The following is a 57,671-nucleotide window of genomic DNA, read 5'->3' on the forward strand; positions in this document are numbered from 1 at the left end:
TTGCCCTCTAGGTCATGCAGCATGCGGGCGCCCATGCCCATCACAACTGCACGCTTGCGCAGCAACTCAACAAAGCTGCTTGCAAGCAGGTTATCAGAAACCAGAGCGCCACCGGCCCCGATTGTGCCCGTTGACAGGTTACGGGTCTGCCCGCTCATATCCGCCCGCATCACATCAGAAGGAACAAGAATGCCTTCCCCCTGCTTGCCGCGTTTCTTGCCAGCCTCTTCCGAGCATTCAAACTCGAACTTAGCAGCTTCACGGTACTGCGCATTAGTCGGATTTCCCAAAGCATTCAAAGCACGCACAAATGAGAATTGCTTGCGCTCTTTTTGGCTCAAACCAATATCCGCAGCACCGGAGATTTTCTCCTGCCCGCGCTCGCCTTGAAGCATCAAGACTTTGGTTGAAAAGTCACCTGCAGACATACCGGAGCGGATCGCATCGTTCGCAATATCCCGGCAATTCCATTCCGCTGCAGTCGCTTCAATTTCGCGAATGCGTTTGGCTTCATCTTCCGCCGTCTTAGTGCGGATCTGTACCAGCTCTTCTTCAGAAGGGCCGGTGTTTGGGTTTTCAATTTCAAGTGGTGCGGGCATTGCAGCAGCCTTTCTTTCAAGTGCAATGGAAACAACAGCCCCCTCAGATTGCGACCGACCAACCCCAACAGACGGATCTGCAGGGACGGAAACTATTGAGATTTCATGAGGGGTCCAACGGGTGATGCGATAGACGTTTAAGTCATCGTCATGCTCTTCTTCCAAGCGGGCTTTGCGGATCTGATAGCCAACAGAAACATTGGTCAGCTCTCCATCTAAAACGCGCTGTTTAATCTCTTGCGCCCGCTCTGATTTACCAAAGCGAACCCAAGCCCGGCCCTTGCCGTTCTTGATCTCCACGCGCTCAATCACGCCCACCTGATTTGCAACGGTTGCCCGGTGGTCAATCAGCAGGGGCGCACGCCCGCTTTCAATGAAATCAAGGTCAATCTCGCCTTCATCGTGACCCAGAATTTCAACGCCCCAATAGGTGCGAATGGGTGCGTCACTGGAAAACGAAAGCTCTAAAAGATCCTCTTCCGCGCCCTCTTGAGCACGCACGAAAGACCCCTGCCGGAACAACCGTTCCGGCAGCTTCAATTCATGTGTTGGCATGGTGTGGTTAGTCCTCAGAGTTCATTGGAATAAGTGCTTATGTACTAAGCTCAACTTCTGATAGAGTTCCGTAAATTCGCACAAAGGAATCTCTAATAAGGCGCAATATGAGAAAGCCTCACCCATCTGATATTTTCGAAAAAATAAAGGATGCATGCATAGGCCTGCTTTTGATATCAGCCTGGTTTCTCATCCCCACGGCTGTCATTTTGCTGTTGGTACTCGTAGAGCCAGAAGCAAAACGGCCCTACAGTCTTTACAAAGAGTACACCCTTCAGGATGACCTTAGCATTTTGGCTTTCAAGCCTGCAGCGACTTTAAAGATTGCAGAGTCAGATACTGCATTTAAGCCAGGGAGTGTCTTCCTTCTATGCGCTGAAGAACAACAAGCTCAAGTCCTTGTTAAAACAACTCTTTATGGACGTGACTGGTTGAATTTCCCTTCAAAAGGCCACAACGGCACCCTCCATTTTTCACCGAGAAGAAGAGGACTTGAAGGACTATGGATAAAAGACCTGCAACTTACTCTGATCAATGAAGAATATTTAGACAGCCTGCTAAGCCTTGCTCTTAGCAAGGAAAACCAAAACGCTCTTATTGCTGAGTTCAGAACCGATAACCCGCGCTACATCACGTTTTTCACGCATGAAACCGCATTTAAGTTCAAAATAAACGGCAACAAAAACTCAGTCCCACAGTTTCTTCAGAGTTGTGGTGAACCCTGATCATCCAAAGTACTTTTTTCAGCAGGCGGAGCCGCTTTCATGAATGCAGAAAGCACCGCGTCAAGATCTATGCCGCGATCTTTGGCAAGTGCCCTTGCCTCTTCAAAATCGTCATAGATATCTTCAAGAGTGCGCCCACGCTCTGCAGCCACTTCCTGCGGGCTTTTAATGCGGGATTCCATGTTGGTTCTATTTGCGGCCGCATCATCTTTTGGATTGACTGATTGCCAGCCCCGGCCCGTCCATTCCACCGCCTGAAACCGGGCAAGCTGTGTCATAGGCAATCGCACTTGCCCGCTCAGCATCGCCATGCGCAACCAATCAGGAAAGATGGAACCGCAGTAATGATCTGCAAGCCAGCCCTGCAGCACGCCCCATTGTTCGCGCTCTTCACCAAGCCCGGCCCGCAATGATGAGAAATTGGCCTTTTCCAAATCACTGGACAAAGACGAATAAGCCACATCAAGGCCCGAACAAACGCCGCGCAGCATGATTTTTATGAAAGGTTCCATCTCCCCACTTGGATAGGCAGGGTCAAAAGCTTTGAAGTCATAGCCCTGTGGCAGCTCTTCCAAAACACCGGCTTCCATTTCTTCAAGCCGGGGCCGTTCCTGCTCATCGTAGAATTCTTCTTCTTCTACGTCTTCCGCCTCGCCATTGGTCCCGGCCGCCTGACCACCGCCTAATTCTTCATCCGGGTCAGCATCTGCAGAGCGGGTGTAAAAGCCCATTTTCTGCGCACCATAAACAGCGTTCGCAAGGGCTGCGTCTTCAAAGCTGTTCATTTGCGCCAAGCGCCGCAAAGCCGTGTGCGCCCATGGAACACCAATCACCGGGGCAGTTTGATCAAAGGGCAGGTAAAGGTGTACAATCTCATCTGCAGGAATGCGAATGCGCTCCCCACGGCCACCGTAATAAGAGCGGTTGTGCTTAAACATGTGATAGGCAACCGGGCGATCCACCGCGTTACATTCCACCCCGGCAAGAATGTAATGCCCGTGATCCAGCTCTTTGTTTAACTCCACATCCAGCATGGTGATATCAAGGTGCTGGATCTGGAAACCAAACAGACCAAACTCCGGCCCAATGTATTTGCGGGCAAGAAAGTTCCCATCACGGGCGGCGGCTGTTAATGCAATGCGCTGGCTATCTGCAAAAGAGAACTTGCCGCAGGTGGTGCAGATCCCCTTGCGGCTCCATTCAAGGAAACCATCGCGGATAAGCTTGTTGCTGTCCCGGTCTAAGTTTCCATCACCAAGCCGGGCAACCGGCTTAATCTGCAAGCCATTGCGACCCACAACATTGCGCCGCAAATGGGAGTAGAAGCCTTTCAGGTAATCGTTGTTCTGGCTTTGCTCCCTGCTATGGGAAACCAACCCCAACAAGTCTTCCTGGGCATCGCGCATCAAGGATGAATTGAGCCCCATCAACTTGAACTTTACAAGACGATCCGGGCGGGCCGCTTTGTATTTGCGCACCGCCCCGCCCGGCTGTTTAACAGGCAGCTCTGCAGGCTTGTTACGTCTGCCAAAAAATCTTGCAAATGCACCCATTATCTAAACTCCACCTTCCGCAAGCGGTGACTGCCCCGGCCCGTGCGCTTGCGGTCTTCTATTCTGACCAGCTTGCGGTAGTGGGTGTGCCAATCCTGCAGCTCTTTTGGGGTTAGCTTTGTCAGCTTACGGCCTGCGATCTCATAGGAAGCAACATTAGATTTTGCCCGCCCCTCTATCAGCGCTTCCAACTGTTCCAGCATGCGTCGGGCATGGCTGCGCAAGTCTATGGCGTCCCCGCTTGCCAGATCCGGCAGAACCTCAAAGCGGCCGCTGCCCACGGTCTTCCGCGCCCCATCACTCTTGCGCGTAATAAACGCCGCCCACTGGTAAGCCCCGGAGGTCCAGTCTGCATTTTGCTCACTGCCAAGGCCCACAAAAAAACCGCCCTCACTGGCGGTTGCGTCAAACTCTATTTTTGCCGGGGCTTCCCCTTCCAGTGTCGCCACATAGGAAAGCGTGTACTCATCAGGTGGGAAGTCTCGCGCCAGATCATCCCGCCGCCATGATGCAAAGTCACCGGCCCGAACTGCCTTAGGCTCGCAGCTTAAAGGCTCGTCAAATCCATTTCCTGCCATCTCATCACCCTCGCAGCCCAGCCACTAAACCGTTGCCTCTGCGCCTTGGTTTTCGGCGCACCTTTTTAGGTGGTGCCCGTTTCGGCGTCACCGTTGTTTGCACCGCCTGTTTTTGCTCTTCCGCTTGCGTCTCCGGCGCTTCAGTTTGCGCCGGTACTGGTGGATTTTCAGGCACATTTTCCCCGGCAAGATCCTTTGAACCCACATCACGGATTGCCTCTTGCTTTGGCCGCAGTGCTGCAAAACTATTGGTTTCCATAGATCGCGCCCAAATCGGCGGGCGTTTCCAGTTGATTTTTTCTGCTCGCAGAACCAGCACCAAGGCCAGTCCATAAACACCCAGATCAAGCGCCTCGTTTCTCTTGCGCCCCTTGCGAAGCACCCAGCCTTTCGGAGTGCGCCGCTCTGCGCAAAACTCTTCAAACACTTCATTTGGTAGGTTGCGGGTCAGGTGATAGGCATCTGCGCCGGGATCTTCACGGGCAAGGCTTGCGGTAATTTCGGACTTCAGCCGCCATGTGCCCACACGAACAATTCTCAAATCAGAGCGCTTTTTAACGCGCTTGCCTTCTTCCTTTTCTGGCGTGACTTCCTTTGCCCGGTCCCGGTCCCAGCGGTCCAGCCCCTTGGCAAGAAACACACGCCTGCGCAGGCCAAGCTTGCGCGATTTACGAAAGAAGGCATAAGCATTCTTCGTCACACCATCAGCGCCGCCACTGTCCACAATCAGCGCAGCCGGTTTGATCTGGTAGCCACTGCCCGCAACCGCATAGTACCTTTCCAGCAAAGGTAAAAGCGCGTCCCAGTCTTCCTTGTATTTTGCCGGGTCTATCACCCTGCTATCAGCGCTTGGCGCACCTGCAGGCGGAGTGTGAAGGTCAAAGCGATCAATCAACCAGCGTTCCAGCCCCGGCCCCCAGGCATCCACCTGAACAACAAAGCGGCCCTTTTGCACGTCAACCGCAATGGTAAGAAAGCGGGTTTCCGGTGGTGCGACCTTAAGCAGATAGTGCTCTGCCTTGTCCTTCAGCTGCTTCACGCTCAAATCATCTTCATCTTCCACCATGCGCGAAGAATAAGGCTTTCCCTGATCAACGTTCACAGTGGTCTTTAAAGAGGTCTCATCTCCGGTTTGCTGGAACTCCTGCCAAGCAGTCTCATATCTGGAAACCAGCGAGGCCCACGACTGGAAGGCAGCGGCCGCCCCTTTTAGCCAGTAAGTGACAAGATCCGTTTCCCGCAAAGCCTCATCATGAACGCTCACCAGCTCCCCGGTTTTGCTTTCATGAAGCCAGCGGCCCGCCCGGTTTAGCTCCACCTTGTGCCGTGGTTCAAAGATCGCGCCGCAATGCGGGCACGCCATCACGGCTGCAAGGCCGCGCTCTTTCGGGCTGCCGTCCTCTGGAAAATGCAGCAACTCATAATCTGGTTCAAAAACTTCAGCGCAATCCGGGCAGGTCCAGTAATAGCGCCCACGGGTGCCCCGGTTATAAAGCGCTAAAATGCCTGTTGCCGGTGGTGCCATATGCGGCGCACCCTCAGGCGGCAAGAAGTCATCGTCTTCAATCAGGCGGCCCGGAGAACTCTCTGCAATCGCCATCCCACGGGAACCGAAAGTTTCCGTACGCTTCAAGGCAAGGTCAAACAGGTTGCCTTCCCCTTCAATGTCTTCCGGTGCACGGTCATAGTCAGTCAGCAGCATTAAAGGCAGATCAGAAGCAGACACTTTGGAGACCACCGGCCAACCGATATCCAGCGTCATGCCGCCTTGAAAACGCTTGTCTAATATGTTGTTGTCGAACCGGCCCCGGCCTAAGCGCCGCTTGATTGAAGGCGTGTAGTTGATCAGCGCCCCTACTTTTTTCAAGGCAAATTCACGCGCCGCGTTTCTGTCCATATGAATGACACGCATGTCGCAAGGCTCACAGCAGATCGCCTGCCCTATGCGGTTGATTATCAAAGCATCCGTTTTGCCGGTCCGCGCAGGCCCGGCAAACACCGTTCCCCGGAAGCGCCGCGAAGCACTCATGTCCATAGGCTCCACCATGTAAGGCGTTACCTTGTTATCCCACGCAATGATTGCCCCATTGTCCCGCAGCTTGCGCTCACCACCTGCCCAGTTCGAGACCGACATACGCCGCACCGGCGCAAGGATTGGCAGCGCATCAGCAAGGCACCCGGCCGCACTCGCATAAGCAGGCGGCCGCCACCCGTGCGCACGGGGCGGAAGTTCGGATGTGGGCATGTTGAATTGACCCCGAGCAATAGCCCCACGAAAAACAGGAAATTCCTTTCCTGCTTGAACGCGTTATTTTATGGGCAGTTAGGAACCTGTTGAGCCTAAGGAAATGAGAATGTTCTTTGCAAAACTAAGTCGGGTCATCGCCTACATACTCTTAGTTGTGGGATCACTTCGCCTACTGCTCGGCATAATTGGCGCCTCTTCGGTTGACCATCAGGCATTCGCTAGACGGTATTTAGGCACCGCGACAACTGGAGAAGCTATTGATGGATCATTAAAGTTGATAGCAATTGGCATCGTCTTTGGGATTTTCTGGGAAGTTTGCAAATTGCTGAAGCACAAATCCTCTTAACGAGCAAACGCATGGCCCATAGAATGACGCACTGCTTTTTCTGCAAACACCCTACTTGGCAGCATAAGCATACCACTGCGCATTTATTGCACTTGATCCTAACGCTTATCTTAGGGATATGGATTTTCGTCTGGATTTACATATCTATGAAAAACTCACGTAATCCTTGGGTCTGCACTGCTTGTGGGCGTAAGTATTACTAGGAGTAAATTCGCTAGTGAAAATTGCCTCAGGCAGAAACCGTTATTGAATCTCCCAAATCTAAACCCGAGTTATTCAGCAGCTTCCATCATGGCAGCCTGCCCGGTGTTTTCTTCCGCGCTCATTGCCTGCATGAATTCAGAAAGCTCCCGGTGAAGTTCTGCGAGCAGATCATCAGCAACCACAACCGCCGCCTCTGACTGGCGACCATCCAAACCAACATCGCGGGACAACCGGTCAGGCATGCCGTTCACCGCATTGCGAACCGCTGAGAACGTCCGTTCCAGCAACGCCACCACATCAGCATGGGCGATCAACTCACCACGTGATTGTGCAAGCTTGTTATAGGCTGCCTCAGTCTCATAAAGTTCCTTGCGCTGCCTTGGCGTCAGCGCCATTTCAGAGTTGCCAGAACCACCACCAAGCAACGCCATCTGCATTTGGCGGATATTGCTTTGGATCTTCTCTTCTTCCGCAGCCTCTACAGCCTCTCTATCTTTCTGCCATGCATAGCAAACAGACAACCGGAACTCGTAAGCCTGCCCATTGGTGCCCTTGCTCTCACAAGGCATCCCCTCGCAAATCCATTGATCAATGGTAGGCAGGCTCTTCTTAAAAGCTTCTGCGAGATGGCGCTTATTCACCACCACATCTTCCACACCGTCAGGGAGCGGATAACGTTCAACATTCTCCATGCACGCCCCCTTCAATCTGGAACAACAACAGAAACGAAAACACCAAGTGCTTCCGCGCACCACACAAACCAATGTCCCGCAGTTCCGAACTACCCGCAGGCCGGCGCGTGCCCAGGAAGGACCCAAGGCTTTTCAGAATACAGAAACGCACCCCCCAAGTTTTAACGGGCTGTTTTCAGGGCCTTCTGCATCGCACGCCGGAAGTTGCGTTTCATCCGGGCATCAGCGGTCTTTCGCGCACCCTCTTCAAAGCGCAGGCGCGGTTGATAGTCGGCACTCTTCTCATAGGCAACCAGCAGCTTTAAACCTGTGCGGCCCTTGGTGCCTCGTGAGCTATCCCGGCGCTTGCCGCGCCTAGGGCGCTGCCAGATTCCCTCAACACCATTGATCTCACCTTGAAACACATCCGGCCGCTTCAACAACCGGTCAATACTACGCCGTGGGAGGTTGCCGTATTTGTTGAGCCGCTGCGAGAACGGAACCGCCAGCGCTTTCCGCTTTGGCCTTCTGGTTCCACCCTTCTCCTGCAGCTCCAAATACTCTGCCTGCCTGTCCTTGAAGAAGACAACGGCCGATAGGTTACGCTTGCTTGCCCGCTTGAGTGCAAGGCCGCGCTTGGTGAAGGGTGTAGGGCGATCTAATCGCCTGCTTAACGCCTTCTCGCTATTACTCTTGATATCCTGCGCTGTCTCATTCAGAGCTAAGCTGATTGCATAAGGCACCTGCCGCTGTTCTGCTTTGGTCAGCCCACTCGCAACTTCATCAAAGTTTGCGGTGTAGCGGATCATAGCACCCCCAAAACGAAAAAACGCCCTCAGGTGCAAACCTGAAAGCGCAATTTTTTATCTTAATTGAATCATGCCTATTAGTGCTGCGGGTGTCAAGTATCCTGAAAGTTTACCTCTCGATAAACTCGAACGCTAACTCAACCAAACTCCCAGAGGCTTTAGCGTCTAACAATGAATTGGGTTCATCACTTGCGACTGTGGAATGGCGCCACACCATGATAGCAGGATGCCAAATCAACGCGATCAAGATAGAAATGGCAGCGAAAATCTTTGGCCCCAATGGTAGCAGCAAAACATTTCGTTCTCTCGCCTCAAACTCCACAACACGCCTCAGCTCAAAATAAAGCTTTTCTGGTTTTAGAAGATTGTAGCTTTGCAGTAGTTCAGGTTGCTCCAAAAAACTAAAATCAAGATTATTCTTTTGAATTTGTTCTTCAAATCTTTTGTCTGTACCTACCGGTGAAAAGCAATAAATACGCTCTGGCTCAAGCACATCAATCGCTCCAACTATTCTCCCAAACTCATAGCCAGCTCCGGCAATGAGGGTTAAGTGCTCTCGAGATAAACTCGCCTCACCCAAAAATGCAGCAGATATTGGACCGAAGTCTTTCACATGATCTAAAGTTGCTTTGGGTAAAACGAATGATTGAGGATAGTAGGTAATCAAAACTTGAGCGAATTTGTCAAAATTCAAGAACAGAAATTCCAACATCGCCGAAATTTTTTTTCGATCTAATGATGTTACATCAATCTCTAGGTTTACTTGACCCTCAATTGGTAGGGCCTTCTGCAAATCATTCAAGAGATGTGAAAAATCGCTCCTTCGCACACAATCTAGGCCTGATACCACAGATAAATTTTCATCATAAGAGTGTATCCCACGACTTCGGTAATCAAATAAATAGATATCCGTACCAGATAGCTCATCGTCTCTATTACGCAATCTTTCTATCGATCGATGTTCATAACCAATACAGCCTATAAAAACAGTCGGCTGAACTGACTTGGGGTCAACTAAAATAATATCAAGCATCTTCTGTGGCCCAGTTTAATAAATCTGGTTGCTCATCTTGCTTTTTACTGTTGTGTGGCATTGCAGAAAGAACTCTTTCTTGCCCGGTAATAGTAGGCAACTTGTAAAACGGCGCTAAGCGATGAGAGATACGAAGACGACAACCTTCAAGATCAAATATTAACTGCTTTCCATCTGATCGTTGATCAACTACGAGCGCCCCGGAATTGATTCCGATAATCAAAGCGTCTCTAATTTTTGTAGATACGCCCTTCAGACGGTAAGAAAGCGCTGGCTCAGGTTGGAATTTGCTATCAAATAAGTTTTCTGACAGTGTCTCTCCTAGTCGATCGACAACTGCAAGTGTCGGATAGACCTCATTTGCGCTTTTCACAGACGGATTATAGGATGCGATCAAAGCCCGAAAACGATCTACATTGCGAGGTATTGCACGGTTCTGTGCTATTCTCGAATCCACCCCATCGTTAAAACTAACGAATAATTCATTTAGCAAGTACTTTACAGCTCTCGGGTTTCCCTCCGTTAGACTTAATAACTGATCGAAGCCATGATAATAGCCATAACCTTTAGCAGAACGGCGCCTTGTCGAGGATTGTCGAGTTTTACTTTTGTCTGCCTTAGAGAAGTAGTAACTCCTAATCTCAGCAATCGGCGCAACTTTTCTCAAATAAGAAGCTCTTAGATTTTCACCTCTTAGACCATCTATATCAGACACATTCTTAAAATCATTGTTTGCCATATGCTCAATGAACGACTTATCTCCAGCAGATTTTGCGGCTGTGTAGATAGCACTAACCTGTCGTTCAAAACCTTTAGACACAAACTTGCGAGTGTCTTTCTTTATTGCACTTGAGTTATTGAGGTAATTAACGAACTCACTAAACGCGATCCCTCTGTTCTCACACTCCTTTTGAATAAGCTCTTTTGAGAATTTATGATCAGCATCCGCGAACTTGTTTGCAAGAATGATTGAGTGAAAGTCTTGGCCATCAACAGGGCCAGTTTCGCTTGTCCTAAGTCGTTCCTCTAAGTCATAAAAATCAATATATGGGAACAATGAAAACTTCAAAACAGCTCTCTGATCAAAAGAGCGCAAGTTTTCATACAATCGAGTTAAAACTCTTTTTGGAGCAATCTCCATTTCATCAAAACTTACACTCCACCGGTGCACACCGATTTGACTTTCAACAGCATCAAAAAAACCTTTTAGCATAACTAAAAAGTCGAGATGCCCTACAAGCCGGATAGTATCTAGATTTGCACTTGAGTTGAAAGGACTCACCGCTGATCGAAACATGTTGATCCGCTTTAAGAGAGCAAGCTTGAGCCCGATAAACGAAAACTGCTTTGTAGGTAACGACCAGAGTTCAGAACACATTTCGCATATCTGAGACTCCTGTACATCAGTTAGGTGCGCGGCCCATGGAACCGCCTCTCCCTGAATGGTGAGATCACTAACAAATCTGGCATCTTCAAACGAAGCGATCAATTGATACAAACAATGATCAGTAAACAGACCATTTAAAATTAAATCTCTGTCACTTTTCGAGATCTCTAAGTTTGATACAAGCTGTGCTGTACCCTTCCAAATCGATTCTGCAGGGATGTAAACTGGAATATACTCAAAGTTTACTCTTCTAAGGCGATCTGCAAACTCTTCTCTTTGGTGCAAGTAATATAAACCAGTTGCTGTCAGCGCTTTCATTATAGTAGTTTTACCTAACCCTCTGGGTCCAACTAAAACCAAGTTCTGATAAGCTGCGGCCTGCTCAAAATATTCAGGCATCACGAAGGAAGAAGCGATATCTTTCGGGCTCGCATTTCGCGCATTGAATTGTGTCGAAATCATAATCACTGCACTCCGCGAATTAGAGCTTGAATATCTGACAGCGCAGATACAATCGACAAATCGTGTTCAATTAATTTTTTATTGATTACTTCCACTTCGTCCGTACTTACATATGCAAGCTCTGGTACAGACTCAAAGAGAACACTTTTAGCAACCATTGAGGTACAATCTATCGTACAAATTTTAGCAACAATATCATCGATCGCATAGTCTTTCCCAAATGGACGCGTGTAAGGCATGTTAGGCGTTTTACTTCGCTCCCATTTCCCCCCACCCCAATCCCAAGAATAGATTGTACCTTCAGGCCCTGGAACATCTAAGTTGAAGTCCAGGATATGGAACTGATTTGCAAAGTAACGTTCATGATTGCGGTATGGATAGGCGGCAAAACTAGACGCTGAAAAGACGATCGGCTTAACCTGCCCCAGCTCCGCACTTCTTAACTTCACCATGTGCTTATGGCCGTGCACAACAACACATGATTTTCCAGTATCTCCAAGCGCTTGCAAAAGTTTGGCACCATCAGCCATCTGATCGTAATCAGAATCTAGAATCTCATCGACCCGCAACGGGTGATGATGCATCATTACAATAAAGTGACTATTTTCAGATTGCTCGATGAGCTCAATAATTTTTGCAATCATCGCTTCGCTAAGATAACCTATCGACCATATTGATCGCGAAGCATTCGCGTCTCCACCTAATCCATGAAGTCTACACGTATCAACAGCAATGATATCGCATCCTGAAAGTGAAAGAACTGCAACTCCATCAGCAAAATAGTCTTTTTTTTGCTGACTGTCGTTGAAAGGGAATGGAGGAGCAATTTGCTTTAAGAAATCAATTCGTTGTTGAGCTTGATCTATGTCTTCGATACGAGAAAGCAAATCATGATTGCCCGTCACTCCAATTACATTCTGAATATCCAGTTTTTGCGCAACATGGTGTAAATCGTTCCAAGCTTGCATAAGTGGCAATTGCTTGGATTGGTGGGCAAAATCACCCAAACAAAGTATTGCGTCAACTTGCAACTCTTCGTCCGAAAGACACTTCGTAAGCGCAAGTATAGGGTTTTTGGAAGGACATCTTTCTTCAATGTTAAACGAGCTTCCCTCGTTTCCAAAATAGACATTTGCACCTTCCAAATCAGATGACATGCAATGAATATCACTTACAACAAGAAATCTCATATTATTCTTCGCAAATTACAGCTAGCAACTCAGTTTCAGTCTTTCTACGCCCGACAAACCCACCCACATTTCTAGTGACCGGCACCGTGCCCAAAATGTATGGTTCAAATAAATCTCTAAACTCGCCGCAATCCCTATAAGAGATCACAATTCTATTGTTAGTCGCGTACTTCTTTGAAATCTTCAACAAGCGAGCTAGATCATCTCCGCGAAATTGCTTAGAGTTGTATTCACTAAATACTCGTGCTTCGTTTGTAAAATACGGAGGGTCCATGTAAATGCAACTACGTTCAGGCTTAATGGTATCAATAAATGCCTCGAAATCATCACTTGAAATAGTAGCTTTTCTCAAAACAGATGAAATATTCTGAAAGTCATTCAAAGAAAGCTTTTGCTTTACCTTCTTTTTGGCGCCAAAAGGTGTGTTAAATTCACCTTTTTTGTTTGTTCTGTATATTCCGTTAAAGCAATAATGATTCAAGTAGACGAATCTTGCCGCCTTCTCAACTCCTAGCTGAAGCTCGTTAAACTCCTCGCGAACTTCATAATATCGCTCCTCAGAAATTTCAATTTTATCATAGATCTTCCAAACATCATCAGCACTATCTCTGACATGTCGAAAGCAATCCATCAAATTCTCATTGACATCATTCAAAAATGCTACTTGAGGTTCGAACTTAAAAAAGAACGCTGCTGATCCGCAAAAAGGCTCGATGTATGGGCGAGAGAAATCTAAATAGGATTTGATTTTCTCTGAAACATTGGATTTGCTACCCGCCCACTTTAGCAGTTTTAACGTTTCGGACATAATAGCTTCCATTATCCAAGCATAAAGTGAGGCTATCCAAGTTTTACCCCCTTGAAGATGAAATGATTCTCATCGTCATTAGTAATAGCTAATTATCGAAATAGCAGACGAAACACAATTGATAGAGACTGCTAGATAACCTGTTATACTCATCGATCATCAGGTTAGAATCCAGTTTCATGTATTATCTTTAAGCTAGGAGCCTTACAAAGCACCAAAAATTTGTGCGCCAACACTTCGAGTGCTCCATACACAGGTAAGCGCCCCAGTTTGCTTGGCACTCGATACCTAAGAGACATGTTTCTATGCAGGTCGCTAATAACCGCCAATAATTGAATTTCCTTTTCATTCAAAACAAGCATCTTGTCAGCACCATAAGCATTGCACTCGTCCCACAATCTAGCCAAGTTATGTCCCAGCTTTTTAACTTTTTTATAGCTGCAGCCATTTTCAAGCAAAAACGATTTTAGCGATAGCTCAATAGAGAATGCCATCAAAAGCATAACCGGCCGTGGAGCTGACATTGCGTATGCGGGGAACTTCCCAACATTCTTGTCTGCATCATTCGCACATGCAAAGTATAATCTTGCCTCCGCCGCAAATTCTTCGTGTTTTTTCAATTAATTTACTCCTTCCCAATGAGCAGAATGAAACCTGTTTATGATGCCTGATAGTGTCTCACTACTCAAACTCCCCCGCCACATGCCCCAATCCATTGCGCATCAACCTCGAAACATAGTCCCGTGTCGCCCTGCTAGGCGTCCCCGCCTCCCGCTTCGCTTCATTCTCCTCAAAGCCTATGGCCGCCTCTGTAATCGATAGCCCTTGCCCAGCAATAGCGAAGACTGCCTGCGACTGATCAGGACCCAAGAGGGCTGCTATCCGTTCCAGTGTTCTGTTTGCGTCTGTGGTGGAGACAAGAAGCCAGTCGCGCACTTTGCGGCTGCAGTCAACGCGGGGCTGAGTGAAGTCGATGGAACTGGCTTGCCCCTCACACTCAGCATACAACGCCCGGATCTTACAGCCTGCCAGGTACTGCAGCTTGGTGATGTGTTTGTTGTTGTAAAGCCATTCCAGCGCCTGCCCGCGTTGATACTTTGCCCGGCGCAGCGCTTCCTGCTTTTGCTCTTTCTTGGTGCCGCGCAAGCGGAGTGGATCTGTATTCTTAGAGCTCAACATCCTGCATCTCCCCATGTCGTAAAACTTCTCTAGCGATCAGGCCCGCCAGCCGTTCACGTCGCCGCTCAAAAGTATCTGCCATCAACTGAATGGGATGGTTTGGCGGGAGCGCTGCGAGCTCCCGTGTGGTTTCGCCGCGCAACACGTCCAGAGCAGTTTGCACCTGCCCGGCCACGCGCCGGTTGCGCTCCATTGTGGCGACCACGAGAGTTTCAGTTTCCGCCATATCCGGCATGCGCTTTTCCCGGCGCACAAAGTCCACCAGATCCGCTTGCCAGCCAGCAAGGCAGGCCGAAAGCGCAGTGTCTGCATTCGCTCCCACCATCACTTTGATCGCCACATGCTCCGGCCAAGGATAGCCGCCCACCTGCAGGCTTGGTTCCGGTGCGCCTTCCAGCTGCCGTTGTGCCTCTGTGCAGGCCTTCACGCACTCCCCAACAAACGGCCAAACAGTGCTTTTTGCAGCCAACACCAGTGCATCCGCTCCCGCTTTCAGCACGTCCTCTGAAAACCCGCTCAGCTTCTCCCGCAAAGAGGTGAAATAGGCTTCCTCGTTGCTGCCTGGCACCTTTTTGAAAGTGCCGCCCAACGTGCTCAAAAAGTGCTGCGCTATGAGGTCATTGGTTGATTTTGCCTGTACTGCCGCGCTCATGCATAGCCCTCACCAAACACTTTGGTAATTGCCGCACGGCAACGCTCTGCAGATCTGTCCAGATCCCGCGCCCGCGCTGCTTTAGCCTTACTGCCATCAGGGATAAACCGGCCTTCAATCTTGCCCAGCTCTTCCCGGCTGCGTTTGGCCGCAAGAATGGCGCGGGTGAAGTAGTTGAGGCTGCGCGGTTGCTCCGGCGCACGCCCCAAAACATGGGCAATCGTGGGTTTTACGTCCTTTTCAAGATCGCATCCATGGATCAACCAGCCCCAAACCGGATTTAGGCCGCCCCGCACCTGTGCTGTCGTTGGGTCCAGTCCAAGTGACTGTAGAAACCGGCTACAGCCCTCAACAAACCTTTGCCCGGCTCTATCCGCAATTGTGGGAGCTTGTGAGAGTGGAGAAGCGTTTTCGCAAAAAGACCTACTCGCAGCCGCTTTGTCTTCTTCTTCTTTAGGTTTTAAGGACTCGTTCTTATAGGTGCCGATCTGGGGTGGCAGGGACTGCCGATTTTCACACGAAGCTTTAAGCTCGTTTACATGAGCTTTATGTGGAACATCCTCTATAAGGTCGCCCTGCTCTTCCTCCTCTTCTTTGAGCGCCCGCATCACACGGTAGGTGTGGGAACAACTGCCTCCATCAGGGCGGATACCAGCCATCACCCGGAGCCACCCAGCCTTAACCAGGTTGCCAATGGATTTTTGCACCGTAGAACGCGCAATCTCCAACTGCCGGGCAATCTTTACCTGACTGCGATAGGTCACGCCGTTGCCGTCCGTGGAGCAGCAAAGGACGCCCAGCACCTGAATATCACGCGGTTTCAACCGCCGATCCTCAAACACACCAGCAGGAATAAAAGACAAACGGGGACGGTTAACAGGTCTAGGCATTTTATAACCTCCTGAGCAGTGCGGATAATTGGAAAAGTGAGAACTAGAAAATCAGTGGCGGAATACGCGCTCTGATTACAAAGGGATTGAAGCTAACAAGGTGACTTGTAACTATACCCTCAGAACAGCCCTAGCGGCTTGTGGCGGTCACGGTCCCATAGCTTTCCGTCTCCCGTTGCCACGTCTCCAATTAAAGAGATGGCGTGGCAGTTCCATATTGGCGACAAGCGCCAACTGTTCCATCTCATGAAACCACGAAGCAGGAAATTGCCCTCGCACAACGGCAGCGCTTACAGCGCCCGACTTAACCCCGAGAGCACTTTGCAATTTGTCTCTTCCCAGTTTCTGCGCGATCATCCTAGCTGTAGTCATACCAAGAGTATTCTAATTAATTTAGAATGCGTCAATATGTGATCTGAGCGATGGTCTAAGAAATGTAGAATGTGTTAGTCTAAGCTCATGACGAAAAAGCTTAAAAATATTTCTGGACCTTTTGCGGATATTGCAACTCGCCTTCGCGCGGTTGAAACATATGTAGGTATGTCACAAAAAGAGTTTTCAGAGTCTGCTGGCGTACAGCAAAAATCCATGAGCCAATGGCAAAGTGGTGATTTTCGCATTTCTATTCAGGGAGCACTTAAGCTGCGCGAGAGATACGGAATATCGCTGGATTTTATATACTGCGGCAACATTGATGCATTGCCAACCAGGATGGCCAACGAGCTTTCATCCATATTACGTGACAGCATTTCGAGTAAGTCAAATGACAGCGGTGATCTACAAGCCCCATAAAACAACAACTTGTATCGCCGATCTTCATCCATGACCACCTCCTGAACTATCTACTCGTTTCCACCAACCAAAATTCCATCATTGCTCTTATTATACTGTCCAATGTGCTCACCATGTTTCTGCCGAAACATGTCTGAAGTGAGACACACGTAGCTTTACACCAGCTACTGACCAATTAATTGCATTCCGCATAAAAGCATGTTGAGCGTGTATTGCCTACCCATTTCCGGCACATTGCCTTCTGTTGTCTAAATTCACAAACACCACTCCTAGATATAGCTGACCAGACTATGGTGTTTTCTAATTTATTTAGACATGTATATTGACATTCTAAATTTGTTAGATTTGCCATGAGTACCACTTTCTAGAATACAAAGAAGTGAAGCCGCATAAAAACAACGGCCAATTCCCCACACAACAAGTCCCGCAGCTTTCTATTGCGAAAGGAATAGGCAATGCATGTTTTACCTGACTTGGGAGATACGGACGTAAAGTCGAATAGCCCACACAGTCTTTCCAGCTACTACAGCTTATTGCAGCCGGAAATATTTAGCCTCGAACGGCTGGTCGAAGCCGCGCCCTGTCCATAGCTCCAACTCAGTGAGGTTCAACATGGCACCTCGGAAGAAGAAACAGGACGACGCTCCGCAGCCCAGCTCCAACGCTGGCGGTATAGCAGCTGATCAGTTGCGCAGCTTCGTAGATCGTATTGAGCGTTTGGAAACTGAGAAAAAGGGCATTGCAGACGACATCAAGGACGTCTTCACAGAAGCCAAAGGCAACGGGTTTGATGTTCCAACCATGCGCCTGCTTCTCAAACTGCGGAAGCAGAAGCCGCATGAGCGTGAAGAGCAGCAATCCATGCTGGATCTTTACCTGCACGCCATGGGCATGGCTGGTGAATACACGATTGCAGAACAGCAAGGCATCGATGACGCCAGCGCGGGCAAAGTCGCAACAGATAACCCGTTCCTCACAGATGACCCAAGGCACACCCAATGGGCCACCGGCTGGCAAATGCAAACCACCCTGCTTGCCACTCAGGACGAGAACCAACCAGCAGGGGCATGATGCAAGAGCCGTTTCGCAAAAAACAAATTTCGCCACGCGGCCTGAACAAAACTCAGGCCGCCAATTACATTGGCGTCAGTGCAGGCTTGTTTGAACGCATGATACAGCAAGGCCTCATGCCTTCAGCAAGGCAAATTGCCAGTCGTAAGGTCTGGGACATTCAGGAGCTGGACAGAGCCTTTGACGACCTGCCACATGTAAACGGAGAAGCCTTCAACCATTCAGAAGGTGCCTTTTCAGATTTTGTCTAATGGAGTGCGAGAGAATGAGCACCCCGAAACCAGAAAAATGCGTTATCCGTGATATGGACCGGCACGGCAATATACGCTGGTATTATCGCCGAAAGGGCTGCCCCAAAGTGCGCCTGCGCCAACCCTACGGCTCAAAGGAGTTCTATGAAGAACTCAGCTACGCCCGCTTGGGATTAGATTTCGAAACCGGCAAACCTCTTATAGAGCTGCGCAACAAACCAGAAAAAGGAGCCTTAAAGGGCACTTTCCGTTGGTTGGTAGAGCAATACCTGCAACGGGCAGTCAAAAACTTAGCACCCGCCACTCGTACCCAAAAACGCCGGGTACTGGACGCAGTCTGCATGGAAACCTGCCTAAGCCGCACCGGCCAACCACTTGCAGATATGCCGTTCACGGGCCTTCAAAAACAACACATAGCCATTTTACGCGATCAAAAAGCACAAACACCGGAAGCGGCAAACCACCGCCTCAAAGCCCTTTCGACTATGTTTAACTGGGCAGTTGAAGTCGGATTGGCGGACAAAAACCCGGTTGAGCGCGTTAAAAAATTCAGGACCAAAAGCAACGGCATTCACACCCTGACAGAGCAAGAGATAGACACCTACCTTCAAAAACATCCAGGTGGCACAAAAGCCTATCTTGCCATGCAGATTTTCCGCTATACAGGCCTTCGCATTTCAGATGTTGCCCGCCTTGGCAAGCAGCACCTCTACACCACAAAAACAGAGGATGGCCCACAACTGCGCTTCAAAATAAGACCACAAAAAACCAGCAAGCTACAGGCTCAACCCGTCGAAGTGGACATGCCAGTTCTTCCACCACTTGCCGAGGCCCTTGCACGAATAGATCACGACCACCTCACATTCCTGGTCACACACACCGGCAAATCCTATTCAGTCAAAGGCCTGGGCAATCGCATGCGCAGTTGGTTTGATACAGCAGGCCTGCCCCACTGCTCAGCCCATGGAATCAGAAAAGCCGGAGCTGTAATCGCCGCTGAAAACGGAGCAACAGCCAATCAACTCATGTCTATGTTTGGCTGGACAAAGCTGGATCAGGCAGAGCTCTACACCAAAAAAGCTCAACGCAAGGCGCTTGGGGATAAAGGCTCAAAACACCTTGCCGGAAAAAGCTAAAATGGTGGGACACCTTGACTTGCTAAGTCATTAATTTTTCGCCCTGGGGACCCAGCCCCACTTTCGCTTAAAACCTACCAACAACAAACGCGTACAACAGTCCTATGAGCCGCTAATAGTTACAACTAAAACTTGAATTAAAATAATAAAACAACCATACAACATCGAAAGATAATTTATATTTGGTGATATTATGGAAGTTTTCATTAGACGCACTCAGCACCCCGTTGGACAGGGCTTATTCCATTCGTCTGAAATCGTATGGAAAAATCCATCTAATAAGAAAATCCAGACATTTCGACTGGTTTATGATTGCGGGTCACACCAAGCTTATTCAACATTTCTAGAAGGACAAATCAAAGACTATAAGAAATCAATTCCTCGTACTGAGAAAATTGACTTGCTTGTTATTTCCCATTTCCACAAGGATCATATCAGCGGGATCAAGAAGCTCCTTGAGAATAAGACGATAAATGTCGAAACGCTGCTAATTCCTCATCTCAGTCCAGCACAAGTCATACTGGCACTAGCCTCAGTAGCAGATAGCGAAGAGGGAAAAGAGACAGGATTTGAAACCGACTTCATTTTGGACCCTATCCCAACATTACAGGCCTTAGATAGCAACATTACCAATATTCTGGTGGTGAAACCTGTTGAGGGTCCATCAGTACCACCTGAAGCCGATAAAGGTTCGCCAGAGATAGACGAAGGCGCATCCGAAGATATCACATCTAGCGCCGAAGGTAACATGCAAGTCATAACCCCAAATGGAAAAATGAGCCTTGAGGAGATGACAGGCGGCGCGCCGTCACACGTCATCGATGACCAACATTCATTCCGACTTAATATTAGCAACAAGGTGTTCTGGAGTTTTGCTACATACCTAGAAAGAGAAGAAGCCAATAAATTGAACAAGTTTTTAAAAAATCTTTACAGTAGACTAGGCGGAAATGCGCGCAACATAGATTCGTCAATCGTCAACCAAACCTCTTTCAATGATCATCTCAATAAAGGCGAAAACGTTAAGAAGCTATTGCCCTATTTCAAAGAGTTAAAAGCAGCCTACAAGGACACCAACAAAGACCTAAACCCTTCATCACTAATGCTTTACTCTGGACCTAAGAGTTCTTTCACTACAAGCGGATATAGCAAAAACCACACATGCAGATGCGATTGTCCTCTTTGCTCACGGCTGGGCCGAGACACTCGTTCGGGAGTATCATGGCTGGGCCGAGACACTCGTTCGGGAGTATCATGGCTGGGCACGGGGGACGCCGATTTATCGACATCTATAAAGTGCGATGATCTTAAGAAGCACTTTTCACACCGTGTAGATAAGATTCTGACAGCAACTGTTCCTCATCATGGATCAAAGAAAAACTCATGCAATGGCACAATTAGTACAATCCCTGCAACTAATTGGATAATTTCCGCCCATCCGGAGAGCTACGGTCATCCAGATATCGATGTTATCAAATTGCTCAACAACCGCCATAATCGAATCTATTTTGTTAATGGTGATAAAGGTTCAAAATTCATCGAAAACCTATGGATAGAATTTCCGGATTAACAACGAAATACCCTTGGGGACAACGGCTCAAAACACATCGCTGGAAAGAGTTCAAAAAGTGGGACACCTTGACTTTTTAAGTGGTTGAATTCGCTCTATATGAAAAACATCCCACTTTCCCTCAAACCATTGACTAACCGAACAAATGACTGTTCGGCAGAGGCCTCCATTTTTCTTCCTTTACATTGATAGTAAAAACCTTTTCGCCTTTGGGGTGCAGAAGAATTGCGCCTTGCAATCAGTCCTGCCTCACGTTTCAGAGCACTGGCGGCGCCTCTATTTTTACGCGGCCAACCTCCCGGTGATGGCTCGGTTTTCCTGTCAACTTGCTCCTGAAACTCAGATAACCCGTATAGATCTCTGACTGCCGCCCTTTCACACCCGGCAGTGAGCGCAGGTCCAATCCAGACCATGGAAAGTAGGGCGAACGGCGCAAATCTGCGAACAGGCCGACACGAGCACCAGGGCGCGTTGCAATCCCCCGGCGGTGGAACCCATGTGTATCAGCAATCACCAGTGAGTTTGCCGGCACATCAAAGCAGACGGGTTTACCATATCCCATCCTCAAAATTTCTTCCTCACTGGCTCGAAAAGAACCCGCAGCATGCATGCCATCTGGGTGCTGCGCCGCATTCAAGCTCTGTTCAAACTCCCAGGCAGTCCGCTCCGGCGTATAACGATGAGACCCCGGCACGTAATGAAAAGGTCCATCAGCAACATCAACATCGCGCAAAAACAACCACGCTTTCGATGTGGCGTGGAATGTATCCATATGAAAATCAGTTTGCGGGTCTTTCCTCGTTTTTTCCAAATCCCACAAAACGGCATGCAAAAACACAATGGGATCCGCATTGTAAGACGCCACATAGCGCATCGCATTTTGCAAATAGGGGTCGCGAACTGCCCTGCTCAAACCCGGTAGGTCTTTCAGCACCGAAGGTGGCAACCCAATGAACCGCGTCACCGTTTTCCCCTGCCGCATTTCACTTGCGGCAAACGCATTGGTGGCAATCTCATCCTGAACTTGCGCAAAAATATCTTTGGAGAGGAAATTCTCTTTCACCACGTATCCATTACGATGAAAGAACGCTTTATCTTCCTCTGGCAGAAAGCGCACCATCTGACGGCGGCGCAGTGCAGCCATTTTTTCAGCCCACGCCACACGCTTTAGATAAAACCCACGCTCATTTAACCAGCGACTTCCGATAATCGGATTTTTCTTAAATGACTTTTGACCCATCAAAGCATCAAGAGCCCAGATAGGACTTTTTAAAATTCGCAACACACGAGCCCCCACTCCGCTGACAAAACCGCCAGAACCTGTGCAATAACAAACACACTACGTATTCCTGTGTCCATTTGCCATTTAAACTCATCAAGCAGGCTATTGCAGCACTGATGATTTAAAGGGCAATTTTCGATGAGCGATACACTTGATCAACCGACTAAGCGCTCAACTCCCAAACGCCACAAAAAAAGACGTCGCAAAGCCGAGTTTGCCTCCGAAAGCGACATGTGCACCCATTTCATCAACAAGCTTCCTGAAGAGTGGGTCGCTTACCCGGAGTGGGGCAACTGGGATATTCTGCTTGTCAGGAAGAAAGATGGGTTTCAGGTTGGCATCGAGGCCAAGTTGCGCCTCAACGCAAAAGTCATCTCTCAATCTGCAGAAACCGCCTATCACTGCGACAAACCCGGGCCGGATTGCCGAGCAATCCTGATTCCAAAAGGCTCCAATCTCGACTTTCAACCGGTTTGCAACATCCTGTCTCTGCAGATCATTGAGATTGAAAGCGAAACCTCTAAAAGCCCAAGTACCGTCAGTTGGTATCGGCCCAAACTCCCCAATCCGGATCGCGCATCCCCGGCAGGAAACTTCAAAGAGTTCTATCCCACCGAGCGACTGGAACTCCCTGAAATCATTCCTATTGTTGCAGCTGGCAAGCCCTCGCCTATCAAGCTGACACCGTGGAAAATCAAAGCCATCAAGCTTGATATTCTTCTGCAAAAGCATGGCGTGGTTACGCGCAAACTGTTCAAGGCCCTCAACCTCAGCACAACGCTCTTCCTTCATTCCGGCAATGGCTGGATGTTGAAGGGATCAGAACGGGGCGCCTGGACACGCGGCCCCAGTTTCCCCGATTTCAGAACAGGGTGCGAAGAGAACTATGACGAGCTGGAAAAGCGTTACAAAACATGGGTTAAAACCTTGCCGATGGAAGGCATCCTCGCACCGGAAACCGAAAAAGAACCTGCCTCATGAGCGAATGAGCAGCCCTTTGTTGTTGCATGCAGAACAAACACCCCGAAACAACAGAGTTTCACTTGACCTAAATAGCTGCTAGATTACCCTTAGGTAAACCAAGCATCTGGGAGGGAGCGATGGTTTTCAAAACGCAGGATGAGACGGGCACACTCAAAACATTCAGGGACGCAAAGCGATATTACTGGCTGATTGCTTATGCCAGCAGCAGTGTCACGCTCATCACAGTCGCGCTTTATGCCTACACGCACGTCACAGCAACTCTGTTCATTCCCCTCGTTTACTTCTTCATCGTCATTCCCGGTCTGGACGCTCTGATCGGCGAAGACCCGTATAATCCGCCTGATGATGTGTTGATCCAAATGGCAGAAGATCCTTATTACAGCCGGCTTGTGCGCTGGCTGGTTCCATATTCGTGGATCAACCTTTTTGCAGGCGTATGGCTTGTTGGCACCTATGACCTCCCTCTTTGGCTGATTGCTCTGTTTGCCTTTGGCAAAGGCTTGTTCGGCTCTGGCACCATCATGCTTGCCCATGAACTCGGCCACAAAACCAACAAGACAGATCAATTACTGGCCAAGTTTGCCCTCGCAGTCGTCGGCTACGGTCATTTTTGCATTGAGCACAATCGCGGCCACCACGTGTATGTGGCAACGCCGGAAGATCCCGCCAGCTCCCGCATGGGAGAAAGCATCTACGCCTTTGCTTGGCGCGAAATTCCCGGCGCGTTCGTCAGAGGCTGGCAAAACGAAAAGGAACGCTTGCACAAGAAAGGCCTCAGCACCTTCTCGGTAAAGAACGATATTTTACAAGGCTATGCCATCACATTGATTGTATTTGCCATTTGCACTGCTCTGTTCGGCTGGAAGGTTCTGTTGTTGCTGGCTATTCAAAGCGTAGTCGCATGGTATGGCCTGACGCAGGCAAACTATGTGGAGCACTATGGACTTCTGCGCCAAAAGGACAAGAATGGCAAATACGAGCGCTGCCAGCCACGCCACTCATGGAACACAAACCACATCTTCTCAAACCTGAGCACATTCCACCTGCAGCGCCATTCAGACCACCACGCCAACCCGCTGCGCCCCTATCAAACCCTGCGAAATTTCCCGGACTTACCCAGCCTTCCAAGTGGATACCCCGGTTGCTTTGCATTGGCGGCCATCCCCTCACTGTGGTTCAAAACAATGGACCCAAAAGTTCTGGAATGGGCTGGCGGAGACATCAACAAGGTCAATCGCGTTGATGGGTATGAGCCTGTTGCATTCTCTGCGCCGAACATCTGTTGAAACACGCAGAATACCACTGCATTTCATGGCAATCACACAGTCGCCCCGCTAAAACAGGATCAAGTTTTGAAGCGGGGTTAGACCAATGCAACATGGTGGCGATCTTTCAAAGGCAATTGCTGAGTTTGGCGGCGAGATCAGCGACTGGCTGGACCTTTCCACCGGCATCAATCCTGTTGCCTATCCAGCAGCAGAACACATCACGTTCCGCGGTCTGGCAGAGCTGCCAAGCGAAAGAGCCGAAGTCGCGCTGATTGCAGCTGCACGAAAGGCTTATCAGGTCGCGCCGCACTCAGGCATCACAGCAACACCCGGCACGCAAGCAATCATCACCGCACTTCCGCATCTACTGGGCGCCAGTTCTTCAATCGCAATTGTCGGTCCAACTTATGCTTCCCACGAAGAAAGCTGGAGAGCAGCTGGTGCAACCGTCCAATGCATTTCCGCTCAAGAAGCCCAAACCGCTGCGACTGATCACCTCTTGATTGTGAACCCAAATAATCCGGATGGTCATCTTTTCTCAAAAACCGAACTTTTGGAACTTGCAGTTAAGAGGAAAGAAGGCAGCGGCTATCTGATCATCGATGAAGCTTACATGGATCTTTATCCAGAAACCTCGATCATTCCTGAGCTTAGTGACCTTCCAATTCTGGTCCTGCGTAGCTTCGGCAAGTTCTTCGGCCTCGCAGGTTTGCGCCTAGGGTTTCTTGTTGGTCCCAAAGCAATCACAACAAAACTACAGAACCAGTTGGGCAGTTGGGCGGTCTCCGGCCCCGCATTGGATGTTGGCTGCGCCGCTCTGTCGGATATAAACTGGCAAGACGAAATGCGGGCGTTTTTGAAGACGGAGATGGACATCTTCAGGGCGACATTTCAAGACCATGGTACATCAGTCATAGGCCACACCAATCTCTATCTGTTGATTGATCATCCTTCTGCTCACCAGCTCCACACAGCACTGGCGAAAGAGAAAATCTGGACACGCGTGTTCAATTACAGCGAAAGCTGGTTGCGCCTTGGTTTGCCTGCATCTAAATCCGCCCGGCAGCGGTTCATGCTAGCATTCAAGAGCGCAGTACAGACGGTCGAAAATCATGCTGCTCTTTGAAAACACGCTCTGGATCGTTCTGCTTGCCATTTGTCTCGACGCCGTGATTGGTGACCCGGACTGGCTGTGGTCTAGACTGCCACATCCAGTCACTCTGATTGGCAAGCTGATCTCCTATATGGATCACACCTACAACAAACCGGAATACCAACGCTCAGCTCGTAAAACCAATGGCATTCTAACGCTTGCCTTGTTGATCAGCAGCGCTGGTTTTGCCGGACTGGTACTCCAGTATCTGCTCGATTTTTTGCCATTTGGTAGCATTCTGGTCGCGCTGATCGGCATGACCTTAATTGCACAAAAAAGCCTCTACCAACACGTGGCAAGAGTGCGAGATGCCCTGCGAAACTCCGGCCTTACCGAGGCACGCAAGCAAGTCTCCATGATCGTTGGCCGTAATCCTGAGTATTTGGATGAAGCTGGCGTCAGCAGAGCAGCAATTGAATCATGCTCGGAGAACTTTTCAGATGGTGTTGTTGCACCCATCTTCTGGTTTGCCGTGCTCGGTCTACCAGGGCTGTTCATTTACAAAGCCGTCAACACAGCTGACAGCATGATCGGCCATAAAAACGAAGCCTATGAAGACTTTGGTTGGGCCTCAGCACGGTTTGACGACTTGATCAATCTACCAGCCTCTCGCCTATCCGGTCTGCTGATCGTGCTCGCAGCACTCATTTCCGGTAGAGCCTATAAAACAGCACTCTCCACCATTCACAGGGAAGCCAAAAATCACCGCTCACCCAATGCAGGCTGGCCCGAGGCTGCCATGGCAGGGGCGCTCGGTGTAGCACTTGCCGGCCCACGCCAGTATGCTGAATACCGTGTTGAAGATCCCTTCATGAACGCAAAAGGCCGCAAAATAGCGGATGCAGATGATATTGATGGTGCACTGAAACTAATGGCAATTTCCAGCGCCCTCCTAGCACTCCTGATCGCAGCAATCTTAGTTATCTAATGCGGCTTTGAGCAATTTCCCAAAGCTCATCCAGATCAAGATGCTGCTCCAGATGATCAGCCAGCGCATCCAGCGCCCGTTCAACACGATGCTCGTATCCCAATTGAGAAACAGCCCCAAACCCTTTCAGGAATGCCGCGCGAAACGCATCTGAGCCAAAGATGCCATGCATATAACACCCTGAAATCTGGCCATTTTTCGAGACCGCACCATCCACATTGTCTCCAAGGTCAACAAAGGGACGTTCACAATCCGGGCCAGACGTTCGCCCCACATGGATCTCATAGCCTGTGATACTCTCACCACTCGGGACATGCAACCCGGTCTTCTCAGTTGTTTCCTTATGGGCTGTCAAAACCGTTTCAACATCCAGCAAACCAAGCCCGTCAACGGTGCCAGCATCACCTTCAATACCTTCAGGATCCGCGATAGTTTTGCCAAGAATCTGATAACCACCACAGATACCAAGCACCTGCCCACCACGGCGCACATGTGCAAGAAGGTCGATGTCCCACCCCTGAGCGCGGAAGAAGGCAAGATCACCGATGGTGGACTTGGTCCCCGGCAGCAAAACCACATCCGCATCAGCTGGCAGCACCTCACCCGGGAGCACAAACTCCAGCGAAACATCCGCTTCCATGCGCAGTGGGTCAAGATCATCAAAATTCGCAATTCGACTGATGACGGGAACTACAACCTTCAACTTACCGCGACTGGTACTCTCAGACAGGTCCAGCGCATCTTCTGCGGGCAGGTCCATCACTTGCGCAAACCACGGCACCACGCCATTGCAGGGCCATCCGGTTTTGTCCTCAATAGCCGTTACACCTGAATCAAACAGTGAGGGTTCGCCCCTAAACTTATTGATCAAAAACGACTTTATGCGGTTTACTTCACCACTCTCCAGCACAGCATGCGTTCCGACCAGCGAGGCAATGACGCCGCCGCGGTCGATATCTCCACACAGTACAACCGGTACATCTGCTGCCTCGGCAAAGCCCATATTGGCAATGTCACCGGAGCGCAAGTTGATCTCAGCCGGCGAGCCGGCTCCCTCGACCAGAACCAGATCAGCCATTGACTCAACTTCAGCAAAACTCTCCATAACGTACTGGATAAGCGTGCCTTTTTGCCGACCAAACTCCGCCCCGCGCAACGTACCAAACCGTTTGCCCTGCACAATCACCTGAGACCCGCTGTCACTTTCAGGTTTCAGCAGCACAGGGTTCATATGCACACTCAACGCAACATTTGCACCTCGTGCCTGTAAGGCTTGAGCCCGCCCAATCTCACCGCCGTCAGCCGTGACAGCAGCATTGTTGGACATGTTCTGCGGTTTGAACGGCTGAACAGAAAGACCACGGCGCGTGAAAGCACGCGCCAGTCCAGCAACAAGCACACTCTTACCAACGTTAGAGCCAGTGCCCTGTATCATCAGGGCTGGCTTTCTTTTCTGTGAAACGGATGACGTCACAACTTAAAACTCAATGCCTTCCTGCGGCTTCACACCAGAGCGGAACGGATGCTTAATCTGGCCCATCTCAGTCACAAGATCAGCAATCTCAATCAACTCGTCCTTGGCATTGCGACCTGTGATAACCACATGAACATCATCAGGTTTTTCTTCACGAAGGAAGGACACGACATCCTCAAGCGGAATGTATTCATAACGCAGCACGATGTTCAGCTCATCCAACAAAACCATCTTATGCTCGCGAGAGCTGATCAGCTCCTTTGCCGCATCCCAGGCAGCGTGTGCAGCTGTGATATCGCGCTGACGATCTTGTGTCTCCCATGTAAAGCCTTCGCCCATGCGTTTGATGGTGACGAGATCGGAGAAGCGATCCAATGCCATGCGTTCGCCAGTCTCCAGGCGACCTTTCACGAACTGTACAACAGCCACTTTATGGCCGTGACCGAGGCTGCGGAAAATCATGCCGAAACCAGCGGTGGACTTGCCTTTCCCCTTGCCGGTATGGACGATCAGCAGTCCCTTCTCGATGGTCTTAGTCGCCATAATCTTATCGCGCGCAGCCTTCTTCTTACGCATCTTTTCAGCGTGGCGAGCGTCCAGATCTTCTTCACTCATGTCAGCCTTGGTAACCATTCTTATTCCCCTCCATCCATGAGCGCGCGTCGCAGCTCCATTAAGTCCTCAAAGGCGCTGTTTCGTTTCGGCACCCACATATCTCGTTGAATGATCTCTAAAAATCGCTCTGTCATTTCCAAAAGCGCTGCAGAATTCTTCTCTGCAATAAAGTCCCGCACCTCATCATCATAAAGATATGCATCATAGAGCTGATCAAAATGATGGTGCGAAACAGCGTTGGTCGTCGCTCCAAAAGCAAAGAGATAGTCAACTGTCGCCGCCATCTCAAAAGCACCTTTATACCCGTGGCGCATCACACCTGCGATCCATTTTGGATTGGCAGCTCTTCCCCTGACAACCCGCCCAATTTCCTCAGAAAGCGTGCGAATGACTGGGCGTTCGGGCCGCGAATGGTCGTTGTGGTAGACGTGCGGAGCATCGCCTTTGAGCGTTTCAACAGTTGCGGCCAGACCGCCCTCAAACTGATAATAGTCATCAGAATCAAGGAGATCGTGTTCCCGGTTATCCTGATTGTGAACCACTGCATCAGCATGAATGAGCCGGGTGACCAGATCATCCCTGGCTTGCTCGCCTTCTTGCGAACGGCCATAGGCATAGCCGCCCCATTCCAGGAAACTCTCCGCAAAATCCGCGCGTTTATCCCACAGTTTCTCATCAATCAGTGCCTGCAGGCCAGCGCCGTAAGCCCCTGGTTTACTGCCGAAAATCCGGGTGGAAGACCGCTTTCGCGCCTGTCCTTCTTCAACACCCTTAGCCAGTAATTCCCCAAGCTCAGTTTGGTACCGCGCCGCCAGAGGATTGGCATCATCAGGCTCATCAAGATCGCAAATCGCAGCAATTGCAGCGTCAAACAAATGTATGAGTTGTGGGAACGCATCTCGAAAAAAGCCAGAAATTCTGAGGGTTACGTCAACACGAGGGCGTTGAAGCTCGGAAAGCGGAACAATTTCAAAACCTGTCACGCGGCCAGAGGTGTCTTCCCAAACAGGGCGAGCCCCAATCAGAGCCAGCGCCTGTGCAATATCATCCCCGCCGGTGCGCATATTTGCGGTTCCCCAGCAACTCATGGCGATGCATTGCAGCCACTCGCCATGTTCCTGAAAATGACGCATAATCAACGCGCTAGCGCTTCTCTCACCCAACTTCCAGGCGACCTTTGTAGGAACGGAGCGAACGTCAACAGAATAAAAGTTACGCCCGGTTGGCAGCACATCAGGGCGACCACGCGACGGCGCACCCGACGGTCCGGGGGGGACAAATCTCCCAGCCAGAGAGGATAACACCCCATCCACCTCAGCAGCGCCAGAGGCATCAACTGAGCGCGCAATCTCTTGCTCCAGCGCCTCCAACACAGCACAAGTCGCTGTAAATCTAGCTGGAACCGTCAGCTCACCTGAGACATACGCCAATGCCAGCGCTTCCAGCCGCTCAACCGTATCCCCGCAGCTGCGCCACGGCGCGTCAACAAGCTCCTGCAAAAGCACAGGCCGTTCACCAGCCCACGCCTGCTCAAAGGCACAATCCAGTGGATCAAACTCCACCAGATTCAAATCCTCAGCAAGTGCGCGTAACAGACTGTTCTCGTGAGGCTTTTCACCACGCGGTACGCGCAGCAAAACCACCAGCAATTCGGCCCGCTGCTCTCCAGTTGGCGACTGCCCCAGAATGTGCAAGCCATCGCGGATTTGTAACTCCTTCAGGTCACACAAGTAGGCATCGAGCCGCGCCAAACGCGTGTCCTCATCCATCTGCGATGTGAGACCGATATCCTTGTCCATGCCTTCACGCGCAGCAACGCCAAGTATCTCTTTTCCAAGCGCTTTCAGGCGGCGATGGTCTACCCCGGCAGCAATGTAATATTCATCCAGCAACGCTTCCAGCTCCAGCGCGGAGCCGTGGCTCTCGGCGCGGGCCAGCGGAGGGGTAAGATGATCGATGATCACCGAGGATAACCGCCGTTTTGCCTGCGATCCCTCTCCGGGGTCGTTGACGATGAAAGGATAGATATTCGGTACAGGTCCAATCACGGCTTCCGGATAGCAAGCCTCTGATAAAGCGAGAGCTTTTCCGGGGAGCCATTCCAGATTTCCATGTTTGCCAAGGTGGATAAGTGCGTCCGCCTCAAAGCTGTCACGCAGCCACATGTACCAGGCAAGGTAATGATGCGGCGGAACAAGCGCCGGATCGTGATAAGTCTCTTTCGGATCAATATTATAGCCGCGTGCAGGCTGAATACCGACAGTGACATTGCCATAAGTCTTCAGCGCCAGCTGGAAACAGCCGTCCACAATATGCGGATCGTCCTCCGGCGCACCCCAGCGTTCCTCAATCCCCTCACGCACAGCCAAAGGCAGCTGAGAAAACAACTGCTTATAACGAGCAAGCGCAAACACTTCCCCGCCTTTGCGTTGGTTTGCGTTCCTAAGGGAGTTGGTGGGGCCAGCCAGCAGGTCGTCTATCAACGCCTCAGAAGATTTCGGCGCATTCTCAGCAACCCCATAACCTTCTGTTTTCATGGCTAAAAGAAGGTGCGCGCAAGAGGCAGGCGTGTCCAGCCCAACCCCGTTTGCTATACGCCCATCCTTGTTAGGATAGTTTGCGAGCACTATGCCGACTTTGCGTTGATTTGCGTTTTTGTGTTTCAGCCGCGCCCAATTGGCCGCCAGCGCTGCCACAAACTCAATCCGGTCCGGTTTTGGCACAAAACGAACAAGCGAACATTGGGTCCTGACATCACGCCCGCCTTCTTCCTTAAACGAGATCGCCCGCGTCAAAAGACGACCATCAATTTCAGGAAGCACCACATGCATGGCAAGGTCACGCGGGGATAAGCCCTGATCACTCTCCGCCCAGCCTTCTTCCGAGGAAGACGACAGAACGATCTGCAGAACACATGCACCTGGGTTGTCCAGCACAGTGCCGGAATGAACAGCACCGGCACTCGACAAAGCAAAGGCTGTGGCATTCAAAACCACGTCTGGCGGGCACTGCTCAAACACACTGGAAACAACACCAGCGCATTCCGCAGTTTTCAGGCTCGCCACATAAAGCACCAGCGGGTTTATCCCCTGCGCCTCAAGCGCATGGCATAATGCCTGCACTGGCTCGATTGCACCGCTCTGGTACAGCGCCCGATAAAACACAATGGCCGCGACCGGACGGCTTGGGTCTTTCCAGCTCGCCCGCACATCATCTAAGGAAGGAAGCGAATGCCCTTGCAGCACCAGCCCGGCCCGCGGCAACGCCATTGGCTCCGATGGTGTCTCAACAGGCAACTCGGCACTCTGCGCGGCATAAAGCAAAGCGTTAGAAAGGTTCTCCGCCCCGCCCTCAATCAGATAGCGCCACAACATGTGCGCGCTCTCAAGCGGCACAGTGGAACGCTTCGCCAGCTCTTCATCCCACTTGTCATCACCGGGCAGCAGAACCAGCTTCACCCCGTCAGCGCGGGCAGCCGCTTCCAGCCGCTCAACGCCGTAACGCCAGTATTCAACACCGCCTAAAAGGCGCACCACAACAAGCTTGGAAGCCTGAATGGTCTGCTCAACATAAAGATCAACAGAGTACGGATGCGACAGCGCCAGAAAACTGGCAAGCCGAAGAGAGTAGCCCTCATGCTGGGCATGCGCCGCCGCAAGCCCGGCAAGCTCTGTGTCTGCTGCACTCAAAAACACAACATCCGCAGGCGCCTGCTCAAGGTCGACAGCCTCTTCACCATCATCCAATCGACGTGACTGTCCGACAAGTACGTGCATCAGGCCTGAACCAACTCAAATTCACTCAGCGCAGCCTGCACACTGTGCTTGTCCAGCCCCGCAAGGCCGATCACAACAAGTTTGGAGTGGCTTTCACTGCCAGCCGCAAACCAGGCCTCCACACGCGGCCCAACCGCCTGCACCAGCACCGGCGCGGTTTTGCCCTCAACCACCACACTGCCCTTAATGCGCAACACACCAGAAACCTTCATGGCCGCTTCCACCTGTGCCTTCACCTCGTCAATTGAGGCAAACCGGCGGGTTGGCAGTACAAAACTCTCAAAATCATCATGAGAATGATCGTGATGATGATGGTGGTCGTGGTCGTGGTCGTGGTCGTGGTCGTGGTCGTGGTCGTGGTCGTGAGCATGCTGCGCTTCATGGTGAGAAAGACGCAAGTCCATATCATCTTCTGCACCAGCATCCCGCCCAAGCAGAACATCCAGCGCCAGCTCGCCATGAGAGGCAGCAACAATCTCAACCCCATCGCGAACACGACCACGGATCGTCTGCTTCACCGCCGCCAGCTCTGCTTCAGTCAAAAGATCAGCTTTGGAAAGCACAACAAGGTCAGCACAGGTCAACTGATCAGCAAACAGCTCTTCCACCGGGCTTTCATGGTCCATCGCATCATCCGCTGCCCGCTGCGCAGCAACGGCCTCTTCATCGCAGGCCACTTTGCCAGCAGCAACAGCCGGTGCGTCTACCACGGTCACCACACTGTCAACGGTCACGCGCGGCTTGACAGAAGGCCAGTTGAACGCCCGCACCAACGGCTGTGGCAGGGCAAGGCCAGAGGTTTCAATCACAACCACATCCGGCACCTGCTCGCGCTCCAGCAACATTTCCATGGTTGGCAGAAAATCATCAGCTACCGTGCAACAAATGCAGCCATTGGCCAGCTCCACCACTTCATCAGCAGAACAGTCCGGGTCAGCACAGCCATTCACCAGTGAGCCATCAAAGCCCATCTCGCCGAACTCATTGACGATCAGCGCAATGCGCTTGTTCTGTGCCTTCATTAGCAGGTTGCGTACCAGCGTTGTTTTTCCGGCCCCCAGAAAACCAGTGATAATGACAGCAGGGATTTTTTTAGAAGGCGCAGCAAAAGAAACAGTCATAGGGAAATCTCCGGAAAAACAGCAGGCTTCAGCTGCAAAGGCTGTCCAGCAGCCACAAACATCACAAAATGGCAGAGGTCGGCGATACGCTGGTTCAGGCGGCCAGCTTCATCTCGAAAGGCGCGGGCCATGGCGTTTTCAGGCACAATGCCCATGCCCACTTCATTGCCAACAAACACAACGGGGCATGGCAAAGAGCTAAGAACCGCCTCAAGCCGCTCAAGCTCCACGGTCCAGTCCCGCGACCCGTGCATAAGGTTGGAAAGCCAAAGCGTCAGACAATCAACGAGGATCGCACGATCGCTGCTGGCATGCGTTTCCAGCACGCGCACAAGCTCCAGCGGCTCCTCAACTGTGTCCCAAAGGTCGCCGCGCTGCATCTTATGATGCGCGATGCGCTCCTCCATTTCACCGTCAAAGGCCTGTCCTGTCGCAATATAAGTCGGGCGTCGCCCGCTGCTTATAACCAGCTTTTCCGCATATGCGCTTTTCCCGGAACGAGCTCCACCCGTAACCAAGCAATGGCGAACACGAAGGTCGCCTCTCTGTTCAGCCATCTGGGTTAGCTGGTCAGCAAGCGCAAAGAAGCCGGGGCTTCAATCAAAGAATATGAAAGTACAGCAACTGTCTCGCACGGAGACAGGAAAATATGCGTCATGAGCACCTCTCGCCGTCCACCCGACAGCAGTCCTATGTCAAATCATATCTCCAGCCGGTCTCCTGGCTTGCGGCTCAACCGACCATAGCCCCTTCCCAGCCCTTAAAAGGCCAGTGGGATTTTCGCTAAGGTCTCACCGCTCACAGTTGCGGGGGCAGCTGCGGCTTGTCTCCATAATATATGGAACCGCATTCCCGTTTAATCTTGTCATTCCAAAGCCTGAGCCGGAACAAAAAGAAACTGGAGTTCTGGCCTTAAGTGTGGGGCGCAATCAGCTCTCCTGTCAATTGTCTTTGTGAGGATTCCAACATCACCGGAAAATCAAACCCGCAAAATCCGCGGTTTTTGGAGATTTCTGGCTAACCCCCTTGGATATCTCAATAAAAAAATAGAGAAACTGTCCACAAATCGAAAAATACGCAAAAAACGACTTGGCAAACACAACATGCCTCTGTAAAAGCCTCCTCACGCAAACGGCGAGGCAAACTCGCAAGGGTGTCATGATCCCCGGTAGCTCAGTGGTAGAGCAAGCGGCTGTTAACCGCTTGGTCGCTGGTTCGAATCCGGCCCGGGGAGCCATCCTTTTTCGTTTGCAGCCATACGGCAAGATCATCGTGATCCCCGGTAGCTCAGTGGTAGAGCAAGCGGCTGTTAACCGCTTGGTCGCTGGTTCGAATCCGGCCCGGGGAGCCACTTCTTTATCGATCGCCGCCAATGGCAACATAGTATGATCCCCGGTAGCTCAGTGGTAGAGCAAGCGGCTGTTAACCGCTTGGTCGCTGGTTCGAATCCGGCCCGGGGAGCCATACTTTTCTCTTTATCCTCCCCTTCTTCTTAAACACCTCTTCTCTTCACAAAACACGTGCGCGCGCGTCTATCCAGAAAACAAGAAAAATGATGGGTAGAAAACCATGTTCACGCGAAGCGAAGGCGCAGCACTATCAAGTGCCGCTGGCCGAAGACATAAAGTCCATTTGGGTAGAACTCTCTTCCGCACAAAAGCGGAGGCGTTCCATTTTGCGCTAAAACTCACCCTGATCCTGCACATGGCCACCCACTGACCCAGCTCTGGCTCCTTCAATTTTCAGGGAGTTCATAAGTCTGGAGAGCTGTGCATATCAGCCACGAGCCCAAATGCCGCCCGACAGCCCTTGGCACCCACAAAAAATTGGCCAAAATGAAGCGCTGTTCTTTCAAAAGCTTAGCTCATGCGGAAAAATACTAGATTTTTTTGCCATATGCACAAACTGCGACCTACATCACAGTTCTATCCAAATTATATAGAAAATCAATACAATGAAAATTTTACATAATAGCATTTAAATAACCTGAAAGTATAAATACGCGAAACATAATTTATATACAATTATTATGGCATAGATACCCTAAGTAAATGCGTATACCTCTAATATATCTAGTGCATATTATCATAATCACTACTAAGTGATAACTAGTGAAGTGCACATAATAAGGCGCCCCCTCTGGGAAAGTTGCTGCGTAAAAGTCAGGGAGCCATAAATGAGTAGTCTGTTGCCATCCTGCGGTCTGCCGCAAACCTTCAAGTTGCATCTCACAAGATCAGGGTTTCTTGCCGCCTGCATTGCTGCGCCACTCGCTTTGGCTGCGCCTTCGCACGCAGAAACGCCACCCGCCTCCGCACCTGCCACAACATCAGGCCCTCAGCTCATCGAAAAGTCCGACAACGGCAACACCTACGCCATGCCAGAGGACTATCTGGCCGTCACCGTTGCTCCGCCCTCCAAAACACCCTACGCCGATCCATTAGAAAGCGATTTGTCCATCTGGGTTGGTGAAGTGGAAATTGAGGGCCGCAAGACCCTGTGGGTCGAGTTGATTGATACCCACGGCGAGGTCATTTACAATTCCGAGGTCCAGCAAAACGAGACGCATCTGCTGCCAGATGGCAGAGCCATTGCCGTCACCGTGATGCAGCCAGCCACTCACAACAAAGCACTGCAATCTGCCAGCCTGAAGAAAGACCAGTCCCGCGTGCCAACCGATGAGCGCTTTGTCATCACCCGCAAGGAAGCTTTTGCTCCGGCATTGGATACGCAGGTGAACCTGCTGGAAGTGCAGCCCGTCCCAAAGGAAGTCCATAACTCCTTCATGCTACGCGCAGGTGAGAACGGTGAGATCCTCTGGAAAGCCACCAAGGATGCCATCACCTGGCTGGAAAGCAGATCCTGACAGAGACGGGACGGCGCGCAAATCGATACTCTCTCAAATCGCATTTAGCGCACTCATTCGAAAGCCACGCACCCCGTGAGCAATTTTGTTCTCATGCGCGATTGCCAAGAGAATAATATCCTAGTCTGACGCACCCTTTGGCAGCCCATTTCTTGTTCTCGTGAGGTCAGCGCAGTAGCGTGGTCTCAAAAGGGGTAAACACCCGCATTCTGATTTTTGGTCATACGAATTATTTGAGAGAAACTATGGATACGCGCGCCTCTGCCATCGAAGCCATCGGCAACACTCCACTTATTCGCCTCAAAGGCCCCTCCGAGCGAACCGGCTGTGAAATTCTCGGCAAAGCCGAGTTCATGAACCCGGGCCAGTCCGTCAAGGACCGCGCCGCGCTCTTCATCATCAATGACGCAGTCAAACGCGGCACGCTCAAACCGGGCGGCATCATCGTGGAAGGCACGGCTGGCAACACCGGCATCGGCCTCGCGCTTGTCGGCAACGCCCTGGGCTACCGCTCCGTCATCGTCATTCCCGAGACCCAGTCTCAGGAAAAGAAAGACATGCTGCGCATCGCTGGCGCTGAGCTGATCGAAGTTCCCGCTGTCCCCTATAAGAACCCGAACAACTACATCAAAGTCTCGCAGCGGGTCGCAGAAGAGCTGAACAGAACCCACCCGCAAGGTGCCATCTGGGCCAACCAGTTTGACAACACCGCCAACCGTCAGGGCCACATTGAAACCACCGCTCAGGAAATCTGGCAGCAGACCGACGGCAAAGTGGACGGCTTTATCTGTGCGGTCGGCACCGGCGGCACGCTTGCCGGCACCGGCATCGGCCTGAAGGAAAAGAACCCGAACATCAAGATCGGCCTTGCAGACCCACACGGCGCAGCGCTTTACAACTATTACGCCCACGGCGAACTGAAGTCCGAAGGCTCATCCATTTCGGAGGGCATCGGTCAGGGCCGCATCACCGCCAATCTGGAAGATGCACCGATCGACATCCCTTACCGCATCTCTGATGAAGAAGGCCTGCTGATCAACTTCGAGCTTCTGGAACACGAAGGCCTCTGCCTTGGCGGCTCCTCCGGCATCAACGTCGCTGGCGCAATCCGTCTCGCAAAAGAACTCGGCCCCGGCCACACCATCGTGACCATACTGTGCGACTACGGCACCCGTTATCAGGGCAAGATGTTCAACCCGACCTTCCTGCGCGAAAAAGGCCTGCCAGTGCCAGAATGGATGGAACGCAAGTCCGAAATCGCCATTCCATTTGAAGCTGCCTGACCTTAACGGAAAGCACTGCACAATACGCCAAGAGGTTTTGACCATTCCTCTTGGCACAGCTATAAGTAGGTCCTCGCATTACAGGAGTTGTAGCGCTTGGAATCCTCATTTAGCCTTCTTCCCCTGATCGCAATTTTCAGTGTTCTTTTCTATGCTTTGGCAGTCATTTGCGCCATTCGCGAGATCATGTACTCGCGCACCTCGCAAGGCAGCATTGCCTGGCTGCTCTCCCTGTTTTTCATCCCCATGCCAACAGTCCCGCTCTACTTCGTCTTCGCATGGAAGCGGCTGGATGATTACATCGAGGTCCGCGATGACATCTCCCAGATTGAAGCGGACGTCCTCAATCGTCACACACCCTATGTAGACAGCGCAGCCAACACCCAGTGGCCGGTACACACCCGTGTAGCCTCGGTGCCTTTTCTCGCCAACAACCAGTGTGACCTGCTCATCGATGGTCCAGCTATGTTTGCCTCCATCATTGAAGGCATCCGCACCGCCGAAAGGCATGTTCTTGTCCAGTTCTTCATCATCCGCGAAGACAGCGCAGGACTGGAGCTGGCAGATGCCTTGATAGAACGCGCCAAAGCGGGCCTGCACGTTTGCCTACTTTACGACGACATCGGCTCCCGCTCTCTTTCCACGCAGTACCTCACGCGCCTGCAAGACGCTGGTGTCCGCGTCAGCGCTTTCAACAGACGCCATCGCCTTATGCGCATGCTCGGCCCCATGCGCCTCAACTACCGCAATCACCGCAAAGTCGTGGTCACAGATAGCAAACACTGCTGGATCGGCGGCCACAACATCGGTGAGGAGTATCTGGGGCTGTCAAAAGAGTTTGGTCACTGGCGCGACACCCATGTCAAAGTCACGGGCCCGGCAGCGCTCGCAGCCACACTCTCCTTCAGCGAAGACTGGCAATTTGCAACAGGCAAGACACTGCAACTGGAGCTGCCCTCCTCCTTCTCCCAAACGGGCGGGGAAAGCGTCATGGTCATGCCGACAGGGCCGGCAGACATTCAGGAAGACTGCGCCATCACATTTGTGGAGAGCATTTCAAGAGCCAAGGAACGCATCTGGATCGTCAGCCCTTACTTTGTACCGGGCATTGAGGTCCTCACAGCCCTCTACGCAGCCGCTTTACGCGGCGTGGACGTCCGCATCCTCCTACCCGAAAAAGCCGACCACTGGCTTGTCTGGCTCGCCAGCTATGCCCATGCAGATAACCTCGCCAGCCATGGCATCAAGGTCTATCGCTATCTGGAAGGCTTCCTGCACGAAAAGGTCATCCTCATCGATGAGGAACTGGCAGGCATTGGCACAGTCAATTTTGACAACCGCTCCTTCAACATCAACTTCGAAATCACGCTCTGGTTCACGGGTCAGAACATGATCAGTAAGACAGAAGAGATGCTACAGCAGGATTTCAAAGGCGCCCGTCAGACAGACCGATTGGAACTCAACAACCGCCGCTACGCCTTCCGCGTCCTCGCCCAGGCCGCCCGCCTGTTCTCACCAATACTTTAGTTTTTGATGAGTACGCTTCAGTAGACTTGCGTTGGGGCACTGAAATACGTTAGGGGCCAACTGAGAATAATAACCCAGAGGGCTTTTCGCATGTATTTTGTGCCTGAACTAAGCGTGATGGCGGGCTTTACCCTTGCTGCCTTCATCCTGTCCATTACTCCCGGACCGGACATGACCTTCTTCATGAGCAAAACGCTCACACAGGGCCGAAAAGCCGGACTGGTTGCGATTATCGGCGCAACCAACGGCATCATGATCCATGCGTTTCTGGCAGCGGTTGGCATTTCCGCCCTGCTCGCCGCATCTGAATTTGCCTTCCAGGTCCTCAAAACGGTAGGCGCGCTCTATCTGGTTTACCTGGCTTTCCAGATCCTGCGCAACGGGTCCGCCCTCTCATTGGAAGAAGGCGAAGCATCCCGCGAAACTCCCAGAGCCATTTGGGCAAAGGCTGTCACGATCAACCTGCTCAACCCGAAAGTTGTGCTGTTCTTCGTCACCTTCCTGCCGCAGTTCGTGTCTGCCTCTGATCCATACGCAACCTCAAAACTGTTGTTCCTTGGCTTCTTTTTTATTCTGCTGAATGTGCCAAGCAGTCTGGTAATGGTGTTTGGCGCCTCTGCGGTCTCCAAGTTCCTGCGTAGCTCGCCGCGGGTGATGCGCATCCTCGACTATTCTTTCGCTGGCATCATGGCAGCGTTCGCTGTGAAGCTGCTCAGCGCACGCACCACCGCTTAAGATCACCAGTTAAAGGTGCGCCAATTCATTTCATGGCGCACCTGTTCAATCCATTTGAGATTATTCCATGACCGAACATTTGTACCGTGAAGATGCTTACTTGCGCAGCAGCGAAGCCGCTGTAAACGAAATCACTCCGGAAGGTGGCATCATTCTGGACCGGACCTGCTTCTACCCCAATGGCGGCGGCCAGCCGGGTGACTGCGGCTCGCTTGAGCTGGAGGATGGCACCCACATTCCAATTGCAACAGCTGTTTATTCCAAAGACCGCAGCCAGATTGTGCATGTGCCAGTTGATGGCACCGAGCTTCCCGCAGGGCTGACCAGCGGCGCAAAGATTACTGCGCACATTGACTGGGAAACCCGCTACAAGCACATGCGCGTTCACACAGCTTTGCATCTGCTCTCCGTCGTGCTGCCTTTCCCCGTCACCGGTGGCCAGATCAGCGATGGCACAGGCCGTCTGGACTTTGACATTCCAGAAGCTGCACTGGACAAAGAAGAGCTGACAGGCAAGCTACAGAACCTCATTGCAGGCGATGACGCCATCACTCAGGAATGGATCACCGACGAGGAGCTGGAAGCAAACCCGGGCCTCGTTAAAACCATGAGTGTAAAACCACCTATGGGCAGCGGACGGGTAAGGCTGATAAGAATTGGGGAAGATGTTGATTTGCAGCCATGTGGCGGAACACACGTGTCGCAAACCGCACAGATTGGCAAAGCTGTCATCACTAAGATAGAGAAAAAAGGCCGTCAGAACAGACGCGTCCGTATCCAGTTGGAGGACTAAAACATGGCACAGGACCCGATTGTTTCGACAAGCTGGCTCAAAGACCACCTTGATGCTCCTGATGTAGTTATCATTGATGCTTCCTGGTATCTGCCTGCCATGGAGCGTGACGCCAAAAAGGAATACGAGCAAGAGCATATTCCCGGCGCACTGTTCATGGACATTGACGATGTGTCCGACCAGAATTCCCCACTCCCGCACATGATGCCGGAACCACATGTATTCTCATCCAAAATGCGCAAGATGGGCATTGGCGATGGCCAGACCATCGTTCTCTATGATGGCATGGGCATTTTCTCCGCAGCCCGCGTCTGGTGGATGTTCCGCGCCTTTGGTGTAAAGAGCGTCTTCGTGCTGGACGGTGGCTTGCCAGCGTGGAAGGAAGAAGGCTATCCGGTCTCTGACGAAGTGCCAGCCCGCATGGAACGCCACTTCACAGCCATGCTGAACAACGACATGGTGCGCAACCTCAACGAGGTGCAGGATGCCTTGGAAACCAGCAGCCACCTTGTGCTTGACGCACGCGCTCCAGAGCGCTTCAAAGGACTGGCACCAGAGCCACGCGAAGGCGTGCGCGCTGGTCACATGCCAGGTGCTCTGAACCTGCCGTTTGGCCTACTGCTGAACGATGGCAAGCTGCGCTCTAAAGAAGACCTGCAGAACATCTTTGCGCAAGCGGGCGTCGATGCCACCACTCCGGTAATCACCTCTTGCGGTTCAGGTGTAACAGCTGCTGTCATCACGCTGGCTCTGGAGCAAGTAGGCTTCACTAAGAACGCGCTTTACGATGGCTCGTGGACCGAATGGGGCTCAAGCTCAAAGACCGAAGTCATCAGCGAACCAGCCTGAGTTAAACCAGATTCACATTCGCAACAAAGCCCTGCAAGTAATTGACCTGCAGGGCTTTTCTTTAAGCTACCGCCAACACATCCTGCACTGCAAGCGCATCTTGTTTGCCAAGTTCAGCGGTTTCCGCAATCCATGCAGCGCGCTCGTCCTCACCCGCCAGATAGGTTGGCGAGAACATCTTGAAGCTGTGCTCCTCAAACCCGATGAAGTCCAGAATCTGACGTCCCATCACCTTGTCATGCGCACACTCATAAAGCTCTTCATAATAATGCGCGGCTGTATCACTGGTGATGATCACACGGGCGTTGCGGCCTTTTAACAGTTTGGCTGGCAGCTCTTCCCCTTCCACAATCTGGAAGGCAACACCCGGCAGCAGGGCCCGGTCCAGCAGCCCCTTCATAGGCCCCGGCATACCGCCCCACCACAGCGGATAAATTGGCGTCCAATGACTGCACCATTTCAGGTTCTCCTGAAAAGCAGCCACATCCGGTTCCAGCACCTGATCTCCTTTAAAGTCACCTGAGAACAACGCACTCTCAAAGCTCATAGTGCTCAGGTTCATCACACGAACCTCCGCTCCGGATTGGCGTGCCGCTTCGGCATATGTTTCAGCCAGCGCATGCCCAAGACGGTCCTTGCCGAGATGACCGCTAAACACAAAAATTCTGTTTGTCATGGAAACTCCATTTATTTGACTACGGTCAACTTATTTTCAAAATATGACTGGAGTCAATTTATTTTTTTGACCATAGTCATATTATTCAGATTGAGGGAACCATGCTTCAGGGCAAACAAAAACGAGCACAGGAAACCCGCCAGCGCATTTTGGTGGCGGCAACGAGCCTGTTCAATGAAGGCAATTTCAATGCGGTCAGCACAGAGAGCATTGCCGAGCAAGCCAACGTTTCCAAAGGCACGCTCTTCGCTCACTTCGGCGACAAGCTGGGACTGTTTGCTGAGATTGGCCTGAAGGAGCTGAAAGCCTGCGTGGATAGTCTTCACAAGGCAGCAGAAAGCAGCCCCCTCAACGGGCGGGATGTATTGAATCAATCTCTCATGGGAATCCTGGAATACTTTGAAAAACAACCAGAATTCCTGCGCATCTTCATCGACGTTGCTGGTTGGGAAAAAGGCACCAGAGCAGAAAACTTCATAAATGTCGCGATCAGCATTGATGCGCTCTTTCAAGCAAGTGTTGAGAAGGGTCAGCAGGACAAATCTATCCGAGCAATTGATCCAAAACTCGGTGCAGTCTCCGTCCGCGCTTTCATGATTCACGTCGCAATTGGCCGTGTCTGCGGCGAATACAAAGACACGCAACAGCAGCACACCGAAGTTCAAAAGCTGCTCTCACTGGTGCTTTAGGCGGCGCTACACCCCGTAGACATCAAACGCCGTTTTGGGCGCTTTGCCACCTGTCAGCTTGGTCAACACATAAGGCCGCGTGCCTTTCAGGTGGTCCGCAGTTTCAAACTCCAACGCTTCAATCACCCCATCACGCGGGTGCTTGTGCATGATTTCATCTACGCTGGACTTGGCAAGACGGCGATGCCCTGCCCCAAACAGATCACACATCGCCCCTCGGTTCACCAGATACGCCTCACCCCCATGCGCCCGCGCTGACACATAGGCATTCAGATGCAGCGCAATCGCGTCGCCAACCCTATGCACCGTATCAGCATCATGCCCACAACTGGAGAGATGATTGCACGCCACTTCAGCCCCGGAGATCGCAAAGCAACACTCATGCACTTGGGTCTCACGATCATTGATCAGCCCACTGTCGTGCAAAATGGCCGCTGAGAACAAGAGCTCCCGATCAAACGGCACACCTGCATACTCCCCCAGCAGCACGCCAAACAGATAGGTCCGCCAGCTGTGATGCAGCAATCTCGCATCATGCGTCTCAACAGCAAAATCAAGGCTATCGCGCACCAATCCCGTCTCAGCAGGCAGCAGCGCTTCCAGCTCAGAAGAAACCGGCGCTAACAAGCCCAACCGGTCCTTCACGCTGTCACCCAGCTCAACCAACTGCGTGCGCACCAGATTGCCAACCAGTGTGAGATGTTCCAGAGGCGTCAGCCGCCCCTTGCTGTACGCCCCGTCCCGATTGCCCCAATTCAGGCTACCCATCATGCGCTCAGAGGCTCTGCAATCCTTTGCTGTCACAGACATAACTCGCTCTTCCAAAAACAAAAATAATTATGTACCGTATCGCATCAATATTTAGAGCTCAATATTTTTATGCGAAGCAGTACATAAATGAGTCCATCACGCCCACGCGGACGCCCGCGCCTTTTTGACAAAGACGAAGCGCTGACCACAATTCAGCGGATTTTCTGGAAAAACGGTTACTCGGCAACCAGTCTGGATCAGATCTCCGCAGAGACCAAAATCAACCGCCCAAGCCTTTACGCCACCTTCGGCTCAAAGAAGGACATCTACATCAAGTGCCTGGAGCACTTTGCCGAAATGATGGGCAAACGCACCGAAGCGGCCATCCTGTCCGAGACAGAGATCTCACGCGGGCTGGAAAAAGTTTTCATGCAGGCCATGGAGATCTACCGACCCAAAGCAAAGAGTGACGGCGGCCCGATGGGCTGCTTCGTCACCTGCACAGCCCCGTCTGAAGCAGGCGCAGATGAAGAGATCAAAGAAGTCCTGAAAATGGTCCTCGACCGGATCGACCAGACCATGCGCGAAACCGTTGAGGCGGCGATCAAAGACCGGAAAATCCAGCCCAAACAAACCGCTGAAATCACCGGCCACCTGCTGGGCTGCCTGCTGAACGGCCTCTCCCTTCGCGCCCGGTCCGGCACCTCGCGAGACGAACTGGAACGCACAGCAAAGGCAGGCATTGAGCAAATTCTTGCATGACATCTGCATGGAAACAAAGCAGATCACGCCGCCCATCGGCCAATAGAAAGTGCACCGGCTTTCAACACCGGTGCACTTACAGTCACTCACTCACCCAACTAAATCAGGTCATGGCACCTTGCGCCACGAGGGCCTGATCAATAGCAGCCTTAAACCGGCTCGCTACCTTCGCAAATCCATCAGACGTGCCGTGGATTTCATCCACCCAGTCTGTTAGATTTGGCATAGCCCCCCGGCAGTCAACCACGATGACATTGGCATCACTCGCCGCCAGACCATCAAGCATAGCATAGAGCTCATCCAGCATTGCGCTGATGACCTTACGCCCAAGCACACTCGGAATATTGCGGTCTGACAGCGGTTCACCCAGCCATTCATCCTGAGCCGCATGCAGCGGATCACGCGTATCTCCCTCCCATCTGAATGGGAACACGTAATCATATCCATGCACGAAGACAGGCATCTCCTGCAGCTTGGCAACACCGCGAATGTCGCTGATCACCCGCTCATAAGCCCCTTTGAGGAAAGCAAGTTTCTCATCAAACACCACACGGTCGATGTGCCCTTCCACATCAGTGATATCGCCGTTAAAGTCTCGCAAAACGTCGAAAAGCACTGCAACACCGGTATCCGGATCTTCGCCGATCACGTCATTCCCGGCAGCCGAGAACAGGAACCCGGACACCTGATCCTTGTATTCAAGCAGCGCGGAGAGATACTCACGCCGCCGCGCCCGGTTCGCGCCATACACCATGTTCTGCGCCGTATCCCCGGCAGCGTCTAACGAGTAAATGTTGAAGTGTGCGCTGAGATGGTCAATGACGTCATCAATCAGGATCGGAAACTGGAACCAGCTGTCCCCTTCCGAAATCAGCATTGGCCGCTCTGGATGATCCCTGAGCGCATCTTTGAACCGCCAATACCGCCGAATACGAGATGCCCAATTGCCGATCTGAAGAGCATTCTCAAACTCCTGATCAGCCTCGGTCATCTGCACCATGTCAGGCTTTATCTTGAACTGTATGTCAAATGCACCTGAATGCTCAACAACATCACAGTATTTTAGCAGTTGTTCCTCTGGGACATTTGGGTCCCGAGCAATTTTCAAAAACTCATCATATGTAATTTTCATAGTATTCCCCCTCCTAGATTTACAGATAAACTTTACACAAGAGGTGAGTTTATGATTAAGCTTGCCATATGCAGATAACAATTTAAAGGTACTTTTCATGACCCTTAAATTACAAAACTTAAACAATGTATTACTTGAAAAAGCGACTCATAGATTGCAAAGCCGTCTGGGGGATTTAAACAAGACACGCAGTGCAATTCTTGCAGGCACGCAAGCGGAGACAGATAGCCGGGAACGCTTGAATCTCTATCAGAAACGGCAGGCCACGCTCGCCTTATCAGAAGGCTGTACCATCTCTGCGCAGCCCTCAATCTTTGAGGATGACGTGCAAGATCTCTCAAGACTGGGCAAGGAAGCTTTGATCGGCACGCGCAACGACCTCCTCCCAATCGAGTTCTTTGAATACGGCCTATATGCCGCGCGCTCAGTTGGCAGAATTGAGCATGTTGAGGGACTTAGGTTCGGCACCGGCTTTCTGGTTGGGCACGGTCTCATCATGACGAACCACCATGTTTTGCCCAATGAGCGCGAAGCGCGCCAGCACTTTTTCGAGCTCGGCGCAGAAGCTAACCGCATCGGCAATCAGACACCCTCGAAAATCTGCTCCATCGAACCAGACCGCTTTTTCTGGGCCAACGAAGAACTGGACATAGCCATCGCGGCCGTCGTGGACGAAGACCCGAGCTTCATTCCACTGGACCATTATGGCTGGCACGCCCTCATCCGCCAGCAAGGCAAAATCAAGAAGGGAGATCCGATTAATATCATTCAGCATCCCCTTGGACGCAACAAAGCCGTGGTCGTCCATAACAACCACCTTCTTCATATTGAAAATGGAACTGATGCACACATGTTTTGCTGGTATTCCGGCGATACGCAAAAAGGAAGCTCCGGTTCCCCTGTCTTTAACAGTCGCTGGGAGGTCGTCGCCGTACACCACATGGCAATCCCGCAAACCAACACACAAGGTGACATTCTGGGCAAGAACGGCCAGCCCATCAGTCGGGCAACCGTACACAGACACCCTGACCAGATCGCCTACGCAGCTAATGAAGGCATCCGTACCTCTCGTATCGTAGATGCACTGGAAACTGCTCAGTTCACCAAAGCCCACCACGCCGACATCCGCGACTTCCTCCTAAAATCATGGAGCAGCCCCGGCGCCCAACGCAGAGGCCTGCGCGCCGCTGTAAGAAGCACACAGGCTTTGTAACTCTGCAACATCATATTATAGCAGGCAGATACATTAAGCTCCCAACCGTATCCAGATGCCTGGAAACTCGTAGGAGTTCGGGCCGATCTGTGTCGCTGGCTTTGCGGAAGAGCTGGTCTGCGGTTTGAAGTGTCCGGTGGTCGCGATCTCCAGAACATCTCCTGTCACAGGATCATAAATCATGGCCTTATCCGTATCCGTCAGATGACGCGTACCAGCAACCCAATGCATCGTATTGGTGCCCGCATACTGCACCAGAATAAGGTTCACCTGATTGGTCTGGAACGGAATACTGGTCACGGTGGACAGGCTCACAGTCTTGCCGAGCTTGTTCTGAATCAGGTCTTCCTCACGATTGAAGAGATAACCACCAGCCGCATTCAGAACTTTGAAGTTGTTGAACAAGCCTTTGCCGAATGCAGTGTAATAAGTAATGTTCTTTGCCAGACCCGGGGCAAGAGTTTTCGCAACAGCAACCATACCCGAAGGGCTGTTCTCCAAATCTACTGTTCCGTCATTTTCTTTATAAAGTGCAGTTGGACCTGGCGAAGCTGTAAGATCAAGTTCCAGATTTCCTGAAACTTTGTAAGTCTGCGTCGTCACCACCTCAGCAATCTGCAAGCGATGATAGATCAAGTGACTCAGCCGCCATAAATTGATGCGCCCTGGATCGGTTGTGACATCATAACCTTTGGTGAGATCGGCTGCGTTGAGCGTGTCGACATCAGTCGCTTTGGGCATGAAGCCCAGTTGAGCAAGAGCTGCGTTCACACAGTAAGCACCACAGGATTTAGAGGAATGCTGGACGATACCTTCGTAGAGGTCAAATTCTGCCATTTTTTGCTTTTCCTTGTTGAGAGCCATTGCTCTGCAAGGAAAGACGTGGCGGCAGGCAAACTGTGAAAACGGCTGACAGCAGACAAGAAAAAAGCCCCGCTGAAACAGCGAGGCTTTGAATTGGGAACTCTTTCCAGATCAGTGATTGAGGATCTGGGAGAGGAACAGCTGAGTACGTTCATGCTGCGGATTGGTAAAGAACGGCTCAGGCTCATTCTGCTCAACAATCTGCCCCTGATCCATAAAGATCACGCGGTTTGCCACTTTGCGAGCAAAGCCCATTTCGTGGGTCACGCAGAGCATGGTCATACCCTCTTCCGCCAGACCGATCATCACGTCTAGCACTTCCTTGATCATCTCAGGGTCAAGCGCGGATGTCGGCTCATCAAACAGCATAACCTTCGGGTTCATACACAGCGAACGGGCAATCGCCACACGCTGCTGCTGACCACCGGAAAGCTGACCTGGGTACTTGTTGGCCTGCTCAGGGATCTTCACGCGCTCAAGGTAATGCATCGCAACTTCTTCAGCCTGCTTCTTAGGCATCTTGCGAACCCAGATTGGAGCCAGCGTACAGTTCTCCAAAATGGTCAGATGCGGAAACAGGTTGAAGTGCTGGAAGCACATACCGACTTCACGGCGGATCTCATCAATCTTCTTGAGGTCAGAGGTCAGCTCAATACCGTCAACGACGATCTGGCCTTTCTGATGCTCTTCAAGACGGTTGATACACCGGATCATCGTGGACTTACCAGAACCCGATGGACCACAGATAACGATACGCTCGCCGCGCATAACCTTCAGGTTAATGTCGCGCAGAACATGAAAGTCACCATACCATTTATTCATGCCGTTGATTTCGATAGCCACATCGGTATCCGAAATCTGCATTTTTGAGCGGTCCGCCTGAACATCAGCGAGATTTGCGTCACTCATTTTTATTTCTCCGAGTTTCTCTTGGCTTGCGCCAGGCGACTAGCGATGGCCGGTATGCAGTTTGCGTTCCAAATACATCGAATATCGGGACATTGCAAAGCAGAAGATAAAGAACATGAACGCGATAAACGCATAAAGTTCCACAAAAATACCATTCCAACGTTGGTCAGCGAGCGTTGGCGCAACCAATCCGAGAGGATCCATAAGGCCAATAATCAAAACCAGTGTGGTGTCTTTGAACAAGCCAATGAAGGTGTTCACGATACCTGGGATGGAAATTTTGAGCGCTTGCGGCAGAATAATCAGACGCATACTCTGCCAATAACTCAGCCCCAATGCATCCGCTGCTTCATACTGCCCTTTTGGCAATGCAGCCAAACCACCGCGAATGACCTCTGCCATATAAGCACTGGCAAAGAAGGTCACCATGATGACAACACGCAGCACGATGTCGAAGTTCACGCCCTTTGGCAGGAAGTAGTTGAGCAGAACGTGCGCAACAAACAGCAAGGTGATCAACGGCACCCCGCGAATGAACTCGATGAAGATAATCGCCAGAGACTTCACAATAGGCAGATTGGAACTGCGAGACAGCGCAAGAACGATACCGATCGGAAGCGAGAACGAAATACCGGAAACACCGATAATCATGGTCAGCAGCAAACCGCCCAGCTTAGTGGAGGAAACCGGCTCAAGACCAAAACCACCCCAAATCAGCCAGAACGCCACAAATGGGTATGCCATAGAAGCCATCAACGCTGTACTGCGCTTTGGCATACCATCCCAAAGGGCGGGTACAAGAGCTAGGAACAGCAGCACGAAAGCCAGAATCGGACGCCAGTACAGCTCAGTTGGGTAAAAACCAAACAGGAACTGATGATAACGCTCACGAATAACGGCCCAACAAGCACCATTTTCTGTCAGTGCCCGGCATTCATCCAGAGAGTTCGCATTCCAGACTGAATCCACAAACGCCCAATTGACCACACCCGGTACGGTTGAATACACCACAAAAATTGAGAGCAGCGTCAAAATAGTGTTCAGCGGAGACGAGAACAGGTTTTCACGGATCCAGCCGACAGCACCAGTTGTACCCTGGGGAGGTGGCAACTGAGGCTTTTCAGAGGTCGAGACAAAGGCGAAATTATTTTCACTCATGTTAGCGCCCCTTCAGCTTTACGGATTCATTGTAAAAGTTCATGACTGCTGAAATAGATAGTGAAATCAGCAGATATGTTGCCATCAGAAGCAACATGCACTCCATCTCACGGCCTGTCTGGTTCAGTGTAATACCGCCCAGAGTGCCAGTCAGATCCATGTAACCAACCGCAATCGCCAAGGATGAGTTCTTGGTGATGTTCAGGTAGTTGGAGATCATTGGTGGAATGATAATACGCAAGGACTGCGGCAGAACAACAAGGCTCATCGTCCGTTTAGGACGAAGGCCAAGAGCATACGCAGCTTCCGTCTGCCCTTTACTGATCGCCATGATGCCTGCGCGAACAATTTCCGCAACAAAAGCTGCAGAGTAGATGGAAAGCGCAAACCACAGAGCGATAAGCGGAGTACCAACTTTAAGGCCGCCCTTCAGGTTGAAGCGTCCAGCAACAGGGTAATCAAGGCCAATCGGCATACCAGAAGCGAAGTAAGCCAAAACGGCTGGTACAATCAAAATACCAAGCGTGATGTAGCCTACAGGCAGGATCTGACCAGTCGCTTCCTGACGCTGACGCGCCCAACGACGGAATACAAAAATGCCACCGATGGAAGCGAGCAAAACTGCAACAACAATCTGGTAGCCACCATCGAAGGTCAGTCCAGGAACATAGAAACCACGGTTTGTTGCATAAACCGCCCCTTCAATAACTGGTGCTTTGACAGCCTGCTTGGGAGTTGGAAACACATGAATGAAGACAGCGTACCATGCCAGAATCTGCAGCAGCAGCGGCACGTTACGAACGCCTTCAATGTAAACCGCCATCAAGCGGGAGACGACCCAGTTATTGGAGAGACGCAGAACACCGACAAAAACGCCGATGAGTGTTGCAGTCACGCAAGCCAGGAAGGCAACCAGCAATGTGTTGAGCAAGCCAACAAGTGCCGCTTTCCAGTGTCCTGAAGCGGATGTATATTCTACCAGCATCTGACCAATGTCATAGCCTGCTGGCTCAAATAAGAAACCGAAATTGAAATCTTTGCCAAGTGCTTCGAGGTTCTCGACAGCATTGCCGATGAGCATCATCACAACAGACAGAGCAACGATAAGCGCGATAATCTGGATCGTATAAGACCTGTATCGAGCATCTCGCCACAGTTGCGAAAACTGGAAGCTATTATCGGCTGGTACGGTTGAAGTGCTCATAAGTAGCCCGCCTTATTTATTATGCTTAGAAAAAAGGGCGCTGTCATCTTACAACAGCGCCCCTTTTGTCAGATCTCAATCAGATCAACGGAATGGAGGTGCGTACTGCAGACCACCTTCGGTCCATGTCGCATTCAAACCACGAGCCAGATTAACTTTGGTCTGTGTGCCCAGGTGACGCTCGAACATTTCGCCGTAGTTACCAACGGATTTGATAGCTACGAGAGCGAAGTCGTTACCCAGACCAAGGGATGCACCCATTTCACCGGAAGCACCGAGCAGACGCTTAACTTCTGGATCTTTGGTGTTAGCGGCCATGTCGTCTGCATTTGCAGCGGTGATGCCCTTTTCTTCCGCAATCTTCATTGCATTCAGAACCCAACGGCCAATGTCTGCCCACTGATCGTCGCCATGACGGACGAGCGGACCCAGAGGCTCTTTGGAGATGATTTCAGGAAGAACGATATGGTCGTCTGCGTTCTCGAATGTTGCACGGGAAGCAGCCAGACCGGAAGCATCGGTGGTGTACACGTCACAAGCGTCTGCAAGGTAGTTTGCACGACCTTCAGTGTTTGTCTCAATGGACAGCGGCTCGTAAGACATGCCTTCAGCTGAGAAGTAGTCAGACAGGTTCAGCTCTGTTGTTGTACCAGTCTGGATACAAACAGTTGCACCGTCCAGCTCTTTAGCAGAAGCAACACCAAGAGACTTCTTCACCATGAAGCCCTGACCATCGTAGTAGCTCACACCAAGGAAAGTGAACTTCAGGTCTGCATCACGGGAGAACGTCCATGTGGTGTTACGGGACAGGATGTCCACTTCACCGGAAGCCAGCGCAGTAAAGCGGGTCTTACCAGTGGTTGGTGAGAAATCAACTGCATCCGGATCACCAAGAACAGCAGCAGCTACTGCACGGCAATAGTCAACGTCAAAGCCCTGCCATTTGCCGTTTTCGTCGGTGTAAGAAAAGCCTGCAAGACCAGTGGAAACCGCGCAGCGCAGCTTACCGCGCTCTTTCACGTCTTCGAGAGTGCCGGCAGATGCTGCAGACAGAGCAGTCGCTGCGAACGCTGCACCCAGCGCAACTGGAAGGATCATTTTTTTCATAGAATTGGAGCCTCTTTTTCTTGTCCAATTTTAAAATTCATCACCGGAAGTAGCAGGCTGTTCTCCTCCTCTAAGAAAAACACCCAAGACAGACATGTCAGCGCATGTCCTTAAAGCCCCCCTATTGGCTTCAACCACTCCTCGCTAAGCATTCGATGATATTTCTCTAAAAACGTCAAGAGGTTTTTATTAATAAGTTAGTCTACGAGGTGCTATTCATCAACGATTGCAAAGTTTCTATGCAATTTATATCTCAGCTGCACGCGCTTTAACCATTAATCAAAATTGCAAAATATAGTTCTTTATACACCAGCAAACAAATTAATCCAAACAATACTGAAATAGAGAGGAAATATTACTTAGACTACAAGCGCAATGAAAAAACTAACCTTAAAAACTGACCGCATAATCTGAGCAATTTTCTTCAAAAATACGTATTTCACACTAACCTTTACAATCCCACTGCACAAATAATACGCAATTTTACGAAAATCCCACAAGGAAGTCTATCTTCCCTATGGGCAAATAGCGTTCAGCTATACTGGTGTATTCAGGGTGCATTTATTGCGGATAAATCGCCTAGAAATTCGGGTCCTTGCGTTTTTCCTTGTAGATAAGCCATAGATTTCGGAAATAAATGATCAATCCGAGGCCCTGTCCCGCAATAAAAACCGGATCCTTCTTGACGATAGCGTAAGTCAAAAGGAGCGATCCGCCCCCTATTGAGAAGAACCAAAAAGCCACCGGGACAATCGATCGCCCCACCCGCTCAGAGGCAATCCATTGGATCATAAAGCGCATCATGAACATGAATTGCGCGACAAATCCCCAAAGAACCCAAAAATCCCATTGAGCTACGAAAACATCATAAAGCCAGTCATACAAACCCGAGAACATCAATGATCCTCCTTAGCAGGGGACACATCCGAATCTGTCACCATCACCACCTCGGGAATGACTTTTCGACGTCGACGCAACCACCACACACCAAACAGATCAAGAACCCCAACAAGCGCCCGGTCAAAGATCCCATATTTGGAGACCCCGTGCTCGCGCTCACGGTCGACCACATCCACATGAACCACCTCGTATCCTTCACGGATAACAAGCGCCGGCAAAAACCGGTGCCAGCTGTCAAAATACGGCAGTTTCAGAAACACATCACGACGCAACAACTTGAGACCGCATCCGCTGTCTCGCGTATTGTCTTTCAGGATTGCACCACGCAACTTGTTAGCCGCTTTGGAAGCGTAACGTTTGAAGAGGCTGGCTTTTCGCCCCAGTCGCTGCCCGGCAGCAAGACCAACACGCGCACCGCCCTTCTCCATCGCCTCAAGCATTTCACGATAATAGATCGGATTATTCTGCCCATCGCCGTCAATCGTGGCGATATATATGCCCCGAGCGTGCAATAAGCCCGTTCGTACAGAACAACTCTGCCCACCAGACCGCTTATGATGGATCAACCGCAAAAAGCTGTGCTCCAACGCATAGCGGCGCAAAACCTCAAGACTATCGTCAGTAGAGCCATCATCAACCACAATGGCTTCAAACCTGTAGTCCTTCAAAGCTTCCGCAATTTCATCCAGCAATGGAGGAAGATTATCTCTCTCATTCTTGGCAGGGATAACCACGCTAACGTCAATCTCATTCACACCGGCATTCTTGGTCATTCCAGTTACCCCTACCCTGAGACGGAACTCCGCTCAGGCTAAGGACAACGACCTCAATCAGCCCGGAGTGTCTCCGATTGTTTTTGTACGGGAGAAAAACTGTCAGATCGCGCCGCTCGCAAGGACCTCAAACATAAAGCCGCAGAGATACTGCTCATGATCGGTTGCACACCGCCTTTATCATCAAATGAAAACCCGATCCGCCGACGAGCCATCCAACGGGCGCAGCAATAAGAAAATGCTCCACCTATGATAATGCCAGCTACAACATCACTGGGATAATGAGCTCCCACAATCACTCTGCTGGCAGCAATCCAAAGCCCCACAACCGCAAGCAGCCACCGAAGTCTGGGAGCAATCAATGCCAAAGCAACGATCAGAGCACCAGCCGTTGTCGAATGCCCGCTTGGAAGGCTCGAAAGCTTTGCCTCCCACGCGAAGAAGTCGAAATACATTGGCCCCATTTCTTCAAAAAGGGTTGGTCGGGCACGCCCGATATTCCATTTCAGAGCAATGGCCAGCAGCCCACTAACAGCGACAACAAAGAACAGATAACTCCCGTATATCGTCAGATACGACACTGCCATCTTTCTACGAAACGGGAGACGCTGCCAGCCGCCAAAAATCATTGCTAGAATCCATAGTCCCGTTGGGAACAGGATCCAGTCAGACTTGCCGACATCTGTAATGACCTCGAAAATATCATGGTAGGCAACGGGCAGTTTCCGAGCCCAAATCGGGCTACTGTGGTCCAGAAAAACCATCGCCAGACCGCACAGCCCAATCAATAAGGCTGCGATATTTTGTGGCTTCAAAAGTGGAGGAAGAGCAGCAGCGGCAACAGTACTCCGCGCTCTTCGGTTTTTCAAAATTGCAGAGGTTTGCCCAACATGCCGTCTCGCATTATTGCCAGCAACGCGTAAGGTCTTAATCAGACGCTCACCAATTGATGGTGTGGAACCTTCTTCCCGCGGAGCATCTTCCTTGTAGCTTTGCTCATAAGACGCAACACTTTCGGCATCTCGTTTGAAGGGTTGCGCTGCATGTGATTTATCTTTTGTTTGATCCACGTCCTGAACTGGACGCTCTAAGGTATCTATGGAGCCGTCATCATTCATCACGTCGCCCCGCCCGCAGAAAAAATGTGTATCAGCAATGCTTTACCGCCATTAATATTCAGGCCAGATACAGTTGATACGTCCGAAGTCTTCATCCCCAACCGAAGAGCTTCCGCATCAAACCGATCCAGCTGCCGTCCTTCCACCAGCACGACTCTGCAGGTCCCCTTAGGCACTCCGGCTTTCTGGCTTCCGTCCGCCAAAAAACGCGCTGCAGCTTCTGCGCCAAGTAATTTTGTTTGCGTGCCCTGCAAAAATACGAAGCTGGGCTCATAAAAACCTGCTGTAGCAACGTCTTTCCGCTCACATCCCGGGAGCTGCTCAACAGCTTCCACGAGGCGACTGGAAATCCAGATGGTCGACAATGCCGGACCAGAAAATGCCCAGAAGCCGACAAACATCAGCAAAGCCGAAGCCCCCACCGTCGGCAATGCTCCAACAAGCTCACCGTCAATCAGTTTACGAGCGGCTGATAACGCTGCAATGACAGCCAACCCACACAGCACAACACCGGGAGGAGACGGCCACAGATCAAGCAGCAAAGGCCCAACAACAACAGCAATCAAAATGCCCAGCGGCACCAACAGGAATAAAAACGCCGAGGCATATCGCCAATAAACGCTGGCCTGCTTTGCTCTGCCAGTCGTCAACACAGCTGCTGCCAACAGCGCCAGTACTGGCATCATCGGCAGTGTGTAGTGAGGCAGCTTCGTTGAAACCAATTCAAATATGACCCACGACGGGATCAGCCAACACAACAAGAATCTATAACAATATTTATTCAATTCTTGCCCAATTCCCTTAAAAACCACAAGGAGAAAAGAGGGGATTGGCCAGAAAATAACGAAACTGATTAACAGGTGCGTGAGTGGTGGAGCACCGTGAGCCTCTCGCCCGGTTCCCACTTTCCCCCAAAGATCACCGCCCAGCGCATCCCGGAAGAACGCTCCCTTTGTTTCAATGTAAATGGCAATAAGCCACGGTGAGACCAATACAAGAAACAGCAGAAAACCGGCGATTGGAGCGAGTCCTCTCAACCACGAGATCCGTCTTTCCCAAAGAACCAACGACAGGATGGTTAGGCCGCATACCATAAGAATGATCGGCCCCTTGATAAGGGTGCCCAGCGCCAACCCAACCCAAAAGAGCACGGCAGAAGCCCAAAGCGCTTTGCTTTGTTGCGCTATCCATACTCGAGCCAAAGCCCCTTGAGACAACATCACACATGCCAGAAGCGCTGCATCCGTTTTAGCCAAATGTGCTTCAACATTTAAAATGAGAGCTAATGCAACAAGCAGCGCACCTAAAAAGGCCTCCTGCTCCCGAAAAAACGCTCGCCCAGTCCAGTACGTCAGCAACACAGCTGCAATTGCGCCAATCACAGAAGGGAGACGATAAACCCAAATGGGCGCATGCTCTCCATATCCCAACAGTTTGGCAGCACCTACTTGTGCCCAGTAAATTCCGATCGGCTTTTTGTTTCGTGCCAGCTCTTGATAGTGAATGGAAACGTAGTTGCCTGTCTCCATCATCTGTTTGGAAGCCTGAGCAAATCTCGGTTCATCACGATCAAGCGGGGGAACGGACGTCAACCCCGGCAGGTACAAGCACAGACACAAAAGCAAAAGAATGATCGGGGCCAGCCAGCCGCGCGCCACCAGACGAAGCCAAATAGCCTGTTGATCAGACCTCTCAACCTCATCCTCACTCAGAGACATTGCAAGATTCATTTGCGCAGACATAATCGCCTTGAGGCCCTCCACACTCCCAAAAAACATGGTCCGAGAGACTGCCGCCCTCTGAGAACAATACGCAGCCGATCATCTGGAACACATTCCCCAAAACTCCCCACTCAAATGCACGGTGGGCCTAAATCCATAAGCAGCACCCTCCACTGGAAAGCTGAAGAGCACCTGAGTTGCCCCTTCCAACTGTGTCTTCAGCATTTGACACTCTGTGAAGTTTCTAAAACTCATGGCTTGTCTTCATTCTCCTTTGAGATCACCCGAAAATCCGAGGGAGAGGAGTATGAGGGAAATATATATTTGACAACTTTATTGACAATAATTAATTTTAAATTATATAATTCAATGAGTTACAATTAAATAACTAATTCTATATCGCTCTATACTGGTATTCACATGATTGCTCATTGCTCCGCACGACCAGCAATCGAAGAGCCAAAGCCGCTCCTTTTAAGGACAATCAAAATAAAGAAACAGCTTGGGAATTACGTGGATTACTCGCGAGCAGTACAGTTTCGGCCAAATTTCATGCCTAAGATGAAATGAACAAATCGGGCATTTCGGGATTACACACGTGCGTTTGGAATTAAGGGCAACTGCTGCCTTACTGCTGGCAGGAACACTTGCTGGCTGCGCTGGCTTGGGCATAGAGACATCAAAGAATGTTGAGCTGTCTCAGATCGCGATCAACAAGAATGAAGCATTACGCCAGACCAATGCGTGGCGTGCGACGCATTCCCTGCCACCAATCAAGCTGGATCCGCACCTCAGCGAAGTCTCACAGGATATGGCCGATCACATCGCCCGCCTGGATTCGCTCAAAACCAGACGTCATTCGTCCTCCAGCCTCATCAGTCGCACCCAGACTGAAGGATATAAATCCTTTGCAGGCGCAGAAAATCTGGGCGCAGGCTACGCGAACATTTCGGCTGCAATGACGGGCTGGAAAACCTCTCCCGATCACAACAAAAACCTGCTCAACAAAAACGTCACCCATATGGGCATAGCGCGCACAAACCGAGCAGACGGAACCTACCGGAGTTTCTGGGTCATGACACTTGCGGCCCCTCAAAAACCAGTGACAGCAACAGGTTTCACAACTGTCTCGCTGCCCTTCCCAGTCCAGTAACGTCCCTTGCGTCGAGAATTGATTAGGGGAATTTTCACTCCGCTTCCTTTACGCAGTTGCAAATAGCACCCATATTCACATCTCCAGCGCGCATTCCCATGATGAGGCCTTGCCTCCTTGAGGGAATACGCGTCCATCAATTGATTGAAAGCAGTCTGGCTCTCCCCTTAAGCAGACCT

At 51.0% G+C, this 57,671-nt stretch carries 51 protein-coding genes, 3 tRNA genes, 1 pseudogene and 1 riboswitch; of the genes and pseudogenes, 23 read left to right on the top strand and 32 right to left on the bottom strand.

The annotated features are described in order from the left end of the window. The coding region (locus tag DHN43_RS23470) for an HK97 family phage prohead protease (protein ID WP_199914852.1) at positions 1-1,154 on the bottom strand (1,154 nt) is incomplete at its 3' end. A 107-nt stretch (positions 1,155-1,261) separates the two neighbouring features. On the opposite strand from DHN43_RS23470, the gene DHN43_RS23475 reads away from it, so the two are divergent. Continuing rightward, a complete protein-coding gene (locus DHN43_RS23475) occupies positions 1,262-1,879 on the top strand; it encodes a hypothetical protein (protein WP_108820261.1) in 618 nt (205 codons plus the stop codon). Here the strand turns inward: DHN43_RS23475 and DHN43_RS23480 are convergent. From DHN43_RS23480 to DHN43_RS23545, 13 genes are all read right to left on the bottom strand, one after another. Further along, positions 1,858-3,432, bottom strand: coding sequence for a phage portal protein (locus DHN43_RS23480; protein WP_108820262.1), 1,575 nt, complete (start codon positions 3,430-3,432; stop codon positions 1,858-1,860). The genes DHN43_RS23475 and DHN43_RS23480 overlap by 22 nt on opposite strands. Beyond that, positions 3,432-4,010 (bottom strand): hypothetical protein, encoded by a 579-nt coding sequence (locus tag DHN43_RS23485; RefSeq protein WP_108820263.1) that lies wholly within the window; start codon positions 4,008-4,010, stop codon positions 3,432-3,434. Before DHN43_RS23485 ends, DHN43_RS23480 begins: the two co-directional genes overlap by 1 nt. Before the next feature lie 4 nt (positions 4,011-4,014). Beyond that, on the bottom strand, positions 4,015-6,255 hold the full coding sequence (locus tag DHN43_RS23490; RefSeq protein ID WP_108820264.1) for a phage terminase large subunit family protein: 2,241 nt from the start codon (positions 6,253-6,255) through the stop codon (positions 4,015-4,017). A gap of 621 nt (positions 6,256-6,876) precedes the next feature. After that, entirely contained in the window at positions 6,877-7,500 is a 624-nt protein-coding gene (locus tag DHN43_RS23500; protein WP_108820266.1) for a DUF1441 family protein, read from the bottom strand. A gap of 161 nt (positions 7,501-7,661) precedes the next feature. After that, on the bottom strand, positions 7,662-8,288 hold the full coding sequence (locus DHN43_RS23505; protein ID WP_108820267.1) for a hypothetical protein: 627 nt from the start codon (positions 8,286-8,288) through the stop codon (positions 7,662-7,664). Positions 8,289-8,397: 109 nt separating this feature from the next. Further along, entirely contained in the window at positions 8,398-9,321 is a 924-nt protein-coding gene (locus DHN43_RS23510; RefSeq protein WP_108820268.1) for a hypothetical protein, read from the bottom strand. Further along, on the bottom strand, positions 9,314-11,170 hold the full coding sequence (locus DHN43_RS23515) for an ORC-CDC6 family AAA ATPase (protein ID WP_108820269.1): 1,857 nt from the start codon (positions 11,168-11,170) through the stop codon (positions 9,314-9,316). Before DHN43_RS23515 ends, DHN43_RS23510 begins: the two co-directional genes overlap by 8 nt. Positions 11,171-11,172: 2 nt before the next feature. Then, complete coding sequence (locus DHN43_RS23520) at positions 11,173-12,360, bottom strand: metallophosphoesterase family protein (protein ID WP_108820270.1); 1,188 nt, start codon at positions 12,358-12,360, stop codon at positions 11,173-11,175. A gap of 1 nt (position 12,361) precedes the next feature. Next, on the bottom strand, positions 12,362-13,168 hold the full coding sequence (locus DHN43_RS23525; protein WP_159096968.1) for a DNA adenine methylase: 807 nt from the start codon (positions 13,166-13,168) through the stop codon (positions 12,362-12,364). Between the two features lie 164 nt (positions 13,169-13,332). Continuing rightward, positions 13,333-13,788, bottom strand: a complete 456-nt coding sequence (locus DHN43_RS23530; protein WP_108820272.1) for a hypothetical protein — start codon at positions 13,786-13,788, stop codon at positions 13,333-13,335. A gap of 61 nt (positions 13,789-13,849) precedes the next feature. Then, entirely contained in the window at positions 13,850-14,347 is a 498-nt protein-coding gene (locus DHN43_RS23535) for a hypothetical protein (protein ID WP_108820273.1), read from the bottom strand. After that, entirely contained in the window at positions 14,334-14,999 is a 666-nt protein-coding gene (locus tag DHN43_RS23540) for a hypothetical protein (RefSeq protein WP_108820274.1), read from the bottom strand. The genes DHN43_RS23535 and DHN43_RS23540 overlap by 14 nt, the downstream gene beginning before the upstream one ends. Beyond that, positions 14,996-15,889 carry a helix-turn-helix domain-containing protein gene (locus DHN43_RS23545; protein ID WP_108820275.1) on the bottom strand — a complete coding sequence of 298 codons (894 nt, stop codon included), beginning with the start codon at positions 15,887-15,889 and terminating at the stop codon, positions 14,996-14,998. The genes DHN43_RS23540 and DHN43_RS23545 overlap by 4 nt, the downstream gene beginning before the upstream one ends. A gap of 459 nt (positions 15,890-16,348) precedes the next feature. On the opposite strand from DHN43_RS23545, the gene DHN43_RS23555 reads away from it, so the two are divergent. From DHN43_RS23555 to DHN43_RS23575, 5 genes and pseudogenes are all read left to right on the top strand, one after another. Beyond that, entirely contained in the window at positions 16,349-16,681 is a 333-nt protein-coding gene (locus tag DHN43_RS23555; RefSeq protein WP_108820276.1) for a helix-turn-helix transcriptional regulator, read from the top strand. 612 nt (positions 16,682-17,293) lie between these two features. After that, a pseudogene (locus DHN43_RS27465) lies at positions 17,294-17,581 on the top strand (DUF2312 domain-containing protein); the annotation flags it as partial. Between the two features lie 170 nt (positions 17,582-17,751). Further along, a complete protein-coding gene (locus DHN43_RS23565; RefSeq protein WP_199914853.1) occupies positions 17,752-18,003 on the top strand; it encodes a helix-turn-helix transcriptional regulator in 252 nt (83 codons plus the stop codon). Positions 18,004-18,017: 14 nt separating this feature from the next. Then, complete coding sequence (locus tag DHN43_RS23570; protein WP_159096969.1) at positions 18,018-19,139, top strand: tyrosine-type recombinase/integrase; 1,122 nt, start codon at positions 18,018-18,020, stop codon at positions 19,137-19,139. Positions 19,140-19,332: 193 nt separating this feature from the next. Beyond that, entirely contained in the window at positions 19,333-20,709 is a 1,377-nt protein-coding gene (locus tag DHN43_RS23575) for an MBL fold metallo-hydrolase (protein ID WP_108820280.1), read from the top strand. A 256-nt stretch (positions 20,710-20,965) separates the two neighbouring features. Here DHN43_RS23575 and DHN43_RS23580 read toward each other — a convergent pair whose 3' ends face one another. Next, on the bottom strand, positions 20,966-21,949 hold the full coding sequence (locus DHN43_RS23580; protein ID WP_108820345.1) for a phytanoyl-CoA dioxygenase family protein: 984 nt from the start codon (positions 21,947-21,949) through the stop codon (positions 20,966-20,968). 180 nt (positions 21,950-22,129) lie between these two features. Between DHN43_RS23580 and DHN43_RS23585 the strand changes: the two genes are divergently transcribed. The 4 genes from DHN43_RS23585 (at position 22,130) to cbiB (ending at position 26,324) form a co-directional block, all read left to right on the top strand. Next, entirely contained in the window at positions 22,130-22,972 is an 843-nt protein-coding gene (locus DHN43_RS23585; protein ID WP_108820281.1) for a hypothetical protein, read from the top strand. Between the two features lie 119 nt (positions 22,973-23,091). Next, on the top strand, positions 23,092-24,261 hold the full coding sequence (locus tag DHN43_RS23590; RefSeq protein WP_108820282.1) for an alkane 1-monooxygenase: 1,170 nt from the start codon (positions 23,092-23,094) through the stop codon (positions 24,259-24,261). Between the two features lie 85 nt (positions 24,262-24,346). Further along, positions 24,347-25,369, top strand: coding sequence for a threonine-phosphate decarboxylase CobD (cobD, locus tag DHN43_RS23595; protein WP_108820283.1), 1,023 nt, complete (start codon positions 24,347-24,349; stop codon positions 25,367-25,369). Continuing rightward, complete coding sequence (gene cbiB, locus DHN43_RS23600) at positions 25,356-26,324, top strand: adenosylcobinamide-phosphate synthase CbiB (RefSeq protein WP_108820284.1); 969 nt, start codon at positions 25,356-25,358, stop codon at positions 26,322-26,324. Before cobD ends, cbiB begins: the two co-directional genes overlap by 14 nt. Here cbiB and DHN43_RS23605 read toward each other — a convergent pair. From DHN43_RS23605 to cobU, 5 genes are read right to left on the bottom strand one after another with little or no spacing between them, the layout of a single operon-like run. Continuing rightward, on the bottom strand, positions 26,317-27,759 hold the full coding sequence (locus tag DHN43_RS23605; protein WP_108820285.1) for a cobyric acid synthase: 1,443 nt from the start codon (positions 27,757-27,759) through the stop codon (positions 26,317-26,319). The genes cbiB and DHN43_RS23605 overlap by 8 nt on opposite strands. A gap of 42 nt (positions 27,760-27,801) precedes the next feature. Further along, complete coding sequence (gene cobO / locus DHN43_RS23610; RefSeq protein WP_108820286.1) at positions 27,802-28,431, bottom strand: cob(I)yrinic acid a,c-diamide adenosyltransferase; 630 nt, start codon at positions 28,429-28,431, stop codon at positions 27,802-27,804. A 2-nt stretch (positions 28,432-28,433) separates the two neighbouring features. Continuing rightward, entirely contained in the window at positions 28,434-32,189 is a 3,756-nt protein-coding gene (gene cobN, locus DHN43_RS23615; RefSeq protein ID WP_108820287.1) for a cobaltochelatase subunit CobN, read from the bottom strand. Further along, positions 32,189-33,310, bottom strand: coding sequence for a cobalamin biosynthesis protein CobW (gene cobW / locus DHN43_RS23620; RefSeq protein WP_108820288.1), 1,122 nt, complete (start codon positions 33,308-33,310; stop codon positions 32,189-32,191). The genes cobN and cobW overlap by 1 nt, the downstream gene beginning before the upstream one ends. Beyond that, entirely contained in the window at positions 33,307-33,867 is a 561-nt protein-coding gene (gene cobU / locus DHN43_RS23625; RefSeq protein WP_108820289.1) for a bifunctional adenosylcobinamide kinase/adenosylcobinamide-phosphate guanylyltransferase, read from the bottom strand. Before cobU ends, cobW begins: the two co-directional genes overlap by 4 nt. A gap of 136 nt (positions 33,868-34,003) precedes the next feature. Next, positions 34,004-34,212, bottom strand: a riboswitch (cobalamin riboswitch). 260 nt (positions 34,213-34,472) lie between these two features. On the opposite strand from cobU, the gene DHN43_RS23630 reads away from it, so the two are divergent. The 9 genes from DHN43_RS23630 (at position 34,473) to sseA (ending at position 41,363) form a co-directional block, all read left to right on the top strand. Beyond that, positions 34,473-34,547: transfer RNA gene (locus tag DHN43_RS23630), tRNA-Asn, on the top strand. Positions 34,548-34,586: 39 nt separating this feature from the next. Next, positions 34,587-34,661, top strand: a tRNA-Asn gene (locus DHN43_RS23635). A gap of 38 nt (positions 34,662-34,699) precedes the next feature. Then, positions 34,700-34,774 (top strand) — tRNA-Asn (locus DHN43_RS23640). A 712-nt stretch (positions 34,775-35,486) separates the two neighbouring features. Next, the gene (locus DHN43_RS23645) at positions 35,487-36,176 is read left to right on the top strand and encodes a hypothetical protein (RefSeq protein WP_063292380.1); all 690 of its coding nucleotides are present in this window, start codon (positions 35,487-35,489) and stop codon (positions 36,174-36,176) included. A 245-nt stretch (positions 36,177-36,421) separates the two neighbouring features. Then, on the top strand, positions 36,422-37,459 hold the full coding sequence (locus DHN43_RS23650; RefSeq protein WP_063297508.1) for a cysteine synthase A: 1,038 nt from the start codon (positions 36,422-36,424) through the stop codon (positions 37,457-37,459). A gap of 96 nt (positions 37,460-37,555) precedes the next feature. Further along, positions 37,556-38,986 carry a cardiolipin synthase gene (gene cls / locus DHN43_RS23655; protein ID WP_108820290.1) on the top strand — a complete coding sequence of 477 codons (1,431 nt, stop codon included), beginning with the start codon at positions 37,556-37,558 and terminating at the stop codon, positions 38,984-38,986. 90 nt (positions 38,987-39,076) lie between these two features. Continuing rightward, positions 39,077-39,721 carry a LysE family translocator gene (locus tag DHN43_RS23660; protein WP_063305375.1) on the top strand — a complete coding sequence of 215 codons (645 nt, stop codon included), beginning with the start codon at positions 39,077-39,079 and terminating at the stop codon, positions 39,719-39,721. A gap of 67 nt (positions 39,722-39,788) precedes the next feature. Continuing rightward, a complete protein-coding gene (locus tag DHN43_RS23665; RefSeq protein ID WP_108820291.1) occupies positions 39,789-40,514 on the top strand; it encodes an alanyl-tRNA editing protein in 726 nt (241 codons plus the stop codon). 3 nt (positions 40,515-40,517) lie between these two features. Next, positions 40,518-41,363 carry a 3-mercaptopyruvate sulfurtransferase gene (gene sseA, locus DHN43_RS23670; protein ID WP_063289161.1) on the top strand — a complete coding sequence of 282 codons (846 nt, stop codon included), beginning with the start codon at positions 40,518-40,520 and terminating at the stop codon, positions 41,361-41,363. Positions 41,364-41,424: 61 nt separating this feature from the next. On the opposite strand, the gene DHN43_RS23675 is transcribed toward sseA, so the two are convergent. Further along, positions 41,425-42,039, bottom strand: a complete 615-nt coding sequence (locus tag DHN43_RS23675; RefSeq protein ID WP_108820292.1) for an NAD(P)H-dependent oxidoreductase — start codon at positions 42,037-42,039, stop codon at positions 41,425-41,427. A 101-nt stretch (positions 42,040-42,140) separates the two neighbouring features. On the opposite strand from DHN43_RS23675, the gene DHN43_RS23680 reads away from it, so the two are divergent. Then, positions 42,141-42,728: a TetR/AcrR family transcriptional regulator gene (locus DHN43_RS23680; RefSeq protein WP_057464415.1), complete on the top strand. Its 588-nt coding sequence runs from the start codon at positions 42,141-42,143 to the stop codon at positions 42,726-42,728. Positions 42,729-42,734: 6 nt separating this feature from the next. Here DHN43_RS23680 and DHN43_RS23685 read toward each other — a convergent pair whose 3' ends face one another. Beyond that, positions 42,735-43,538 carry an HD domain-containing protein gene (locus DHN43_RS23685; protein WP_108820293.1) on the bottom strand — a complete coding sequence of 268 codons (804 nt, stop codon included), beginning with the start codon at positions 43,536-43,538 and terminating at the stop codon, positions 42,735-42,737. 87 nt (positions 43,539-43,625) lie between these two features. Between DHN43_RS23685 and DHN43_RS23690 the strand changes: the two genes are divergently transcribed. Next, complete coding sequence (locus DHN43_RS23690) at positions 43,626-44,240, top strand: TetR/AcrR family transcriptional regulator (protein ID WP_084404769.1); 615 nt, start codon at positions 43,626-43,628, stop codon at positions 44,238-44,240. 103 nt (positions 44,241-44,343) lie between these two features. Here the strand turns inward: DHN43_RS23690 and DHN43_RS23695 are convergent, their stop codons facing one another. Continuing rightward, on the bottom strand, positions 44,344-45,372 hold the full coding sequence (locus tag DHN43_RS23695) for a hypothetical protein (RefSeq protein ID WP_108820294.1): 1,029 nt from the start codon (positions 45,370-45,372) through the stop codon (positions 44,344-44,346). Positions 45,373-45,469: 97 nt separating this feature from the next. On the opposite strand from DHN43_RS23695, the gene DHN43_RS23700 reads away from it, so the two are divergent. After that, positions 45,470-46,585 carry a trypsin-like serine peptidase gene (locus DHN43_RS23700; protein WP_108820295.1) on the top strand — a complete coding sequence of 372 codons (1,116 nt, stop codon included), beginning with the start codon at positions 45,470-45,472 and terminating at the stop codon, positions 46,583-46,585. 33 nt (positions 46,586-46,618) lie between these two features. On the opposite strand, the gene DHN43_RS23705 is transcribed toward DHN43_RS23700, so the two are convergent. The 9 genes from DHN43_RS23705 to DHN43_RS23745 form a co-directional block, all read right to left on the bottom strand. Continuing rightward, the gene (locus tag DHN43_RS23705; RefSeq protein WP_159096970.1) at positions 46,619-47,422 is read right to left on the bottom strand and encodes a hypothetical protein; all 804 of its coding nucleotides are present in this window, start codon (positions 47,420-47,422) and stop codon (positions 46,619-46,621) included. Between the two features lie 138 nt (positions 47,423-47,560). Then, positions 47,561-48,358, bottom strand: a complete 798-nt coding sequence (locus tag DHN43_RS23710) for an amino acid ABC transporter ATP-binding protein (protein WP_063289166.1) — start codon at positions 48,356-48,358, stop codon at positions 47,561-47,563. Positions 48,359-48,397: 39 nt separating this feature from the next. After that, on the bottom strand, positions 48,398-49,516 hold the full coding sequence (locus tag DHN43_RS23715) for an amino acid ABC transporter permease (protein WP_063289167.1): 1,119 nt from the start codon (positions 49,514-49,516) through the stop codon (positions 48,398-48,400). A gap of 1 nt (position 49,517) precedes the next feature. Further along, on the bottom strand, positions 49,518-50,720 hold the full coding sequence (locus DHN43_RS23720; protein WP_063292370.1) for an amino acid ABC transporter permease: 1,203 nt from the start codon (positions 50,718-50,720) through the stop codon (positions 49,518-49,520). Positions 50,721-50,804: 84 nt separating this feature from the next. Then, positions 50,805-51,827, bottom strand: coding sequence for an amino acid ABC transporter substrate-binding protein (locus DHN43_RS23725; RefSeq protein ID WP_063292369.1), 1,023 nt, complete (start codon positions 51,825-51,827; stop codon positions 50,805-50,807). A 579-nt stretch (positions 51,828-52,406) separates the two neighbouring features. After that, positions 52,407-52,724 (bottom strand): lipid-A-disaccharide synthase N-terminal domain-containing protein, encoded by a 318-nt coding sequence (locus tag DHN43_RS23730; RefSeq protein WP_057464408.1) that lies wholly within the window; start codon positions 52,722-52,724, stop codon positions 52,407-52,409. Further along, positions 52,724-53,500 (bottom strand): glycosyltransferase family 2 protein, encoded by a 777-nt coding sequence (locus DHN43_RS23735; protein ID WP_082830486.1) that lies wholly within the window; start codon positions 53,498-53,500, stop codon positions 52,724-52,726. The genes DHN43_RS23730 and DHN43_RS23735 overlap by 1 nt, the downstream gene beginning before the upstream one ends. A gap of 53 nt (positions 53,501-53,553) precedes the next feature. Then, on the bottom strand, positions 53,554-54,618 hold the full coding sequence (locus DHN43_RS23740; RefSeq protein WP_108820297.1) for a phosphatase PAP2 family protein: 1,065 nt from the start codon (positions 54,616-54,618) through the stop codon (positions 53,554-53,556). Next, positions 54,618-56,360: an ArnT family glycosyltransferase gene (locus DHN43_RS23745; RefSeq protein WP_208995600.1), complete on the bottom strand. Its 1,743-nt coding sequence runs from the start codon at positions 56,358-56,360 to the stop codon at positions 54,618-54,620. The genes DHN43_RS23740 and DHN43_RS23745 overlap by 1 nt, the downstream gene beginning before the upstream one ends. A gap of 577 nt (positions 56,361-56,937) precedes the next feature. Between DHN43_RS23745 and DHN43_RS23750 the strand changes: the two genes are divergently transcribed. Further along, a complete protein-coding gene (locus DHN43_RS23750) occupies positions 56,938-57,492 on the top strand; it encodes a CAP domain-containing protein (RefSeq protein WP_208995601.1) in 555 nt (184 codons plus the stop codon). Positions 57,493-57,671 lie beyond the last annotated feature (179 nt).

It is taken from the genome of Pseudovibrio sp. Alg231-02, assembly GCF_900143565.1.
In the GTDB taxonomy this organism is placed as follows: domain Bacteria; phylum Pseudomonadota; class Alphaproteobacteria; order Rhizobiales; family Stappiaceae; genus Pseudovibrio.

Coding starts and splice junctions, on each gene's coding strand:
- DHN43_RS23475 (WP_108820261.1), top strand. CDS start 1,262: ATGAGAAAGCCTCACCCATCTGATATTTTCGAAAAAATAAAGGATGCA.
- DHN43_RS23480 (WP_108820262.1), bottom strand. CDS start 3,432: ATGGGTGCATTTGCAAGATTTTTTGGCAGACGTAACAAGCCTGCAGAG.
- DHN43_RS23485 (WP_108820263.1), bottom strand. CDS start 4,010: ATGGCAGGAAATGGATTTGACGAGCCTTTAAGCTGCGAGCCTAAGGCA.
- DHN43_RS23490 (WP_108820264.1), bottom strand. CDS start 6,255: ATGCCCACATCCGAACTTCCGCCCCGTGCGCACGGGTGGCGGCCGCCT.
- DHN43_RS23500 (WP_108820266.1), bottom strand. CDS start 7,500: ATGGAGAATGTTGAACGTTATCCGCTCCCTGACGGTGTGGAAGATGTG.
- DHN43_RS23505 (WP_108820267.1), bottom strand. CDS start 8,288: ATGATCCGCTACACCGCAAACTTTGATGAAGTTGCGAGTGGGCTGACC.
- DHN43_RS23510 (WP_108820268.1), bottom strand. CDS start 9,321: ATGCTTGATATTATTTTAGTTGACCCCAAGTCAGTTCAGCCGACTGTT.
- DHN43_RS23515 (WP_108820269.1), bottom strand. CDS start 11,170: ATGATTTCGACACAATTCAATGCGCGAAATGCGAGCCCGAAAGATATC.
- DHN43_RS23520 (WP_108820270.1), bottom strand. CDS start 12,360: ATGAGATTTCTTGTTGTAAGTGATATTCATTGCATGTCATCTGATTTG.
- DHN43_RS23525 (WP_159096968.1), bottom strand. CDS start 13,168: ATGTCCGAAACGTTAAAACTGCTAAAGTGGGCGGGTAGCAAATCCAAT.
- DHN43_RS23535 (WP_108820273.1), bottom strand. CDS start 14,347: ATGTTGAGCTCTAAGAATACAGATCCACTCCGCTTGCGCGGCACCAAG.
- DHN43_RS23540 (WP_108820274.1), bottom strand. CDS start 14,999: ATGAGCGCGGCAGTACAGGCAAAATCAACCAATGACCTCATAGCGCAG.
- DHN43_RS23545 (WP_108820275.1), bottom strand. CDS start 15,889: ATGCCTAGACCTGTTAACCGTCCCCGTTTGTCTTTTATTCCTGCTGGT.
- DHN43_RS23555 (WP_108820276.1), top strand. CDS start 16,349: ATGACGAAAAAGCTTAAAAATATTTCTGGACCTTTTGCGGATATTGCA.
- DHN43_RS23565 (WP_199914853.1), top strand. CDS start 17,752: ATGCAAGAGCCGTTTCGCAAAAAACAAATTTCGCCACGCGGCCTGAAC.
- DHN43_RS23570 (WP_159096969.1), top strand. CDS start 18,018: ATGAGCACCCCGAAACCAGAAAAATGCGTTATCCGTGATATGGACCGG.
- DHN43_RS23575 (WP_108820280.1), top strand. CDS start 19,333: ATGGAAGTTTTCATTAGACGCACTCAGCACCCCGTTGGACAGGGCTTA.
- DHN43_RS23580 (WP_108820345.1), bottom strand. CDS start 21,949: ATGGGTCAAAAGTCATTTAAGAAAAATCCGATTATCGGAAGTCGCTGG.
- DHN43_RS23585 (WP_108820281.1), top strand. CDS start 22,130: ATGAGCGATACACTTGATCAACCGACTAAGCGCTCAACTCCCAAACGC.
- DHN43_RS23590 (WP_108820282.1), top strand. CDS start 23,092: ATGGTTTTCAAAACGCAGGATGAGACGGGCACACTCAAAACATTCAGG.
- cobD (WP_108820283.1), top strand. CDS start 24,347: ATGCAACATGGTGGCGATCTTTCAAAGGCAATTGCTGAGTTTGGCGGC.
- cbiB (WP_108820284.1), top strand. CDS start 25,356: ATGCTGCTCTTTGAAAACACGCTCTGGATCGTTCTGCTTGCCATTTGT.
- DHN43_RS23605 (WP_108820285.1), bottom strand. CDS start 27,759: ATGATACAGGGCACTGGCTCTAACGTTGGTAAGAGTGTGCTTGTTGCT.
- cobO (WP_108820286.1), bottom strand. CDS start 28,431: ATGGTTACCAAGGCTGACATGAGTGAAGAAGATCTGGACGCTCGCCAC.
- cobN (WP_108820287.1), bottom strand. CDS start 32,189: ATGCACGTACTTGTCGGACAGTCACGTCGATTGGATGATGGTGAAGAG.
- cobW (WP_108820288.1), bottom strand. CDS start 33,310: ATGACTGTTTCTTTTGCTGCGCCTTCTAAAAAAATCCCTGCTGTCATT.
- cobU (WP_108820289.1), bottom strand. CDS start 33,867: ATGGCTGAACAGAGAGGCGACCTTCGTGTTCGCCATTGCTTGGTTACG.
- DHN43_RS23645 (WP_063292380.1), top strand. CDS start 35,487: ATGAGTAGTCTGTTGCCATCCTGCGGTCTGCCGCAAACCTTCAAGTTG.
- DHN43_RS23650 (WP_063297508.1), top strand. CDS start 36,422: ATGGATACGCGCGCCTCTGCCATCGAAGCCATCGGCAACACTCCACTT.
- DHN43_RS23660 (WP_063305375.1), top strand. CDS start 39,077: ATGTATTTTGTGCCTGAACTAAGCGTGATGGCGGGCTTTACCCTTGCT.
- DHN43_RS23665 (WP_108820291.1), top strand. CDS start 39,789: ATGACCGAACATTTGTACCGTGAAGATGCTTACTTGCGCAGCAGCGAA.
- sseA (WP_063289161.1), top strand. CDS start 40,518: ATGGCACAGGACCCGATTGTTTCGACAAGCTGGCTCAAAGACCACCTT.
- DHN43_RS23675 (WP_108820292.1), bottom strand. CDS start 42,039: ATGACAAACAGAATTTTTGTGTTTAGCGGTCATCTCGGCAAGGACCGT.
- DHN43_RS23680 (WP_057464415.1), top strand. CDS start 42,141: ATGCTTCAGGGCAAACAAAAACGAGCACAGGAAACCCGCCAGCGCATT.
- DHN43_RS23685 (WP_108820293.1), bottom strand. CDS start 43,538: ATGTCTGTGACAGCAAAGGATTGCAGAGCCTCTGAGCGCATGATGGGT.
- DHN43_RS23690 (WP_084404769.1), top strand. CDS start 43,626: ATGAGTCCATCACGCCCACGCGGACGCCCGCGCCTTTTTGACAAAGAC.
- DHN43_RS23695 (WP_108820294.1), bottom strand. CDS start 45,372: ATGAAAATTACATATGATGAGTTTTTGAAAATTGCTCGGGACCCAAAT.
- DHN43_RS23700 (WP_108820295.1), top strand. CDS start 45,470: ATGACCCTTAAATTACAAAACTTAAACAATGTATTACTTGAAAAAGCG.
- DHN43_RS23705 (WP_159096970.1), bottom strand. CDS start 47,422: ATGGCAGAATTTGACCTCTACGAAGGTATCGTCCAGCATTCCTCTAAA.
- DHN43_RS23710 (WP_063289166.1), bottom strand. CDS start 48,358: ATGAGTGACGCAAATCTCGCTGATGTTCAGGCGGACCGCTCAAAAATG.
- DHN43_RS23715 (WP_063289167.1), bottom strand. CDS start 49,516: ATGAGTGAAAATAATTTCGCCTTTGTCTCGACCTCTGAAAAGCCTCAG.
- DHN43_RS23720 (WP_063292370.1), bottom strand. CDS start 50,720: ATGAGCACTTCAACCGTACCAGCCGATAATAGCTTCCAGTTTTCGCAA.
- DHN43_RS23725 (WP_063292369.1), bottom strand. CDS start 51,827: ATGAAAAAAATGATCCTTCCAGTTGCGCTGGGTGCAGCGTTCGCAGCG.
- DHN43_RS23730 (WP_057464408.1), bottom strand. CDS start 52,724: ATGTTCTCGGGTTTGTATGACTGGCTTTATGATGTTTTCGTAGCTCAA.
- DHN43_RS23735 (WP_082830486.1), bottom strand. CDS start 53,500: ATGACCAAGAATGCCGGTGTGAATGAGATTGACGTTAGCGTGGTTATC.
- DHN43_RS23740 (WP_108820297.1), bottom strand. CDS start 54,618: ATGAATGATGACGGCTCCATAGATACCTTAGAGCGTCCAGTTCAGGAC.
- DHN43_RS23745 (WP_208995600.1), bottom strand. CDS start 56,360: ATGTCTGCGCAAATGAATCTTGCAATGTCTCTGAGTGAGGATGAGGTT.